Origin of the sequence: Paracholeplasma vituli, assembly GCF_025446935.1 — a bacterium.
Taxonomy (GTDB): Bacteria; Bacillota_I; Bacilli_A; order Acholeplasmatales; family UBA5453; genus Paracholeplasma; species Paracholeplasma vituli.
Genome location: NZ_JAOEGN010000005.1, coordinates 57,672 through 115,342, shown reverse-complemented (window position 1 = coordinate 115,342; position 57,671 = coordinate 57,672). Strand labels below are relative to the sequence as shown.

Below are 57,671 nucleotides of genomic sequence, written 5' to 3'. Positions count from 1 at the left end.
TTACTGGCAAAAATTCGCGAACTATCGCTTATTGATGGGTCTATATATGACCCATCCAGGTAAAAAATTATTATTTATGGGTCAAGAATTCGCTCATTTCCAAGAATGGAGTGTCCATCGTCAGTTAGATTGGAATCTTTATGAGTTTAAATCTCACCATTCAGCCAATGAGTTTGTGAGAGACTTACTCTATCTATATAAATCAGAGCCTGCGTTACACGAATTAGATCACGATCCAAAAGGTTTTCAATGGATTGACTCTACCAATGCAGACCAATCGATTTATAGTTTTATTCGATACGGAAAAGACCCTGAAGATCATGTTTTGGTGGTTTTAAATATGACACCTACGGTATATCACCAATATGAAATGGGTGTGCCTTTTAGCGGTGTTTATGACGAAATCATCAACAGTGACCTCCTCAAATATGGGGGTTCTGATCAGTACAATGGATTACCTTTAGAGACGTTTGAAGGGCAATGTCACAATCAAAATCAATATGTGAAATTAACGATTGGACCCCTTACAGCGCTCATTTTAAAGTACCGAAAGTAAAAATGTAATCGTTTGCAAGACAGAAGGCACCTTAAGCAGAGGTGCCTTTATGGTATAATCACACTGGATTATTACTGTAAGGAGAAAACACATGTCAACTGTATTTAAAGATGCGATTACATTTAAGAAGGCATTCATTGAACAAGTAGAAAAGACATACGCGATCGACTTCAAAGATTCTAGCAGTTATCAACAATATGTTGCTTTAGGAACCCTTCTTAAAGAACACATCGCAGATGATTGGAAGGAAACGAAGAAAATCGAATCGGACAAGCGTCAAGTCTATTATTTTTCAATGGAATTCCTCATGGGTCGTATGATTACGAATAACTTAATGAATGCGGGTGTCTACGACGTTGTTAAACAAGCGTTTAATGAACTCAACTTAGACATCAATGAAATTGAACATAAAGAAACCGATGCTGGATTAGGTAATGGCGGTTTAGGCCGATTAGCGGCTTGTTTCATGGATAGTGTAGCTGCTTTAGCGCTACCGGTTCATGGTAACTGCATCCGTTATCGCTATGGGTTCTTTAAACAAAAAATTGAAAATGGTTATCAAGTTGAATACCCAGACCGCTGGTTAAAAGATATACACGTTTGGGAAGTCAGACGTGATGAAGAAGCCATCGATGTCCCATTCTATGGACACATTGAACTTTCAGTCATCGACGGAAAACTCAACGTATTCCATCGTAATGCGGAATATGTCAAAGCAGTTCCTTATGATGTCCCAATTGTCGGATACAACAACCAAGTGATCAACACACTCAGACTTTGGAGTGCTGAACCGAGCGATTTATACCAAAATCAAGGTGGAACATTTGATTATCATAAGAAATTACGCCAAATCTCAGAAATGCTTTACCCAAATGACGATACCGATGAAGGTAAGATCTTACGTTTGAAACAACAATACTTATTCTCAAGTGCGGGTGTGAACGCGGTATTAAAGAAACATAAAAAACAATTTGGTACGCTGGATAACCTAGCTGAAAAAGCCGTTTTCCACATTAACGATACCCATCCAACACTAATCATTCCTGAACTCATGCGCATTTTAGTGGATGAAGAAGGTATGGAATGGGATCACGCTTGGGATATTACACGTCGCTGTGTCGCTTATACGAACCACACCATTTTGGCTGAAGCGCTAGAAAAATGGCCAATTCGTTTATTCCAACCTTTACTACCTCGAATATATACCATCACTGAAGAAATCAACCGTCGTTTTGAAATTGAATTGAAACAACGCTTTGGCGATTATGCAAAAGAAGTTGAGTCGATGCAAATCCTTAAAAACGGTATGGTTCACATGGCGAACTTAGCGATTGTCGGTTCATTCTCGGTCAATGGGGTTGCACAACTTCACACTGATATTCTTAAAGAAATTGAAATGCGCGATTTCGCGGATTATTATCCAAATAAGTTTAATAACAAAACAAACGGTATCACCCATAGAAGATGGGTTTTACAATCTAATCCAGAAATCGTTGAAATCCTTAAGGATACAGTCGGTAATGAATGGATTAAAGATACTTCTAAATTAGAAGGTCTCGCAAAATTCGCGAATGATCCTGTAATACAAAAACGTTACGAAGCGATGAAACTTGCACGTAAACAAGCCCTCACCGACAAGATTTTCAAAGAACAAGGTGTGAAACTCAATCCACACGCAATCTTTGATATTCAAGTCAAACGTCTTCATGAATACAAACGTCAATTGATGAATGCTTTACACATTATGCATTTATACAATGAACTAAAATCAAACCCTGAAATACGTAAGCAGTTCTACCCACAGAACTTTATTTTCGGTGCTAAAGCAGCACCTACTTACTGGTTTGCGAAGAAAGTAATTAAATTAATCAATACGATTGCTGAAAAAGTGAACAATGACCCTGAAACCAATGAGTTGCTCAAAGTGGTATTCGTTGAGGATTACAATGTCACCTACGCAGAAACCATTATGCCAGCTGCCGATTTGTCGGAACAAATTTCAACCGCTTCTAAGGAAGCCTCTGGTACAGGCAACATGAAGTTCATGATGAATGGTGCAATCACGATTGGTACACTCGATGGTGCAAACGTTGAAATCGCAGAATTGGTCGGTGAAGATAACATCATTATCTTCGGATTAACCGCTAAAGAAGTGACTGATCTCTACCAAAAAGGATCTTATCAACCTTATGAGATGTATGAAAAAGACCCAAGAATCAAACGTGTCTTGGATCAACTCACCAATGGATTCTTCACCAATGTGCCACGAAATGAATTTGAAGAAATTCGTAGAAACTTACTCGACCGTGACGTTTATTTAGTCCTCAAAGACTTTGATAGTTATGTTGCGGCTCAAGCGAAAGCAAATAAACTCTATCAAAACCGTCCTACATGGCTCAAGATGTCGATTATGAATACAGCGAAATCTGGATTCTTCTCTACCGATAGAACCATGGAAGAATACAACAAAGATATTTGGCACTTAACCAAAATCAAATAAGAAATAACCCGATTTAGCACCAGCTAAATCGGGTATTTGTTTATTTATTAAACATTACTTTTTCAGAATCAAACATACGGGTAAGTAATACCGTACCTAATCCGACAACCAGTAGGTTCGTTAGTATGGTGACGGTTAAGAACAAGTAGTTCACTTCTAGAGATAAGATGAACGTAATCGACTGAACCGAGTTATATACTGGGATGAAGTACATGATTAAATTCGATGAACTGGTTCCAAACATGGAAGAAATTCCGATAAGCATGATAATAATCATCAAAGGCATCGCTAAGGAGGAAGCCTCTTTGATGGACTTCGCGTAAGCACTGATAATTGAAATTAGTACAATGAAGATCAAAATCGTAGAAATCAATACTGTAAATAACAAGACATACGTGCCAAAATCATACATCGCCATGGTGAAATCTTCACCAATTAGTTTTGGTAGTGAAAGCATTAAACCGAAGAAGCTAGAGGCTGCACTGGCTAATGCTGTGATGCTTAACGCAATCACTTTTCCTAATGCAATCTCACTGCGTTTCGTAGGTGTGGTTAATAGGGTTGCAATCGTTCCACGGTCTTTTTCTCCTGCAATCGATTCAGAAGCAATACTTAAAGATGCTGTGAATAAGAAGGTAATGAGTAAGAATGGGACTAACATGGTAACGAACTGTATCGACATATCTTTTGAACTTGCTAAGTTATAGGATGTATCTCCACGATTGATATCAAACTTATTAGAAATATTCGATTCATAGGCTAATAACATCGAGGTATAGTAACTGTAAATTGAACTAGATTCATTCGAAGAAGCATTATAGAAGATTTCTACTTGTGGCGCAGGTAAACCAGAATCGATACTATATGCGAGCATTTTAGAGTAGAAATCGGCTTCATAAATAATGAGTAAATCTACAGTCTTTTCTGTAATTGCGAGTTTAACATCATCGATCCATAGAGTTCCATCGATGACGGTGAGTTCTACAGGGTAAGCAGGGTTTTGGTTAAACGCATCAAATTCGGATGGGTGATTCACAATTGATACTTTATAAGTATAATCTTCTGGAATCGATACCGTTTCTGAAAGCACACTACCCATTAAGGAATAAAGAACAAAAATCATTAGTCCTGGTAGGATGAGTGTAACGAGCATGCGTCTATCGGTAAAGAAGCGTTTGAGTTCTTTTTTGACGATGGTCCAAATGTTTTGCATTATAATACTCCCCCTTTCGATTCATATAATTGGAAGAATAAGGTTTCTAAGTCCGTGGTTTTCATGATTTCTGCAACGGTATTCTCATAGACCATTTCACCTTCAATGATAATACCCACACGGTCACATAACTTTTCGACTAAGCTGAAGATATGGGTAGAAAGAATAATGGTTTTACCTGTTTGTTTTAAATGGATTAAAAAATCTGTGACGGTTTTCGCTGTAATGATGTCTAAACCGTTAGTCGGTTCATCAAAAATGATGATGCTCGGGTCGTGAGCAATCGAAATTGCTAATGAGACCTTTTGTTTCATACCCGTCGATAAATCAGATACCTTTACCTCGCAAAATGGCTGGATCCCAAATTGGTCAAACAACATTTTCTTACGAGCTTGAATGGTTTCTTCTTCGATGTTGTGCAAACGTGAGAAGTAATCAAACAAGTAGTTCGGTGTGAAAAAGTCTTCTAATTTCAACTCACTGGTTAAAAATCCAATCTTACGACGAACATTACTAGGATCATTGACAACCGAGATACCATCGATGAATACATCACCAGAATCGGGTTTAATCAATGAACTTGCGATGCGTAGCGTGGTCGTTTTACCCGCTCCGTTAGGCCCAAGCAAACCGTAGATTTCACCTTCGTAAGCGTCAAATGATAAAGATTTAACAGCGACCTTTTTAGAATCGTTGGTTTTTAAAATTTTACGCTGTTTTTTCGAAAGCGTAAATGTCTTTGTGACATCCTTAACTGAAAACAATACTTTCATATATACATTCTCCTTTAGTATTTTCTTTTGTAGTAAATATCGAGTCCAAGCATTACCAAGGATTCAAATACGAATATGCCAGCCATGATGATGGAAATGAGGTTGGTTTCTTCAAAAAAACCGAAAATCACGATGAGTAAGAACTGAATCCAATAATGAACGAAATAGGTTTGTGAGACAACTTTGTTTCTAATCATTATTAGACGTTCATCATTCTCAGCAATCTTTTGTTCCTTCATGTAAGATTTACTAAATAACAAGATGGTAGATAATAATATAATTGTGACTCCAAATCCTAGTGAAAACCCACTCAAATAATCGTTTAAGAATTGAAATCGAACATTGAGTATAAACAAAATGATGAAAATCATACCTAATAAACGGATGGCTTGTAAGTACTGTCTTGTGATAAATGGTTTCTTCATTGTGTTGTCTCCTCCTCGTAAACGAAAATCTCTTCGACAGTACAATTGAAAAATCTTGCAAGTTTAATCGCTAAGATAATAGAAGGGTTGTATTTTCCGGTTTCAATTGAACTGATGGTTTGGCGCGATACCCCCATGGCATCTGCAAGCGTCTCTTGTTTAATGTTTTGCTGTTTCCGCAGCAATTCGAGATGATTATTCATAGTTTCTCCTTTGTCAAGTTTGCTTTACATCATTACTATAACACCACTGTTTTTGAATGTCAAGCATACTTTACAAAAAAAACTAAGCCTGCGCTTAGTCTTTTGTGATATATTGTTTTAAATACTCAATGACTCCATTTTCGGTATTGGGTTTAAAGCTGATTGCTTTCGCAACTGCTTTGACTTCATCGACACCATTTTTCATCGCAACCCCATGATGGACAACTTGAAGCATGTCTAAATCGTTGAGCCCATCGCCAAATGCGATAACTTGTTCAGGTTCAAAACCATAATACTGTCTTACAAATTCAATCGCTTCCCCTTTAGAAGTACGTTTTTGATAAATTTCAAATATGGCGTTCTTGTGATCACTACCCCAGTCGCGGTATAAAAGTAAACCATCACATTCGTTCATAATAAAGGATTCAAATGTTTCTTTATAAGCAACATCAATGATGTACATTAACCCAGAAGGTTCCGGATGATTAGGATTTGTGAAGGGTCCTTCGACAAAGAAGGTATCCTCTGTTTCATGGTATAACCAGTTTAAGCGATCTGTTGGTTTATACACGTAAAGCCCATTATCCACACTATAAAATGCTGTTCTTGTGAAAGGTTCAGCAAAATTGAACAATTTATCGATGATTCGTTTAGGGATTTTTAAGGTCATTTTTTGAAAGTGATTATCTCTAGGATTTTCGATCGACCCGCCATTATCCGTAATAATCGGTGTATCGAGATCTAACGCTTGATAATAATGGTAACAACCTCTAAAAGGGCGGCCTGTCGCAATCACGATTTTATGGCCTAAACTAGCGAGTTCCTTTAAATAACTTATCGTTTCTGTTGTGAGTTCAGAGTTACCATCCAATAAAGTACCATCTAAATCACATGCAATCATATATTTTTTCATTTCATCACCTTCTATATTATCGCACAAAAAGGTTAAAAAACCTAGTCTGAAAGTGATGGCCTTCAAAAGATAATTCTTTATCTTTTAGGACGCTTAAGGTATAATTATACGCATAAGGATGTGAAAAAATGAACTGGCAAGAATTCTTTTCATTTAAACTAGAACTGGGATACCTCGGCATTTTTTTTGCGGGAGTAACCTTTGGCTTTATGTTCTTGTTGATGTTCTATTTCTATACCATATTACAAGCACAACGGAATAAGAACTTTTACAAAAAAGCAATTGAACCGGATATTGACGCAGAAGAAATCAAATTGTTGATTAAAGATGCACAAAGTCAATTTAAGAATAAAAAAGATCGTGAATCGATTGGGTTGGTTAACCACCTCAAAGCAGTATCTTTAGAATTATCAAAAGATATCGCAACGAAGTTTTACCCATCTTCGAAATACCCTCTATTAGAACTAACCATTCAAGAAACACTTTTATTAGGGCACTATATCACTGATCGTGTGGATCGTTTGTTCGATGCGAAACTATTAAGAATCTTTAGAGGCAAAACGTTAGCATCTATCATGTCTCTTTATGAAGTCAAAGAAAAAGTCGATGATTCAACTGTGATGAAAGTTGAGAAGAAGCTTAAAGTGCGTAAACGGATTGGCGATTTCTTTACAGCGATGAATATTGCGAACCCAGCCTTTTGGATCAAAAAGGTCACCGTCGACAAACTGACTGAAACCATAACTATCAAGATTTGTTTAGCCATTATTGGTATTGTTGGAGAAGAAACCTATAAGATTTACAGTAAAAATGTATTTCAAGTCGAAAAATCCATTGATACAGGTGTCGACAGTATATATGATGAAATTAAAAGAGAAACCGAAGAGGAGGACCTTGATGATGAGCCTATTCAACCGTAAACCTTATGCCGAGTTTATTCGTAAAGATTTTCAAGGGTTTAAAATCCATCAGTTTGTAAAAATTGAAGGCCTAAAACAACAAGGCCATAAAAAGTTCAAATCGTCTGAATTCATTTCTCCGATTTTTGGTTTGTCTGTAAAAGACGAAACCGTAGCACCATTCATTATTAGAAATACAGGGGATGTTAAAAAACGCTATGATGCTTTTAGAACAAAGCCAATGACAGATTTATCCGAATATGCTGAATTTAAATCGACCATTTTAAATAACCAAGCTAGAAAAGATATTTTTGGTGAGGATGTTGTGGTGGATCAAAAACGTAAGTATGAGGATGAACGCAAGAAACCAGTTCCACTTGAAGTCCCATTCATACAAAAGAAAGAAGCCCCAACGTTTACCAATCCAAAACCTGAACGTGTCGTATTTGAGGACAAAGTATCCTCAAGTGATTTCGAGTATATCGAAACCAAACCGACCCCTCAAACGGTGGATACGATTAAAAAAACCGATGTATTATTCGAACGTTTCAACCCTTCAACAACAGATAATCCAGTAGTAAATGATGACTTTAAGTATACTAAACCAGAACCAGTGACAGTTGAGAAAACCTTTAAAAAACCTGTAGAGGAGACACCTAAACCAAGTTTTGTTAGACCAAGTCGACCATACAAATTTCCAACTGTCGATATGTTCTCGAAGGTTCTTCGTGACCAAGACGCGAGACCCGCTTGGTTGGTTGCTCAAGAATCTACCGTGAATGAGACACTCTTACAGTTCTCAGTGCCAGGACATGTCCATAACATTACCAAAGGGCCAACCGTTACACGTCATGAAATTGAACTAGAACCAGGTGTAAACGTTAAAGAAGTGAATCGCATCAAAGATAACTTAATGATGAACTTAGCAGCGAAATCATTGCGTATTGAAGCACCAATCCCAGGAAAAGCCTATGTCGGTCTAGAAATTCCGAATGCAGTCCCAGAAATTGTTGCATACGGTAACGTTGTTGATCACCCAGATTTTATCGATGATAATTCACACCCATTAAAGATTGCTTTAGGGGTCGATATTGATGGCAGAAATATATACGCTGACATCGCGAAGATGCCTCACTGCTTAATCGCTGGGGCTACTAACTCCGGTAAATCCGTTTGTGTCAATACCATCATCGTATCGTTATTGATGAAAAACCATCCAGATGATTTGAAATTCATTTTAATTGACCCGAAAATGGTCGAATTAGCGGTTTATAATGATTTACCACACCTAGTGACACCTGTGATCACAGAACCCAAAATGGCAGCAACAGCGCTCTCTTGGGCAGTAGGTGAAATGGATAAACGTTTCTTACAGTTCGCTACGAATAGAGCCAAAGATATCAAAGGTTATAATGAGCGAGTGAAAGAAGATCCATCCTTAGAAAAGATGCCATATATCGTCATTGTTATTGATGAATTGGCAGACCTAATGATGGTTTCAGCAAATGATGTTGAAGAAGCCATCCAAAGACTCACTCAAAAAGCCCGTGCTGCAGGTATTCACCTGTTAGTTGCAACCCAACGTCCGACCACAGACGTTGTCAAAGGTACCATCAAGGCCAACATTCCTTCACGTATCGCATTTAAGGTTGCTTCTTATGTCGACTCCACCACCATTTTAGATGGTGCAGGGGCAGAATCCTTATTGGGTAAAGGTGATATGCTTTTTAAAGAAGCTGAACGTCCAATTCGTTTACAAGGCGCTTTCTTAAAAGATGCGGAAATTGAACGCGTAACAGACTTTATTCGTGATCAAATGCCACCAAATTATCTATTCGACCACGATTCCTTAAGAACCTTTACCATTAAAAAGGATACGGCAGCTTCAGATGACTTACTCTATCCGGTTGCTCAATTTGTTGTTAGAGAAAATAACGCCTCCATCAATGCCATTCAAAAAGAATTTGGCGTTGGTTTTAACCGTGCCCAACGCATAGTTGAACTGTTAGAAGAACAAGGTATCGTCTCTAAGAATGAAGGTACAAAAGCACGCCAGGTATTGGTAACTATGGCAGAATTGGAAAATATGCTATGACACTGAAAGAACTCAATAAACGCATTCAAAACGATCCAGATTCAATTGATATTAAAACTGAGCTCAACCGCCGTATGACGCTTAAAGGAGCCACACTCAATGTGGTTTCTTTATTGATATTTGGTGTTAGTTTAATCTATACTATAAAAGCGTATCCAACCTTTACCGAATTTTTTCAAAAAGTATTATTACTAGTTCTAAGTGGACTCCTTGTTGTTGTATCAGCCTTATTTTTATTCTTTCTTAAAAAAGGGCTCAAAGGTGACAATAAAGTGCTTTATAAACAGTTTAAATTGATCGATACCATCCAGTTTTTCTCTATCAGTTTGATGATCGTTTTACACATCATTACGTTTTATGTATTTACCGCTGAAGTATTTCAAAGTTCGATGCAACCCACACTTCAAGAACACGACCGTCTCATTGTATATCAATTTGATTACACACCAAGACGTAATGATATTGTGGTGATATATATTGATGAAACCTACTATGAAAACCTAGATGAAGCCCACTATGTTAAAAGAGTGATTGGTCTTCCAGGGGATACATTAGTGCTAAATGCTTCAAATCAACTGATAGTTAATGGTAAAATTGTACAAGAAGTACCCTCGACTTATAGAACTTTTGTGAATGAATTAATTGACAGTTTAGAGGGTGGCGTGATCCCTGAAGGTTTTTACTTTGTATTAGGTGATAACGTTCAAAATTCTCAAGACTCTAGAACGCTCGGATTAATTCGCGTACAAGACATCAAAGCGAAAGTCATTTTTAGATTTTTCCCGAAAGTAGGTATTATCGATTGAAACAAGTACAATGGTATCCTGGACACATGTCCAAAGCCTTAAGAGAAATCAAAGAATCGTTAAAACTCGTCGATATCGTGTTTGTATTACTCGATGCGAGATTACCCGAATCTTCGATGAATCCAAGACTCCAAGAAATAATTGAAAATAAACCAGCCCTAATTCTATATACCAAGTCTAGCTTAGCAGACCAAAAAGAATTGAATAAATGGCTGGCACATTATAACAATCTAGGTTTAAAAGGGCTCAAAATCGACGCAATTACAGGCTTAAATATCAATAAGATTAAAGATGCGACCCTAGAGATTTTAACTGATAAACTCGAACGTGAAAAACGTAGAGGCATTCAACCACGAGCGATTCGTACAATGATTATTGGGATTCCGAACGTTGGTAAATCGACTTTAATCAATACATTATCTAAGAAAAAAGCAGCTAAAACTGGGAACACACCCGGTATTACTAAAGCACAACAATGGATTAAGATTTCTGAAGACTTTGAACTCTTAGATACACCCGGTGTATTATGGCCTAAATTCGATGACCCAACAACTGGGTATCACCTCGCACTTAGTGGCGCGATTAAGGATACGATTTTACCGAGTGAAGAAGTGGCTGTTTATGCCCATCGATTCTTAACTCAATACTACCCTGAACGATATAAAAAACGCTATGATTTGACTGAGTTATCGGATGTAGCCAACACATTCGAAATGATTGGTAGAAAACGTGGTGCTTTAATAAAAGGTAACCAAGTAAACTACGATATGGTTTACGATATTATATTAAGAGACCTTCGTGATGGAGCTTTTGGAGGGATTACCTTTGACCGATTTAAATCTATTTGAATATGAGGATGCGCTTTATGAAAAAGGCATCCTATACATAGCAGGCACCGATGAAGCTGGCCGTGGACCTCTCGCAGGCCCTGTGGTCGCTGCAGCAGTGATTTTAAAAAAAGGTGCTAAAATTGAAGGTGTGGATGATTCAAAAAAATTATCCGACAAGAAACGTAGAGCCTTAATCGATACCATCAAAAAGGAATCACTTGCGATTGGTATTGGTATCGTTTCGCCTCAAGAAATTGACCAAATCAACATTTATCGGTCCGCTAAAACGGCGATGGTATCTGCAATTAAAGCCTTAAAGATTAAACCTGAATACATCTTAGCGGACGCGATGATGTTAGAAGATGAACTTGGTATACCCACTGAATCGATCATCAAAGGCGATCAAAAATCGGCGAGTATTGCCGCAGCGAGTATCGTTGCTAAAGTTACTCGTGATGAATACATGATTGAAATGGATAAACTATTTCCGATGTATGGATTTAAAAAGCACATGGGTTATCCAACGAAAGCGCATATCGAAGCCATCGAACAGTATGGTATCTGTCCGATTCATCGTAAAACATTTGAACCCATCAAATCGATTATAAGGGAGAAACTATTATGACTTTTTTAAGAATACTTAAACGCATAGCCATCGTGATTCTCTTTGTTATTGGCTTTTTTGTAATCCTTGAATCGAGCCCTAAAGCACTATCGTATCAAACAGAAAATCCATGGATCAATCACACAAATCGTCCTTGGATCATTCCTCATGGTGGTGCTAAAGCACTCTATCCTGAAAACACAATTTATGCTTTTAATCAAACTTCACAATACGATGTATTTGAAGTTGATTTAACTTTAACCAAAGACAATATATTAATCTCACACCATGATTTAGACTTACGTCATGATTTGTTACTAGAAGACTTAACAGAGGATTTAGTCATCCGAAATTTAACCTATCAAGAAATCATCGATCGTATCGTTGCTAACGATTACCCTTATGTGAGAGCCTTCAAAGATATTGAGGGTCAAACACCATACGCAACCCTAACCGATCAAACTATCCTAGATCAGATGTTGCCGATGAAGTTAGTGGACTTATTCAATACTTATCCGACTAAACGTTACATCCTTGAAATCAAAGACGTACGTACCGATGAAGAAGACACCTTCACCATCGCAGCGAACGCACTCTTAGAATTGATTGAAGTTTATAACATGAAAGACCGCGTCATGGTTTCCTCGTTTTCTGATGAAGTAATCGAACACTTCATGGCACTATCGAATCATGAAATTCATACATCCACCGCAACCAGTGAAACGCTCAAAATGGTCTTATTGTCAGCTTTTTCTGTAGATTTCTTATATCGACCAAAATACGCTGCAATGGCTATACCAATCGACTCATCCTTATCTGATGGTCAAGGCAAACTCATTGCAAGTCTACCTTCATTCATACGTAGTCGAATTGCGAGAGAAATCAATGGACAATGGAGTACGAACCTCGCTCAGGCTTCGCTCGTTAATGACGCCCATCGTCACAACATGTCTGTCATTTTTTGGACAGTAGATGATGAGGCAGATATGCGTAAATTAATCAAACTCGGTGTCGATGGCATCATTACTGACCGCCCGGATCGATTAGAAGCGCTTTATTTGGAATTGGGTATATAACTTAAAATGTGAGGATTCCACGAATTCTCACATTTTCATTAATGATAACAGTTTATAAATAAGGTATATGGTAAAATTATAATAAGGAACTTGTTATAAAGGTGATTATATGGAACAAACACGCCTACAAGACTCAATTAAACTTCATCAAATTGGACCGATTAAAACCGATGAACAGCTGTTATTCAACGGTTATTTATACGTGTCCGAAAAGTCATCTATTTTAGTTGATTTACCATCTTCGGAATGGGTAGTTGCTTATAAAGAACGGATTGAAAAAATCAAACCTTTACAAGAAATTCAGTATTTGATCCTAGCACACCCTCATTTCGCCATGGTATCTGCTGTTCGCACAGTCATTACTTTGGGGTTTACTGGAACTCTCATAACGAACCGATCACTTTCTAAGCAATTAACTCAAAATGGTATTAAATTGCCAATCCAAACCATTGAAAAAAATGGACAATCAACTGTATGTAGAAGATTTTAAAATCAATTTTATACCCATTCATTTTTTACCTTTTCCACAGGCTTTTGTCGTTTATGAATCAGAAACCAAATCACTTATATCGAATACACTATTTTCGAGTATTGCAGTCGATAAGCCTTTAGACCCAATTCAACTAAAACAGGGCATATTTGCCTATCATAAAATGAACCTACCGTCCTCTGAATATATTAAAGACCCGATTAGACGCATACGTCAACACGAGATTGATGCGATCTGTCCAACGTATGGATACATCATCGAATCGAATATCGACAACTGGATTGAGTATGAATATAAGCTGGATTTTTATAACACAGGTCAAGTCTTCAAGTACAACGAAGAATTCGTTAAAGAATTTAATTATATCGAAATCATTAACCACATGATTAATCAATTGAATAAATCTGTGGATACCGAAGAAATCATTGAAACCTTTTCAAAATCTGAATTCATATTGAGTGAAAAACCACTCGAAATGGTCGATTCAACACATGTTGGCTATAAGTTATGGCACGCATTTTTTGAATATGTGTATGCGAAAAAAGGAACCGTGTGGTTAACCATCTTAGAACCTCTTATTTTACGCTATCACAACATTTTCGGTCTCAGTTTACCAGCAATTTATGTATCTCAAATGCGTGAAGTTACCGAACAAAAAGAAGTTCTTGAACGCGATAAAAAAACATTAGAACAAAACCTCGAAAAACTCGAAGCTCAAATCGAAGAGACGAAAGATGCATTACTTCGATGCCCAATTACTAAACTTTATATTGAGGAGGTCTTTAGAGGATTACTCAAAAAAGAAATGGAACATGCTGCTTTTAGAGAAACAGAACAAGGTTTTATCTTAATTCAGTTAGACCAATTATTTGATATTAATAAGCGTTATGGTAAAGAAACTGGGGATGAGGCCATCCGTAATTTAGCCTACATTATTGGTCAAGTTGTCCCTGAAGGTACACGTATTTTTAAACAAAATGGGCCTGGGATTTTGGTGCATACAACCACGGATAAGAAGTCACATATTATTGATTTAGCAGTAAGAATTCGAAACGCCGTGAAAGACGCGACGTTCTTCATTGAAAAAGTGACAGTATGTGCTTCAATTGTTTATTTTTCAGAACTAAATCCTGTCTTAACCGATGACAATAGGATTAAAGAAATCTTCATCTTCTTAGACCAACGCATGAGATTGGCCCGTCAAACTGGGTTTGGTGAAGTCATTGATAACAGTACAGCCTTACCTACATTAAGAGAGGGGATTATTTTGCTAGTTGATGAAGACGAAATGAATCGTAATATGCTCGTTCGCGTCTTTAATCGTCTCAATTTTGATGTCAAAGCAGTTACCAATGTAACCGATGCTTTAGCCGTCTTAAGAGAATATCCAATTGACATTGTCATTTCAGAAATCAACTTATCCAAGATGGATGGGTTCAGTTTAAAGCGTGAACTCAATGAATCTAAAACCTACGCTAATATTCCATTTATCATGGTATCTCACAATAAAACAGTGGAAAATATCCGCCGTGGAAACATGCTAAATGTCGATTTGATTATCGAAAAACCCATCATCCCTGAAGAACTGATTGGGCATGTGAAGCGTTTTAGAGAAAGAAGGTAATTCAGATGTTCGATCCCATTACCCTCTCATTTTTAGTTTTTTTTGGATTGGTGTTTGGTCTAGTTTTTATGATTATGATCCAAAAGGTCCGATACAGTCACCTCAAACAAAAACACGCGGATGCGAGAAACTACCTATTTAAGAAATACTTTGACCAAGAAGATGTCCGTTTGAAAACCTCAACGCGGTTCTTTTTTGATGCGTTTATTGATATTGAAACACAAATCACGATTGAGGATTCGATTCGTAGTCGAATCATTCTAGACCTTGAAGCACTGAAATTTACCCAAAAGCAATATAAACGATTAAACCGTTTATCACCTTATAAAAGAAGGGTTGCGGTTGCATACCTTCAAACGCTGAGAACCCAAAAAGCAAGAAATGCCCTTCAAAAAAGACTTTATATTGAAAAGGATGATTCAGTCCGCTTTTATATTATTTATGCCTTAAAAGAACAACTAAACAGTGAAGACTTTGAATTCATCATGAAGACGCTATCAAAGTCCAAAGCTTCATACCCGCATTGGATTTATGCAATCCTTAAAAATCAAGTTGAAGTGATTAAACCCTTTCTTGACGCTTATGAATTCGATAATCGAATCCCAGTTAAGCAGTTCATGTTATATTTAGCCAACCACATTTATAATGACCGCTTAAAAAACTATGCAATCGAACGATTCATGGACCCAAGTGAAATTGGTAGTATACGTAAAGAAGCCCTTAAGGCATTGGCGAACATGTATCCTGAAGAGTTAGTCTCTGATATCTATCTTGAGCATACGGATGAAACCATCCGCAAAATGGCAATCCGAGCTTGTTCAACTGTAGTGACCTACGAAATGGTAGAGAACTTACTCAACCATATGGATGGATCACTCATGGATTTAGAACGGGCGAATGCGTTATCGAGAATTGTATTTGACTCAAAAAAACTCCTTCTAGATGTGCTTGAGTATTATCCTAGAGCAAAGAATGATTTTCAACGCATGGCGATTTCAAGGGTATTGTCACATCATTTTGACTACATTATGCTTAAACTGAAGTCCTCACAGTACCCCCAAGTTAAAGATATTCTAAAAGATATTTTAAAGATGCATATTGTAGAAGATTTGATCGATTTTGTAAACTACAATAAAGACCTAGAAGTCGAAAAAGTATTGATTGAATTAATTAAAACGTATGCTACTCAGGACAAGTATCTATTAGATGAGTTCTCGATCTACTTGAATCAAAAGATATTGAATAAGATGGGATTAATCAAAAAACCACTTCCAACATCAATTCGTGAGAAGTCTCCATTTGAACTTGATAAAGTCCTCTGGATCAGTTTTTGGATTACGTTATCAATCGCAATTTTCCCAATTTTGTTTTTCGCACTCAATTTCAATCTTATTTTGAGTGGCGCACCTCTACTTGATATTTTCATGGTTGAAATGAACCGATACTTATCGTTTTACTTTATAACTATTAATAGTATTTATTTAATCTTGATGCTGGTATCGATCAAAGGCTCAAATGAACGGCTATCGATGTGGCAAATTAAGAAGCAAACTTTGTTGTTTGAACACGATTTGTTACCTTCAATTTCAATTATCGCACCAGCCTATAATGAAGAGAAAAGTATCATTGAAAGTGTCACTTCCTTACTCAATCTAAAATACCCTAAATATGAAGTTATTGTTGTGAATGACGGTTCTAAAGACGATACGATTGGGACGTTGGTTCGTCACTTCGAACTCGAACGTAAACACCCGTTTTTCCCAATCAAACTACGTACCAAACCGCTGCGAAGTGTTTATGTGTCTAAACAAATCCCGAATTTGATTGTCATCGACAAACAAAACGGGGGTAAAGCGGATGCGCTCAACATGGGCATTAATGCAGCCAAAAACGATTATGTTTGCGGGATTGATGCGGATTCATTATTAGAAGAAGATGCACTCTTAAAACTCATGAGTATTACCTTAGATGATGCGACAAACCATATTGCGATTGGTGGAAACATTGTACCTGTGAATGGTTCGGATGTGGATAGAGGCAAAATCGAACGTAGTGGACTGGCTAAAAACCCTTTGGTTCGACTTCAAACTTTAGAATACCTCAGAGCGTTTACCACAGGACGTGTCGGGTGGTCTAAACTCAATAGCTTATTGATCATTTCAGGTGCTTTTGGACTATTCAATCGCCATGCCTTATTAGATACGGGTGGTTATTTAACCATCAGTGGAGACTTAAAGAAGGATACTGTGGGTGAAGATATGGAATTGGTTGTGAGATTAACCCATAAAGCCATCCAAAATAAAGAATCCTACCGTGTTGCTTATGTCCACAATGCGAATTGCTATACCGAGTTACCCTCTGATTTAAAGTCTTTACTCAAACAGCGCAATCGTTGGCAGAGAGGTTTATTAGATATCTTAAGTTACCACCGTCGAATGCTGTTCAATCCAAAATACCGTCAGCCAGGTTTATTGGGATTCCCTTATTTCTTTATCTTCGAAATGATGGGCCCATTTATTGAACTTGTCGGGTATGCGGCATTACTATCTAGCTTACTTTTAGGGTTACTCAATGTGAATTTAGTGTTATTACTATTTTATGCAACCATCGGGTATGGTATAATCATATCCTTAATTAGCTTATGGATTTCTGAACGTCAAAGTGACTTTTATCGATTTAAAGACATTTTTATTTTAATTATACTTGCGATATTTGAGAACTTTGGTTACAGACAATTGATGAGTTTACACCGAATTCGTGCAACCTTTGCGGCCCTTAAAGAGAACGGGTCTTGGGGAAGTCAAGCGCGAACAGGATTCAATAAGAAGTAGTCCTGCTTTGGATTGCTTCTTTTATTTTTGGATTACGTTTGACCTAGGGTGATGATGTGAATTTTCATATATATTTTTAAATAATATATATCAAAAAATAGGGGGTGTTTTCTTCTTGACAGTGTTATACCCCGTATATATAATTATAGAAAGTGAAAGAAGTGGATTAAATGAAAACAGTGATCATTGTAGAATCCCCAGCCAAATCCAAAACAATACAACACTATTTAGGTAGCGAATATATTGTAGAAGCGTCGGTAGGGCACATCCGGGAACTCGCTAAAAACGGACCTGGTGGTTTGGGTGTGGATGTAGAAAATAAGTTTAAAGCAACCTATAAGGTCGATAAGAAACATGCTCAAATTGTCAAGGATTTGATTAAAGTAACGAAGAACAACCGTGTCCTTCTCGCAACCGACCCGGACCGTGAAGGGGAAGCGATTGCTTGGCATATCGCCGATGTTTTAAACCTAGATTTAAATGAACCCAATCGTATTACTTTTAATGAAGTAACTAAACCTGCGATCATCAAAGCGATTGAACAACCGCGGAAAATCGATATGAATTTGGTTAAATCTCAAGAAACAAGACGTATTTTAGACCGTATCATCGGCTTTAAATTATCACCATTGCTTCAAAAGAAAATTAAGTCCGAATCAGCAGGTCGTGTTCAAAGTGTCGCTTTGAAATTGATTGTCGATTTAGAAAAAGAAATTGAAGCGTTTGTGCCACAAACGTATTTTACGATTAAAGCGAAGTTCTCCAAATTTGAGGCTGACTACACCAAGAATAAAGATAAAACACTTGGGTCAGTAGAAGAGTTAAATGCGATAATTGAAAAGCTCAATGGTCCATTTAATGTAACAAAAGTCAATTTACGTAAACGAAGCCGTCAAGCTCAACCCCCGTATACTACCTCAACTTTTCAACAAGATGCGGTATCTAAATTGAATTATACGCCTTCAAAAGCGATGGGGATTGCTCAAGAACTCTACCAAGGGATCAAAATTGGTGGTAGTGAAATCGGTTTGATTACTTACATGCGTACAGACTCTGTTCGATTAAACGATGATTTCATCAAAGAAGCCCAATCGATGATTGAAACTGTGTATGGCCCCAATTATGTAGGGAAGATTAAAACCAAGAATACGGAAAATATACAAGACGCCCATGAAGCGATTAGACCGTCCGTATTAGAAATGACACCTGAATCACTCAAAGGTGTTTTAACCGATGAACAATATAAGATTTATGAACTCATCTACCGTCGTGCTGTGATGAGCTTAATGGCAGATGCACAGTATGAAGAACAATCGGTTGAACTCGAAAACCAAGGTGAAGTGTTTGAATATGGTGGATCTAGGCTCTTATTCTTAGGTTTCCATAAAGGTAACCCAGAATATAAGGAAAAGTCTTCAACCATTCTAGATTTAGAAGTTGGGAAAAGGCTTGAAGCCAAAGAAATCATTCATGAAGAGAATCAAACCAAACCGAAGTCGCGTTATACTGAAGCGAGTCTTATTAAGGATATGGAAGAGTTTGGCATCGGTCGTCCATCGACTTACGCGGAAACAACGCGAACTTTACTCGCAAGAAAATACATTGAGAAGAAACAAAAAGCACTGGTTCCTACTGAACAAGGTAAGCTCACTATATTAGAACTGGACAACTATTTTTCAAACATCATCAATACACAATATACAAAAAAGATGGAAACTGTCCTTGATAACATCTCTAACGGAGAGCACGATAGTGCAGAAATCTTAGATGGTTTCTACCACAAGTTTATCGCTTTAGTGAAGCATGCGGATGAGCATATGGAAAAACGCAAACCAACCGAAGTTGGACGTGATTGTCCGCTTTGTGGAGCCCCTTTAGTCATTCGTAAATGGCGAAAAGGTGAATTTATTGGGTGTTCAAACTTCCCACGTTGTAAGCATACTGAAAATCTTACTTAATTCTTAAGTTTCATTTCTTTACAATATGTAGATAGCATGATAATATAAAAATAGATAGCAATATCGAAATGGTGTGTACCCCGACACACCTTCCCCTAACCCCCCTTCGACAACAAGGGGGTTTTTTTCGTTTCGTTTGATATCCGAATTTAAACCGCATATAATGTAGTTAAATCGTAGGAGGATTAAAGATGAAAACATTTAAACAAAAACCCATTACTGTTTTAGGACAACCCCTTAAAGTTGGCGACCTCGCACCTGAGTTCAATGTCGTGGATAATAATTTAGAGGCTAAACACCTTTCTGATTTTAAGACTGAAACCATCGTATTAAACGTAGTACCATCTCTAGATACTGGTGTTTGTTCATTACAAACACGTAAAATCAATGAACAATTAGCGAGTTATAAAGACATTACCGTACTTACCATCTCGAATGACTTACCCTTTGCACAACGCCGTTGGTGTGGAGCAGAAGGTTTGGATAACATCATTACCCTATCAGACTACCAACAACTTGATTTCGCTTGGAAATATGGCGTTCATATTGAAGAATTGAGATTACTTGCGAGATCCGTATTTGTCTTAAATGAAAACCGCGAAGTAGTCTATGTTGAATACTTAGACGAAATGTCGCAACACCCGAATTACGATCAACTATTCGCATTTCTTAATGGATTTCTGAATCAATAATGGCTCTAAAAAAGCCATTTTTTTTCACCTTTACGTATGTAGATATTTAGAACTATGTTATAATAACATCTAGGAGTTGAACCTATGGGCTTTTTTAAAAATTTATTCAAAAAAAATACAAAGAAAAATGAAAAGTATGCACTTGGATTACACAAATCGAAAGAGGTTTTGGGTAATTTAAAGCGATTAATTGAACAAAACCAATCCTTAGGGGAAGATTTCTTTCTAGAACTTGAAGATATCTTTATCCAAGCAGACCTTGGGGTCGACACGGTTTTGTATTTTATTGATACCTTAAGACGTAAGATGAAATTAAACAACGTGACTGACCCGAAAGAGATTGAAGAGATGATCGTGGATGAAATGTTCAAAATCTACCTTCAAGATGAGATCGTCATCGCTGACTTGGATTATGTCGATCATGAAACCAATATTTACCTCATCGTGGGTGTTAACGGCGTTGGGAAAACCACTTCGATTGGAAAACTTGCACACCAACTAAGATTAGATAAGAAGAAGGTCTTGGTTGTAGCTGGGGATACCTTCAGAGCCGGAGCCATTGAACAATTACGCGTTTGGGCAGAACGGGCTAAAGTGGATTTTTTTGCGAAAGAACCAGGTTCTGACCCGTCATCAGTCATTTATGATGCGTTGCAGAAAGCCAAGAAAGAACATTATGATGTCATCTTATGTGATACCGCAGGTCGTCTTCAAAATAAAGTGAATCTTATGAATGAACTCGATAAAATGCGTCGAGTCATTGAAAAAGAAATGCCAAATGGTTTACGTGAAACCCTCTTGGTCATTGACGCGACCACAGGTCAAAATGGCTTAAAACAAGCTGAAATTTTTAAAGAAGTGACCAAAGTAACAGGCATCATCCTGACTAAAATGGATGGATCTGCGAAAGGTGGTATCGTCTTAGCGATTAGGCATCTTTATAAATTACCGATTAAATACATCGGTTTAGGTGAAAAAATCGATGATTTAGTCCTGTTTGACATTGAAGAATACATCTACGGTTTATTCGCAGACTTCTTCGGAGCAGAATAATGGACCAATTAGCCAAAACAGAACGACTCAACCAACTCTATGAACTTTATGGCGTATTGTTGACCGATAAACAACAAGCGTATTTTGTTGCGTATTATCAAAATGATTTCTCATTAGCAGAGATTGCGAGCGAATTTGGAGTCTCCCGTAATGCTGTGTTTGATCAGTTAAATACTGCGATTCAACACTTAGAAAACTATGAAGAAAAACTGAAACTCTTGATTCGTAAAAATAACCGCTTAGATTTACTTAAACAATATGAACAAACTGGTGATGTTCAATATTTAGAAAAACTAGCAGAAATGGATGACGTATAATGGCATTTGATAGTTTAAGTAGCCGTCTACAGATGGCAATGCGCCGTATAACCGGCAAGGGAAAATTAAATGAAACCGATATTGATGAAATGATGCGTGAAGTCCGCTTATCCTTATTAGAAGCGGACGTTAACTTAAAAGTCATTCGTCAATTTACCAATAATGTCAAAGAGAAAGCTTTAGGACAAAAGATTTTATCGGGATTAAATCCGGGACAACAAGTTGTCAAAATCGTTTTCGATGAACTCAAACGTGTCATGGGTGATGAAACGGTTGGTATCAGTTATAAAGCCTCAGGGTTAACCACCATCATGACGGTGGGTCTGCAAGGTACAGGTAAGACAACTGCAATCGGTAAATTGGGTGCTTTTATCCGTAAAACAGAGAAGAAGAAAGTCATGTTTATTGCAGCCGATATTTATCGTCCGGCTGCGATTGACCAGTTGATGACCTTAGGGAAACAACTCGATATTTTTGTCTATCAAGAAGGTTTGATTAAAGCCCAAACCATTGTCAAAAATGGATTGAAGTATGCGAAAGATAATTTATATGACGTTGTAATCATCGATACCGCTGGACGTTTAAATATTGACGCTGAGATGATGCAAGAACTCATTGACGTAAAAGAAATTGCGAAACCAGATGAAATACTACTTACCGTTGACGCGATGACTGGTCAAGTAGCAGCAACCGTTGCACAAAGTTTCCACGAACAGTTAAACACTACGGGTGCAATCATTACTAAACTCGATGGGGATACACGTGGTGGTGCCGCTTTATCGATTCGAGAAATCTCACAAATTCCAATTAAATTCGCATCCAATGGCGAAAAAATGGATGCATTTGAAGTATTCCACCCTGAACGTATGGCCTCCCGTATTCTAGGGATGGGAGACGTTTTAACCTTAATTGAATCCGCTACCCAAAACATCGATGAAGATGAAGCCATGGACATGATGGAAAAGATGATGTCAGGGACTTACAACTACAATGACTTACTCAAGCAGTTTAAGATGATTAAACGCATGGGTTCTATTTCCAAAATCTTAGGCTTTATACCTGGGGTTGGAAAATATAAAGATGCTTTGAATAATGTCGATGACAAACAGTTTGAAAAAATGTCTGTCATCATCCATTCCATGACTGAAGCAGAACGTAAAAATCCAAAATTAATTGAGGATTCCTCACGAAGAAGAACCCGTATTGCCAATGGTGCAGGGGTTCAAGTTGCCGATGTTAACCGTTTAAGACAAGCGTTAGACCAACAAAAACAAATGGCGAAACAAATGTCAAAAATGTCTGAATCTGACATGAAAAACGTTCAAAAAGACCCGTCTAAGTTGATGCCTCAACCCAAGATGAAAAAAGGAAAAGGCAAAAATAAAGGCCAATTTAGATTCTAACTAACTTGGCTTTTTTTCTCTTAAAAGGGGATTTACCCACAATATTGGTGGAAAAGTATTCGAAATGTATATGTTAAAATACATATAAGGGAGACAATTATGCAAAAACTAATTTTGATTGATGGGAACTCTCTATTCTTTAGAGCCTACTACGCTACAGCCTATACTGGCGGCGAATTAATGAAAAATAAACAAGGGGTATATACCAATGCCCTTTTTGGCTTTATCAACATGGTCGATAAGATTTTACAACAGCCTTATTCTCATGTGTTGGTTGCCTTTGATACCAAAGAAAAAACCAAACGTCATGAAGCGTTTGATGACTATAAGGCGGGAAGACCACCAATGCCACAAGAAATGGCACAACAAATCCCTTTGATTCATCAATATTTAAAAGAACTCAACATCAAGGATGAATCCTTAGCGGGTTATGAAGCCGATGATATCATTGGTACTTTATCCAAAGAAGCTGCTGATTTAGGCTATGAAGTAGCGGTCTATTCCTCTGACCGTGACTTGTTACAGCTCATCAATGACAAAGTAACCATTCATTTACTTAAAAAGGGTGTCACAGATATTGAGGATTTAACCCCAAAAACCTTCTTTGAAAAATATGGTCTACACCACAGCCAAATGATTGATTTAAAAGCACTCATGGGTGACCCATCCGATAACATTCCAGGGGTTCCTGGTGTCGGTGAAAAAACGGCAGTTAAACTTTTACAACAATATGAAACCTTAGAAAATATACTTCAAAATAAAGATCAAATTTCAGGTAAACTAGGTGAACGTATTCGTGAAAACGAAGATAAAGCCATTTTATCCAAGATGCTCGCTACCATCGATTTGAATGTACCGCTCGATTTTAACTTTCATGACTTGGAACGCAAACAGATGAACTATGAAGGTTTAGTCAATTTCTATAACGAAATGGATCTGCATGTATTCATCAAAAAACTCAATAAACCAGTTGAAACCAAAGATGATTTCATCACCAAAATCATTACCGACCACGATCAGTTTAGTACCATATTAAAACCAAATATGGCCATTCATATTGAATTGGCTGATTTTAACTACCATACCTCAGACATCATTGGGTTTGGTCTATCGGACGGCGAAACCAATTACTTTATTCCAAAAGACATAGGGCTCGCATCGATAGACTTTCAACTCTACTTGAGTGACCCCTCAATACCTAAACTTACCTACGACCAAAAAGCATTTAGGACTGCTTTAAAGTGGCTTGGATATGACCTGCAAGGGGTCACATTTGACCTTTTATTATCGAGTTATCTCATTCATCAAAAGATTGCGAAAGAAGATTTTAAAGTCATTTGTATGGCCTTTGACTATGAAGACATTGAATACGATGAACTGATCTATGGTAAAGGCGCGAAAAAAGGTTTGCCAGAACTTTCGATATATAGCCGTCATGTAGCGAAAAAGGCGAAAGCAATTTTCTCCTTACAACCGTTACTGATTGAAAAACTCAAAACCCTAGAACTCTATGATTTATTTACAAACATTGAAATGCCACTCGCGATTGTGTTAAGTGATATGGAGTATAGCGGTATTTCCGTTGATCAAAATGAACTTAAACAACAAAAGACTAATTTAAAGAACCGTATCGATACCTTAGAACACCAAATTTACGAATCGGTGGGTAAGAAGTTTAATATTGGTTCTCCAAAGCAATTAGCAGAAATCCTGTTTGTAGATTTGGGTTTAGATCCTTCAAAGAAAACCAAGACTAAGAATCTTTCAACTAACGTGGATGTTTTAAACACCTTAATCGATAAGCATCCGGTCATTCCGATGATTTTGGATTACCGTCAGTTAACGAAACTGTATTCAACCTACATTGAAGGGATTGAACAAAGTATATTCGCAGACGGTAAAGTTCATACCATCTTCGCACAAGCTTTAACCGCGACTGGGCGATTATCTTCTCTTGAACCGAATTTACAAAATATCCCAATTAGAACGGAAGAAGGCAGACAAATTCGAAAACTGTTTGTTCCTTCAAAACCAAATCATTATTTCGTATCTGCCGACTACTCTCAAATTGAACTTAGAGTCTTAGCCGATATGGCGAATGTTGCTGGATTGATTGACGCCTTTAATAAAAAAGAAGATATTCATACCAGAACAGCTAAAGAAGTATTTGGATCTGAGACTGTAACGCCTGAAGAACGTCGCAAGGCCAAAGCCGTTAACTTCGGAATCATTTACGGGATTGGCGCGTGGAGTTTAGCCGAAGATATTCATACCACTCCAAGAGATGCTCAAGCCTTTATCGATAAGTATTTAAGCATCTACCCAGAGATTAAAACATATATGGAACAAACGGTGGATAACGCAGTCAAACAAGGCTATGTGAAAACCATCTTAAATCGTCGTCGTTACATTGGTGAGTTAGAAAGTCCAATTTACGCTGTCCGTGAATTTGGTAAACGTACCGCAATGAACGCACCAATCCAAGGTTCTGCGGCAGACATCATCAAAAAAGCTATGATCGATTTACATGCTTATATTTATAAAAATAAGAAGAAATCTAGAATTCTATTACAGGTTCATGACGAACTGGTCTTAGAAGTCCCTGAGAGTGAGCTGGTAGAGATGCAAAAAGTCGTCCCTGAGATTATGTCAAAGGCAATCCACTTAAAGGTTGCATTAGAGTCGTCTTGTGATACCGGTAAGAACTGGTACGAGTTGAAGTAATATGCCAGAACTACCTGAGGTTGAAACCGTTAAAACGGTATTAAAAAACAGAATCCAAGGTTTAATGATTCGTGATATCGACGTTCATTATGAAAGAATGATGGATGAAGACACGAGAAGTGCACTCATTGGACAAACCATTTTGGATATCACTAGATTTGGCAAATACATTTGTTTTATGCTGACAGATGTAATCTTAATCAGCCATCTTAGAATGGAAGGGCGCTATTTCTTTAAGACCGAAGATGAACCTCTTTTAAAACACGAACATATTGTTTTTCATCTATCGGATGGATTATCCTTGAGATACCATGACACAAGGAAATTCGGCACCTTCGATTTGAGAACGTATCAAAACTATTTATCCACTAAACCTTTAAATCAATTGGGGAAAGAACCCTTTGATATTGACCCAAAAGCCTTTTATGAAGCCTTAAAGAAAAAGCATATTTCAATTAAAACAGCCTTACTTGATCAAACCTTGATTGCAGGGATTGGTAACATCTATGCGGATGAAATCCTCGCTCGTGTCTCGATAATTCCACATCGATATACGGATGAAATCACGCTAAAAGAAGCTAAGGAAATCGTCTTTGCAGGGATTGATATCCTAAACGCTGCTATCGCATCAGGTGGGACTACCATTCGAACATATGTTTCGCAACTGGGTGTATCTGGAAGATTCCAATTAAAACTTAAAGTCCACCAACGCGAAGCAGAACCGTGTGATACATGCGGTAGACCTATTGTGAGAACCGTCATCAACGGCCGTTCTAGTTTCTATTGTACAAAGTGTCAAAAGAGGTGACCTTATGAAAGTCTTAGGCATCACTGGTGGTATCGCCTCCGGTAAGTCATTAGTAACTAAACAATTTCAAGATAAGGGATTCCCTGTATATGATTCGGATCAAATCGTTCACAGTCTATACCAAGACCGAGCGGTAATCGATTTGATTACAGCGCGTTTCCCATCCGTCAATGAACAAGGTGTCATCAATCGTAAAAAACTAGGCGATCTCATCTTTAATGATCCAATAGCAAAGCGAGATCTCGAAAACATCTTTCACCCTAAAGTGTATGAAACCTTGAAGGCACATATCGCAAATCATGGGAATGATGCCTGGGTGGTTTTAGACATTCCATTGCTCTATGAAACTGGTGGTGAAGCTCTTTGTGATATGGTTTTGGTGGTCTATGTGGACCCAGTTACGCAACTCAATCGTTTGATGGCTCGAAACCATTTAAGTGAATCTGAAGCCAAATCGCGCATCGAAGCGCAAATGCCATTACATGAAAAAATGCAACGTGCTGACATTGTTATTAACAATTCAGGCACGATCCCAAAGACGCTCGAACGCGTCAACGAAATCATTGATAAAGTATTAATTTAGGAGGACCACTATGCCAATTTACCGTACTACCGATTCCAACAAAGACCCACGTCTTCAAACCCGTTGGTATCAAAATGACTACAAAGAATGTCAACAAGCTGTACTTTCTGTCTTGAAAGCTTTTGGGTATCAACTCAAGTATCAAGACGACACCTATGGCGAACTCATTTTTAACCGTAAGAATGAGACTTTAGATGTGAAAATTGTCTCTTTACAACGCAAACAAACGGCGATTGACTTCGTTTTAAATGTCGAAAACATCTTCGACTTTGGTCGCCGTAAAGCGGTTATCGCAGAAATTTATGCACGACTACAAAAGATGTTAAACGAAAAGAAATTTAGCTAAAGAAATTAGGTGTCACATGAAAAATGAATCGTTTTGGGTCATCGGCAGTGGCACATTGTCTCTAGATGACTCATCTACCCTAGCGTTATTGTATCAACCATTGATTGGCACAGACAGTCATGGATTATACTTGTTTTTAAGTGCCCTCGTAAACGCAGATACGTATCAATCTGAACTCTTTCCAAAAGGGTTTTTAATGGATGCTTTAAATATCAAAGAAAAAAATTTGAATGAGGCTTTTGGAAAACTAGAAGCTGTGGGGTTATTGTCAACTTATCAAAAAGATATGATTTATATGTACCGTTTGACGATGCCATTAACGCCAAAGCAATTCTTCTTAGATGGCATATTAGGCAGTTTCTTAAAGAGTGAAATTGGAGAATCCAATTTTAACCTCTTGTTTAAACGTTTCTCCATCCCAGAAGTTAGCCGCGAAGGATATGAAAATATCACGAAGTCGTTTGACCAAGTCTATCAAGTGAAAACCTTAGATAGTGTATCGACTTCGATGCACATTGTTTCCCGTAAACCTGGTGCAGGGGTAGTCATCAATCAAGATTTTAAACTCGATCAACTCTTTGAAATCTTACCGGTTAGACTGCAAAAGAAACGTATTTTTACAAAAAAAATTCAAACTCAAATCGCCTCGATTATGTATGTTTATGGCTTTACTCTTGAAGACATGAAACAAGTTTTAGTCGAAGCTTACGACGAAGACCACAGTGCACTATTTTATGAACGCATCAATTTGGTTTCGAGTCGATACCATGAAAAACACAATGGTAATGAATCCATTGAAATCGACTTAAAGGGGCAATCGGAAGACCGTCCGAAGTTATCTGATTTTTCACCACAAGATTTAATCAGTCACTACGCACCGAAGATGACAAATAGCGCGTTCGCACTGCAAACGATACGCCAGTTCGTTGAACGTAACGCTGTCGATGTGGGGGTAATCAACGCCGTCATCATCATTTGTTTACGAATTAAAACGGACCTGCCTAACTTAAACTACTTAGAAAAAGTCTTGCATTCACTGGTGGAAAAAGGAATTACAACGGAAGCGGATGCTTATGAATATATCATGAAAGAACCCGAATATAAGAAAGACAAGAATCCACAATACACCAAAGAAAAACGTGTTGCACCTGTTCCTGAATGGATGGATGAATTTAAAGCGCTCCTAGAAAGTGGGGATTAGATGAGTAAACTGGATTTTCTCAGACAAGAAATTGAATCGTTCCCTGAAACGCAAAACCTACAAGTCGCTGATGCGGATGTTATTACCGTTGTTCAATACATCGATTTGAAAAAGGCATTTGATCCCAATGACCCCAATCAAAAATTTGAACCGGTTTTAGTGTTAGAGCCTTTTGTTCGAATTGAATATAAAGTATCTGAAGCATTTAAAACTAATGAAGCAGAACTCGATAAAAAGAAGAAACTCGATACGACTTACCACAATGACTATTTAATGCACGCAAAACTCGCAGACTTTAGACTCTTTAACGACGAACGTAAGGAAGCTTTGGTTGCTGCGAATGCATTTGTAGATCAAATCCAACCGAATCAATTCATCAGAGGTCTTTATCTATATGGTAAATACCGTACAGGTAAAACGTACTTATTATCTGCGATTGCAAATGCGATGGTTGAAAAAAATATCTCAGTGGTATTCGCATATTTTCCAGATTTGGTTCGTAACTTCAAAAACTCATTTAACGACCATTCTTTAGAACCTAAAGTCAAACAATTGAAGACCTGTGGTCTATTGATTTTAGATGATGTGGGCGGTGAATACATGACTGCTTGGTTTAGAGATGAGATATTTGGCCCCATCCTACAATATCGTTTAACGGTTGGATTACCGATTTTAATTTCATCAAATTATAAGATGACGGAACTCCATGCTGTCTTAGCAGAAGCGAAGGATGGCATTGATGAAGTGAAGGCGATGCGGATTATTACGCGTATTCGTGAACTCACAAAAGAGATTAAGTTATCGGAAAAGAGATATGATGCGATTTAACTTGACAGTATGGTTTAAAGTAGTATAATTTATATGAAAAGCGATGATTAGGCCATGATTTTTATACTTTAAGCGATGTAGGACGGTGAAAGCTACAACCATAAAAATTACTCCCTATGAGCTGACTGCGAAAGCAGAATCCGTTAGACCGCGTTAAGGTTTTGAGTGCTAGAGTAATCTAGAACTAAGGTGGTACCACGATGATTCGTCCTTAACTTATGTTAGGGACTTTTTTATTTTAAGGAGGAAACAACTATGAAATTATTTTTACCAGATGGAAAGCATTTAGAAGTCGCAGTTGGGTCAACCCCACTACAAGTTGCGCAATCGATTTCCATGTCACTTGCCAAAAAGTCGATTGCTGCTTTATATGATGGAGCTGCTATTGAATTAGATAAACCGATGGTTAAAGACGGTTCTTTTAAATTGCTATCAGCGAATGACCCTGAAGCATTCGCGATTTTGAATCACTCTGCAGCACACTTACTCGCACAAGCAGTAAGAAGCTTATACCCACACGCATGTTTTGGTGTTGGACCAGCTATTGAAGAAGGTTTCTACTACGATATTGATTTAGGCGATGTTAAATTTACCGATGAAATGTTACCAGCGATTGAACAAAAGATGCAAGAACTTGCTAAACAAGGTTTTGCGGTTCAAGGTCGACAAGTGTCTTATGAAGAAGCGAAACAAATTTTCAAACAAGACCCATATAAACTAGAACTCATCGAAGGTTTGAAAGATGAAGTCATCAGTGTTTATCAACAAGGTGATTTTATCGATTTATGTCGTGGTGGACATATATCCAATACAAAAGAAATCAAATACTTTAAAATACTCAGCTTAGCAGGTGCTTATTGGCGCGGTAATAGCGACAATAAGATGTTGTCTCGTGTCTATGGGGTTGCTTTCTTCACAAAAGATGCTCTTGATGCGCACTTAAAGATGTTAGAAGAACGTAAACAACGTGATCACCGTAAAATTGGTAAAGAATTGGATCTATTCCTAATTTCTAAAGAAGTAGGATCAGGTTTAGGCTTCTGGCTTAAAAATGGTGCGACGATCCGCCGTATCATTGAAAGATACATTACCGATAAAGAAATCAGCTTAGGCTATGAACACGTCTATACCCCAATTATGGCAAATGTGGAATTATATAAGACAAGCGGACACTGGTCACATTACCAAGACTCCATGTTCCCTCCTATGGATTTGGGTGATGGTGAAATGTTGGTATTAAGACCGATGAACTGTCCACACCATATGATTGTCTATAAGAATGAAGTTCACTCCTATAAAGAACTCCCGATCAGAATCGCTGAACTTGGAATGATGCATCGATATGAAAAATCAGGTGCTTTATCCGGACTTCAACGCGTTAGAGAAATGACCTTAAATGACGCGCACATTTTCGTTAGACCTGACCAAATTAAAGACGAATTCAAACGTACTGTCGATTTATTACTCAATGTCTATAAGGATTTCAATATTACCGATTACAAATTCCGTTTAAGCTACCGCGACCCAGAAAACAAAGAAAAATACTTTGATGATAATGAGATGTGGGAAAATGCTCAAGCTGAACTGAAGTCTGTTATGGATGAACTTAATATGCCTTATTATGAAGCCATTGGTGAAGCAGCGTTCTATGGTCCTAAATTAGACGTTCAAGTGAAAACCGCGCTAGGAAACGATGAAACCCTATCGACGATTCAAATTGACTTCTTATTACCAAGACGTTTTGACTTAACCTACGTGGGTGAAGATGGTAAAAATGACCAAATCCCAGTGGTTATTCACCGCGGAATTGTCTCCACAATGGAACGCTTTGTTGCCTTCTTAATCGAAGAATACAAAGGTGCCTTCCCACTTTGGTTATCTCCTGTTCAAGCAAAACTATTACCAGTTAACTTAAATTTCCATCAAGATTATGCCATTGAGGTTCAAAGACAACTTCAAGCCCTTGGATTTAGAGTCGAAGTGGATTTAAGAAATGAAAAACTAGGCTATAAGATTCGTGAAGCTCAAACTAAGAAGATTCCTTTACAACTCGTGATCGGTGATAAAGAAGTTGAACAAAAAGGTGTTACTTACCGTCTATATGGTAAAGAAGAACAAACTTTCATGCCACTAGATGAATTTATCACTTGGTTTATAGCGTATAACGATTCCAAAAAATAATTCATCAGATTAATCAATCCCCTTTACTAAAAGCCTAATTGGACATCCAAAAAAGGACTTTCAGAAAGGGGATTTTATTTCTCTTTAATATTAAATCCAAATAAATTCAAAAAAATTCATAATAATATATTGCCTATTCGAAAAAAAGTGTATAATAAAGATGAAGATGCGATTCTGACTTTCGATTTGGACACAACGAATGTGCGAATTTTTGAAATCTGAATGGCTCAAGATAAGGAGTGATTGTATGTTAGAAGTCAGCCACGTTAAAAAGAACTATGGGTCTTTAACCGCTGTCAATGATTTATCTTTTTCAATCCAACCAGGTGAGATTTTTGGACTTTTAGGTACCAATGGTGCGGGGAAAACGACAATATTTAAAATGATTTTAGGTTTATTAGAACCTACTGCAGGACAGATTTTATTCAATGGGAAAAAAATCAGTTATGAAGACGTTGATCATATCGGGTACATGATTGAAGAACGCTCATTGCTGGTTAAACTGAGTGTGATGGAACTTGTTTTACACTATGGGGCACTAAAAGGTTTAGATAAAGAGACCATTTTAGAACGTTTGAATTATTGGCTCAAACGCTTCAATATGGAATCTTATCTTGATAAGAAAATCAAAGAACTTTCAAAAGGTAACCAACAAAAGATTCAGTTCATTACTTCAATCATTAACAATCCAAAACTGTTGGTTTTAGATGAACCATTCTCAGGGTTAGACCCAATCAATACTCAAAAGTTTGTAGAAGTGATTCGTGACTTTCAAAAACAAGGTACGATGATTATATTCTCAACCCATCAAATTGACCATGTTGAATCCTTTTGTGAACAGTTGATTGTTTTAGAAAAAGGTATTCCTGTTCTGCAAGGTAAGATTAGTGACATCAAGAAAGACTTTAAGCGTCATAACATCCGTTTAATTGGTGATGTTGAAGAAAATATGCTTCGTGCAATCCAGGGTGTAAGAGATGTCATCATCCAACCGAATGAATGGATTGTAAAAATCGAAGATGAAGGGGTTTCAGAAGCGGTATTCAATTACGTTAAGACTTGTATGAATGTCCGTAAGTTTGATGTTGAACAAGCAACCTTATCTGAAATCTTTATTGAAAAGGTAGGTGAAACCTATGAGCAAGTTTAGATATCTTTTATCCTACGGTATTCGTCGTCGTATCGGGACAAAGTCATTTTATATCGCGAATATCATCATTTTCTTAGCCACTTTAGTCATTATGAATATTCCAAACATTGTCGCGTTCTTTGACGATGGTGAAGCATCTAAAGAAATTGTGTATGTCGTTGATGATACGGAAAAGGGATTGGATACACTTTTGATACTAGAATCGAGTACTGAAACTTTTACTGCTATGATTCCTGGTGCGAATGTCACCTATGAACTCATCACAGAGTTTGATTCGAATCAGATAGAATACGGTACATCTAAAGCGATTATTCACCTTACAGCAGTAGGAGATGTCTTACATGTGAATCTCTATAAAAATGGGTTAGAACCCTTAAATGAGACGTTATTGGTTCAAAGTTTAACAGTATTAAAGACTCAAATTTGGGCAGTTGGTAAAACCGAAGCAGAACTTGAACTCATTTCAGACTTCAATGCCCCACTACAATATGAAGTCTTTACCCAAGATGAAGATACCACTACGCGCGATTTGATTCTATCGGTCGTTAGTATGTTCATATCAATTCCAATCTTTATTATGCTCATTATGAGTGTGCAGTTTGTCGGAATTGATATCATTGAAGAAAAATCGACCAAGGCAATTGAATTTGTCATGTCCACAGTTCCACCGCAAACCCACTTCATGACAAAGATTCTAGCCTCATTTATCTTCTTAGTCGTTCAAGCTGTATTGATCTTCGCCTATGGTATAATCGCCGGATTCATCTCTACGAAAATTCTTGGCGCAACCAATAGTCAAATGTCGATATCTCAATTGATTGGCATGTTAACCGATACAGACTCTCAGATTATTTCATCCGTATTACAAGCATTACCATTTGCTTTATTCATTACACTGTTGTTCATGATTTTAGGTGGATTGTTCTTCATGATTTTTATGGCGACACTCGCTTCGATGTCGACAACGATGGAAGATTTCCAATCCTTCCAATCCCCTTTCATGTTAACCATGGTCATTGGCTTTTATGCCTCGATTTTCTCTATTTATATGGGCGATTCGATCGTACTCAAAGTGATTGCATATATACCTTTATTTTCACCAATGGTCGTACCTACCCTTTACATGAGCGGTACATTAGGGTTGATTGATGTCATCATCACACTGGTTTTATTACTGGGTTCTACAATCGGTATTTACTACTTACTCACACCTGTGTATAAGGCTTCAATTCTAAGTTATGATCAATCTCCATTCCTCAAACGTATCAAGAAGATGTTCATGAGAAGTAAAGAAATCTAAACCTGCTGAAGCAGGTTTTAATTTTAAATTAGATAAACGTCTAATAAAATAAGAAACTTCTGAGGTTTTATAACAATAAAATAGATAAATATCAAAAAAATATGTTGACAATATTAGATGAACGTCTTATAATGTAATCATCTTAGGAGGTTCATCATGAAACCTAATCTCATCAAAAATGTCCATTTTAGACGTTTAATATTTGGTAAACTCATATCGATGTTGGGCTCTAACATCATGCAGTTTGCATTATCTTTATATGTACTTAGCCAAACCGGCTCAGCCGCATTATTCGCGAGTATGTTATCCATATCAATCATTCCTCGCTTACTCTTTTCACCTTTCGCAGGTGTAGTATCTGACCGCTTCAATCGTAAGACTATGATTGTGTCATTAGATATCATGAGCGGATTGGTGATGTTCTTAGCGGGTTTGTTCTTTATTTCACAAGGTCAAGCACTAACGGTTTTATCCATCTATGTGATTATCATCGCCTTGGAAATCATCGAAATTTTCTTCCACGCAGCGATGTCTGCTGTATTACCTAGTATCGTAAAAAAAGAAGAGCTACTACAAGCAAACTCTTACCAAACGGTTGTTTTGAACGTCGGGCAACTTTTAGCACCGGTTATCGCTGCACTTTTATATACGTATACCGATATGCTTTGGATTTTATGGATCAATGCAGGGTGTTTTCTTCTATCGAGTTTTTCTGAAATGACAATAGCGATACCCAAAACACAAAAGAGTGATGAAAAGTTAAGTCTTAAAGTGTTCTATCAAGATACCAAAGAAGGCCTCGCATTAATTAAAAAGGAAAAAGCCATATCTTCGATGATATCGCTAGCTACCATCATCAACTTCTGTATCGCACCATTATTCTCGGTAGGGTTAATTTTCATCATAAAAACGGTGTTAAAAGTCAGTAATTTCGAATTTGGCTTTTATCAAATGGCCATTTCATTATCGATGATTATTACTCCGATGTTCGCGGTGGGAATAATCAAAAAATATCCAATTTCAACGGTTTTCTATCGTTCGTTCATGGCATTGGGGTTAATTATCTTAGTACTGTCTAGTGTTTTAATTCCAAGTTTTAGAACATGGGTCAATAACTCGAATTACACATTTTATATGATTCTCGTCTTGAGCTTCTTAACAGGTGTGACCGTATCCATTGCAAACCTCGCCAACGCAACCATTTTTCAAAAGGTTGTACCACTATCGATGATGGGTAGAACCAGTGCGGTTTTAACACTTCTTGTCACCATTTTCGTTCCAGTTGGACAAATGATTTTCGGCTTCTTGTATGATATAATGGATGCGAGCGTAGTGATGATGATCGCAGGCATTATCTTAATCATCGCTGTAAGGTTACATAAAAAGCAACTCACCCATTTGAACATCGCTGAATAACATACAAAGAAGGGAATATCCGATATGAAAACAACATTTTACTTAGAAGAATCTAGATTACTCGATTTACTCAGATTTCCAAAAATCTTGTTGTCGAAAGAACCAGACGAACTCTACGATGATGCCTATATACAGTTTCTATCCGATGTTTCTAAACAATTGGAACCTAACAAAGAAGAAATCTCATTTTTCTATCTAGCGGATGATTACACGAGTCACGACTTCAACCAAATTTTATACGCGACCTTCTCGGTGGTTGAAGGGGAAGAAGACCTTTACTTTAAGAACATCCTCAAGTTGGATAAAGAAAGTTTGAAATCTAGAATCTACGATACTTTATTGAGAATATCTGAAGAGACAAAAGAATCGATGCCGAATCCAGTAACACTCATCGAATCTTTAGATATCGAACTAAAACACAAATGGCATTTAATGTTAATCCTCGAAAATCCGGTTAAGTATATCCAACAGTATGCGAAATTAATCGAAACGATTGAACCGATCTTTGATGTGTTCTATAATCCATTGAAAGAGGAAGTAAGAAAACTCGGAGTTTCAATCTCGAATACACTCAACACAGAGGGTATTCAAGCCATCGAACGCTTGAGCTATAATCGAATCAAGGCCTCCATCTTTAACTTAAGTGATATGCGTTTGTTGGTATCAGGGATTTATCCCTACAGTGTGATGATCAACCCAAGACCTGATTATATCAACTTGATTTGGGGTTTGAGTATCGAATACGCCTTCCAAAAGATGTTATTAGCAAATGAGAATAAGCTTCAAGAACGCGTATCTGTATTTAAAAATATGGGAGATAAGACTCGTTATGAAGTCATCAGATGCATTGCGAGTGGACTCACCTCTATCAAAGAGATTGCCACAAAAGTAGGTGTATCCTCAGCAACGATTTCCTATCATTTAAATGAGTTGATCAATGCTAAAATTGTAACGCTAGAAAATCAAAATAAGAAGTATTCTTATATTATTGATTATGCCTATTTGACACAACTTATCGAAGACTTTAAAATCGATTTGGGTTTTCCAATATCTGAAGTTTAAGCCACCTTGTAAAGGTGGTTTTTTTGCATTTTCAATGTGTCCTAGACTAACCATATGTTATAATCTATGTCGAGGTGTTAATTATGGCTACGTATGAAGAATTAAAAAAACGTATTGAAGAACTTGTCGACCCAGGTTATGAAAAACCTTTAAAAGAAGTGAACGGTATTAAGAAATTAACGGTTGGTCCAACTGGGGTTGTCGATGTAGAACTCTATTTTTCTAAACCAGGGACACCAGAAGAAACAAAATTCAAAATTAACCTAATCAAATTGGTTAAAGTAGAATTAGGCTTTCCTGGAATCAAAGTGACCTTCGAACAAAATGAAGTTGTGAATGAAGGCGAAAAGAAAATCATATATCTAGGTATTGCATCAGGTAAGGGTGGCGTGGGTAAATCCACTGTGACTGCGAACCTCGCAGCAGCCTTAACCCGTTTGGGTAAAACAGTGGGTATTATTGATGCAGACATTTATGGCGCATCGATCCCACAGATCTTAAAAATTGATATCAAACCATTATCGGGTACCGATGATGATATGATGATTCCACTACAAAACGAAGGCATTGAAGTCATTTCTACAGAATTCTTTATGCCTGCTGATAAACCCATCATGTGGCGCGGTCCGATGTTAGGCAAAATGCTTTCTCACTATTTTGGTGGGGTTGCATGGAGAGATAACACAGACTTCGTTTTAATCGATTTGCCACCTGGAACAGGGGATGTCGCACTCGATATTCAAAAATTTGCTCAACATACTAAGATGTTAATCGTTACAACCCCACACGTCAATGCGGCGCATGTCGCTGTAAAAGCCGGTTTAGGGGCTCAACAAATCGGTCATTCTGTAATTGGTGTTGTTGAAAATATGAGTTATTTCTTAAACCCTGCCAATAAGAAACGTGAGTTCATTTTTGGACAAGGTGGCGGTGAAAAAGTCGCTAAGCAACTGGGTGTTGATTTACTCACTCAAGTGCCAATTGGACAACCTGTGGATGGTTATATTTTCACGAGTGCTGAACCTGCTGGACAGGCTTACGATCTACTCGCATCAAAAGTCATCGATTTATTAACAGAGTAATATGCTTTCTTATCAATTATATGAACATACCAAAGGCTCGCCTTTGGTTTTATTCAGTCATGGACTGGGTGAATATGGCACTTTATACGAACCTCTTGCTAAACAGTTGAATGCGGCTGGATACAGCGTCATTCTATACGATGTGAGAGGTCATGGAGTGCTAGAACCTAAAGGGACTTTAAAAGATTATCAAGATTTAATCATGGACATCGATGAAATCTTGAATCAAAACCGAAGAGATCGTAAAGTATTCTTAATGGGACATTCGATGGGTGCGATGATATCCAATTTATATGCAGTGACCAATCGGGAGATTGATGGTGTCATTTCCATAGGTTATCAGTATCATCCCATTAAAGCAGTGAAATGGATGGGGTTATTATTCCCTAAAAAACGACTTTATTTAAACTGGTCTGACCCTCGTAGTCGTCATGAAAAAACGAATGCGGAAATCGAAGACCTAAACCTATTAAAGTCAGTATCCTTCAAGTTTCTCTATGAAACTATCCATAAAGCGAATAAAGTCGTTAGACAGGGGTTAAAACAATACCCATGTCCAATCCTTGTTATGCATGGTGGCGCAGATAAGATTGTGCCATTACACAATGCACACGCGCTATATGATCACCTACCACAACCTAAAGAAATGATTGTTTATCCGGATAGTTATCACGATGTATTACTAGATATCGATCAAACCTTAGTGGTAGAAGACATCATTAACTGGTTAAATCAATACAAATAGGACTTTACCAATTCTTTACAAACTGCTTACAAGAGTGTGATATATTCACATTCTTTTTTTTTATAAAATGGTGGTGAAATCTAATAAAAGGAGACTTTATGAAAAAAATAGTTGCATTAATGACATTGGTATTAGCCTTCACACTAGCTGCATGTCAACCATCATCATCATTCGATGAAACCAAGAACATCACAGTTTATACCCGTGATACCACTTCCGGTACCCGCGCAGGGTTTATGGAAGGGATTGGATTTGCTACAGCATCCACTTCAGATGATGTCTTAGTTGACGGGTTTGTGATTAAGGATAATACAGGCATTCTCACCTCAATCGGCACCGATGAATACGGGATTGGTTACGTATCCTTATCCTCTTTAAACGCTACAATCAAGGGTTTAAACTTTGAAGGTGTCGCTCCGACGGTTGCGAATGTATTGAATAACACCTATGGATTAAAACGTCCATTCATGTGGATGGTTCGTGACGCTGGGGATTATGAATCCACAGAAATCGAACAATTGGTCGAAGCTTTCATTGCTTTCTTAGGCACTACCGATGCAGCCGATATCATCAATAACGAAGGGGCGATCGCGTTATCAACCACAATCACTTGGGATTCAATTAAAGCAGATTACCCAATTACAGCACGTAATAACGCCAATGTTACACTTCGATTTGGTGGATCAGACTCGATCCAAAAAGTAGCTCAAGCTTTAACTAGAGCGTTCTCAGCTAAGGCTGGAAACTTCGTTGCTGAACACGACCACACCGGATCAGGTGATGCATTTAAGCGTACACAAACGATTGGATTAACCGACCCAGTATCCAAGCATGTCGGATTCGCTTCACGCTACTTCAAAGACACAGAAAAAGTTGGTGTTGATGTGACCGATATGGGTCAACTAGCTTGGGATGCCATCGTTGCGATTGTCCATAAGAATAATCCTGTAACCAATGTTACTGCAGCACAATTAAAAGCAATCTATGATGGTTCAACAACCAAGTGGTCTACCCTCATTACAGAATAATATAGATTTGACCCTAAGGGGTCTTTTCTCGTGAAAAGGAGTCACCCATGCAATCGAAAGTATTACTCAAACAAACTCAAGAACGACACAATCAGTGGTTGGATAAAACCATTAAATACATCCTTTTGGGTTTTGCAATCCTCTCTTCATCCTTCATTTTTATTATTGCTGGTGTCATTATGGTTAAAGGGGTAACCCCTTTCGTAACCAACAATAACGGGCTAGGTTCAGTCAATCTTTTGCAGTTTATTAAAGGAACTACCTGGTTGATTGGTGAATCGTTTAATTCGAATCTTTATGGGGTTGGATTTTTAATCATATCAACCCTATTTATCGCATTCTTATCACTTGTGATATCATTTCCAATCGGGGTCTTGACCGCCTTATTTATTGCGAAAATTGCACCCAAACGTTTGGCTGATTTATTACGAACAGTGATTGAAATGCTTGCCTCTATTCCATCCATCATTTACGGGTTATTTGGTGCCGGTGTCATATTGAAACTGGTGTATGATTTTAGTGCTTTAATGGGTTATCAGTCAAAAGGCGGAAACTCGATATTAGCCTCTGTACTTGTACTAGCGATTATGACCATTCCAACCATCGCTTCCATCAGTGAAGTAGCGATTCGTAGTGTGAATAAAGCCATTGAGCATGGGTCTTTAGCCTTAGGGGCTTCGGTCACCCAAACCCATTTTAAAGTAGTATTAACCTCAGCAAAAAGTGGCATATTCACCTCAGCTATCCTAGGTATTGGACGAGTTTTAGGTGAAGCTACCGCAGTATCGTTGGTTGCTGGTGGTAGACGCAGTGGGATCCATTTTAATATATTGGATACCACATCGACACTAACAACCATGATGTTAGAGGGCATGAAAGAAACAACAGGTCTAGATTACGATATCCGATTTTCTGTAGGTATCGTCTTGATGGCCGTTATTTTAATTACGAACTTTACCCTAAACTTCATCAAGAAAAAGGTGGGTAATGTTGATGTTAAATAGAAGATATTCTGACAAAATCCTTCAAGGGATTACCTATCTGGCCTCGTTTACCTCACTCTTTGTCTTATTATCAATCGTCATGTTTGTTATCCTAAATGGTGTAAAACTTATTAATATTGATCTCATCACCAATAACTATGAATCGAAGAGTTACATTGCCGATTTAAAAGATTTTAGCAGTCCGGGTGATTTCACCATCGATAAAACGTTTGGTGAGGATACCTTTTATTCATCCAAGTGGGGAATTGCACTGAAAGACGATCAAAACCTCATGGGACACAATGTTATAAAGGTCAGTTATGTACACCCCGATTCGCCTTTTAAAGAACTTAGAAATAAAGGTGTATCTGTCTTGGAACTCAGTTTAAGCAAAAACTATGAAATCGTTCGTATCGCTTTTGAGGATGCCCCATCTGCCTTAGCTGTTCAAGGTGCTTTCAACATGATTTCTATACTCGATACTAAAGATACATTCAGAGAAATTGAGTATTCTACCACCGGTGGTGGGATTCGAGGCTCAATTGTGACTACACTCTATTTAATTGGACTGACGCTTTTAATCGCATTACCGATTGGGATAGGGGCGGCACTCTATCTGAATGAATACGCACCTAAAAATGGATTAACTAAAACATTAAGGAATCTCATAGAAACCTTAACCGGTGTACCTTCAATCATATATGGACTCATGGGATTAGCGCTATTCGTACCGATTACGATTCAATTAACGAAAGCAACCGGACCGAACTTAATTTCAGGCGCTTTGACGCTTTCAGTCATTTTACTACCAGTCATAATTAGAACCACAGAAGAATCCTTAAAAGTCGTTCCAGATGAATACCGTCAAGCTGCCCTTGCATTAGGTAGCAACAAAACTCAAACGACCTTTAAAGTGGTCTTACCCAGTGCTTTTTCAGGCATCCTCACTGCGACTTTACTTGCGATAGGCCGAATCATTGGCGAAAGTGCAGCTTTAGTGTTCGCAGTTGGAACCGCGATTAAAGACCAAGTCAGTATTTTTGATAAGTCAACTTCTTTATCGGTTCATATCTTCGCGATGATGACCGATGAACCTGCGAACATTGAACTTTCAACCACCATTTCGATCATCATTTTAGTCATCGTGTTATCGATGAACTTAACCATTAAGTTTTTATCTAAACGCTTATTAAGGAAGGTAGGTATCACAAATGAATAAAGTATTTGATGTGTCTGGTCTCAATCTCTTTTATGGTGAAAAACAAGCTTTAAGAAATATTGAACTCAGCATTTATGATAAGAAAGTTACAGCTCTAATTGGACCGTCCGGATGCGGAAAATCCACATTTTTAAGAACGTTGAATCGAATGAATGACTTAATCGATCACTGTAAAGTGGATGGTCATATTGACTATCAGGGGTTACCAATATACGATAAGCAAACCGATGTCATCAGTTTAAGAATTAAAGTCGGAATGGTATTTCAAAAACCCAATCCATTTCCGATGAGTATTTATGATAACATCGCTTATGGCCCGAGATGTCAAGGTATTAAATCGAAACATGCCTTAGATGATATCGTTAAAACGGCCCTAGAACAAGCTGCGTTATGGGAAGAAGTGAAAGACCGCTTGAAGGATTCAGCCCTTGCATTATCAGGAGGACAACAACAACGATTGTGTATTGCGAGAGCCCTCGCTATGAAACCAGAAGTGCTTTTGATGGACGAACCCACTTCAGCCCTTGACCCTATTGCAACATCGAAAATTGAGGACCTCATTTTACAACTAAAAAATCAATATACCATCGTGATTGTTACGCACAATATGCAACAAGCAGCGAGAATTTCAGATTATACTGCATTTTTCTTACTTGGCGAAATGGTAGAATACGAGACCACTGAAATACTGTTTTCACACCCTAGAGATGAACGCACCGAAGATTACATCACCGGTCGTTTCGGATAATGCTATAATGAAATAGAAGGGAACCTATTATGAACCGACGAACCTATCAAACTGCGTTAAATGAACTAAAAAAATCGGTCATTGAAATGGCCGATCAAGTGTTAAAAAATGTCAGACAAGGCCTTCAAAGTTTTGAAAAAAACGATCTTGATTTAGCACGTGAAATCATTAAAGCGGACGACCAAATCGACATGTATGAAGAAGAAATTTCCAAGCAAGCCTTAAGAATTATTTGGAAAGAACAACCCATCGCTCAAGATTTAAGATTGGTTACCACCATTCTCAAAATCTTAACCGATATCGAACGTATTGGTGACCATGCATCTGATATTTCAGAAATTGCGTTACATCTCGAGGGACATCAATTTTCTCGTGACTTAACCCTTGTTTTATCGATGGCGAAACATGCTGAACACATGGTCCAAAATGCTATTGAAGCTTTGGTCAGTGAAGATGCTGTACTAGCGAAACTCATCATTGCTCAAGATGATATGGTTGATGACCTTTACAAGCAAATGATCGAACGCTCTGCAGAGTGGATCAAAGACGATGTGGATGACACGCCTTATGTTATCTCCATTATACTCATATCCAAATATTTAGAACGTGTCGCTGACCATGCGGTCAATATCGCCGAATGGGTTATTTTCTTAGTGACAGGTTCACACAAGAATACCCCACTATATTAAGGAGGAACTATGCCTAAAATTTATTTCATTGAGGATGACCGTTCAATTGCTTATGTGATTGAAAAAACCCTCAATAATGCGAAATTTGAATATCAATGGTTCCAAGATTGTAAGCATCTATTTGAAGCGATTGATGCGTCCTTACCAGACCTCATTTTATTAGACCTCATGTTACCTAATGAATCTGGGTTAGACCATCTTAAACGATTGCGAAGTAACCCAAAAACAGAATCGATACCGGTCATTATCCTCTCGGCTTTATCCAGTGAGCTCGATAAGGTAACTGGGCTAGATTTAGGTGCCGACGACTATGTCACAAAACCTTTTGGTGTTTTAGAGTTATTAGCGAGAATTCAAAATAAACTACGCCATTTGAAAGACAATAAAACCTTGAGTTTAGGCAATATCGAAATGGACTTACAGCGCCATGAAGTCACAATCGATGGTACCATCATTAATCTTACATACAAAGAGTTTGAACTGTTAAAACTCTTGTTAGAAAAACCCGATGAAGTAGTGAATCGTGATCACATTTTTCAGGTCGTATGGGGCTCGGATTTAATCTTAGAATCGAGAACCATTGATATGCACATCAAGTCTATTCGTAAAAAACTAGCAGAGGCAAAATCGACGATTGAAATCCTAACTGTACGTGCAGTTGGATACCGTTTGGTGAAACTATGAAAAAGACATTTGTCTTATACCATTTAATCGTCACCTCTTTGGTAGTGGTTCTTTACTTAGGTATTTCATTGACACTCACTAACTATGTCAATCGACGACAGTCTGCTTACATGCTCGATGTGGTATTAGAAGATACTGTGATTGCGTATAACTTAAAAACTGTCAGTGATACTGAGTTTGTAACCCTATATAAAAATTCAAACAAGCGAATTTCAATCATTTCACCTAGCGGTATTACAATCGCCGATTCAATGAAATTGTCGACATCAGGAAATCAAAGTATCTACCCTGAAATCAAACAATTAGGTAAAGCATTTACCAGGTATTCAGACACACTTAATCTCAACTTAATGTACATTGCAGATGAAGCGGTTAATGGGAACTACGTTCGAGTTGCCATCGTTATGGATGAGCAAATCGCCTTGAATACACAAACGATTCTGATCTTAATTTTGATATCCCTTGGAATTCTAGGTCTTTCAGTCAGTAGCTATCAAAAGATATCTGATACATTTATGAGACCAATCCACGATATAGTGGTGTCTGTTAAAAGCATTAAAGAAGGTAATTATCAGTGGGTGATGCCAGCGACACAATACGATGAAATCAACGAACTACTAAGGGAGATAAATGGTGTGAATGAATCGATTGTGAATACGATTCAGAATTTAAACGAAAAAGAAGAGCTACTGTCGATTTTAGTTAGAAATATGGATCAAGGGATTTTGTTAATTGGTTCAGACCAATCGATTGTGTTTTACAATGATTTAGCCAAACGCTGGTTTAATATTAAAGAAAAAGATCTCTTATTGTCTGTTCGAAATAAGGATGTTTATGAAGCGATAAAACTCGCTACTGAAGAATCCATTTCCATGACATTCACAGTACCATATCATGATCGTTTTATTTCCGTAACAGTGACTTCTGTACACAATAAACTGTTATTGAAACCCACAGGTAAACAAGGGGTTTTGGTTACACTGGTTGATGATACCGATCGAATCCGACTAGAAAACAATAAACGCGACTTTTTCGCGAATGCTTCACATGAACTGAGAACGCCGCTCACCGCGATTAAAGGTTCAGCTGAATTGATGTATTATGATATGGCAACTATTGAGGAAAAGAAAAAACTCTCTGAAGAAATCATCAGACAGGTTGTTATCATGGATAATTTAATCAAAGACATGCTTGAACTATCCAGATTAGAAAATAGGCCTAAAACAGAACAAATATCATTTAACTTAAAGAAAGTATTGGATGGGGTTCTAGAGGATTTAAATCCACTTATTATAGATAAATCCATTCAAGTTTCACTTTCGACCCAAAACGTCTTATTTAAAGGTATTGAAACTGACTTTAAATCGTTATTTAAAAATCTCATTGAAAATGCCATAAAGTATAATAAAGTAAATGGAACGATTGAGATTATACTTACTCAGACAGAAGAGGCTATTGAATTTGTCATTAAGGATTCAGGCATCGGTATTCCGAAAGCCCATCAAGAACGGATTTTTGAACGTTTCTACCAAGTTAATAAGGCTAAAAGCCTCTATCAAAACGGAACGGGTCTTGGGCTTGCAATCGTCAAACACGTTGTTTCCCTTTATAAGGGGTCGATTACAGTAGAAAGCGAACTCAATGAAGGTACAACCTTCAAAGTGGTTTTTCATAAGGAATAAATCTCACTGCAGTGAGATTTTTCATTTTTATAATGGAATTTTCTTAAAGAAAAAAGAGATGCTTAATTTGTAAACATCCCTTGTTTTAAAACGTACATAACTTGGTCGACAATTTTGTCTAAATCCATATCGGTTAACGTTTCTCTAAATAATACTTGTAACCCAACGAAGTTTGAAATACCCATCAAGATATACGATAAGGTTTCTAAGTCAATTTGACCATCAACTTCACCTTGTGCCACACTTACAGACAGTTTATCTACATAGGCTTTAGAGAAGTTTTGATAATAATCTTTAAAGATCTCTTTGTCGACAAACATCGATTCCCAAATAATGCGGTAGGAAAGCGGTTCTTGCCATGCAAACTTTAAGAATGCCTTGATTCCAAGACGCTCTTGTTCGTAGCGTGTTGGGGCATCCTTTATTGCATCATTGATGGCTTCACCTATCTTCAAACGGTACTGATGTAAGAGATAAACATAAAGAGCGAGTTTGTCATCAAAGTAAATGTAAAAAGTTCCAGTTGCGATTTTTGCCTTGTCGATAATCTCATTGATTGAGGTAGCTTGATACCCTTGTTTCGAAAATAATTTCTTACCACTATTTATAATTTTATTGAATGTTTTAAGTCCATCTTTTCTTTTTGGTAAGCGATAGTTCATTTTTTCCATAGTTATCACCTAACATTAGTGTAAACGATTTCTTTTAAAAATTCAAGTAATATCTTTTTTAACCTATTGACATCTATGAATAAGAAGTCTATTATAAAGGTAAGATGAACGTTTATTGATGATATATAATGAGGAAAGGAATATTATGACAAGCAAAACAATTAAAGACATCAAGGTTGGGGATATCGCTTTTTTCGAGAAGACCATCACTGAGGAGGACGTACAACGCTTCGCGATGGTATCAGGAGATTTTAATCCTGTCCACTTAGACGAATCGTTCGCCAAGCAATCCATTTTTCACAACAGGATTGCGCATGGCGGTTTAATTAACGCCCTATTTTCAACCGTTTTAGGGACTGAACTACCCGGATTAGGTACCATTTATTTACAACAAGATTCGAAGTTCATAAAACCGGTATATTTAAATGACCACATCAAAGCGACTGTGGAAGCAGAAGAAATCAATGAGGAGAAAAACCGCGTATTATTCAAGACCGTGGCTTACAATCAAAATAATGAAGCCGTTGTCGTTGGTCATGCGCTGGTTATGCCAAGAAAATGAAGAGAGACTTATTAATTAAAATGCTAGAAGAGTTCGCTATTAAAGAAGTAAAACCGATGGCGAAACTGACCGATGAGGAAGAACGCTTCCCAATCGAGATTGTAAAACAAATGGCGGATTTAGGCATTCTTGGATTGCCTTATGAAGCGACTTATGGTGGTGTAGGTGCAGCGTATACCGATTATGTAGATGCAGTGAGAATATTATCCAAATACTGTGCAACTACAGGTGTGATTTTATCTGCCCATACATCCTTATGTGCTTCTCCGATTCACGCTTTTGGTAATGAGGCTCAAAAACAATACTATCTACCTAAATTAAATCGTGGGGAGTGGTTAGGTGCATTTGGATTAACGGAACCAAGTGCTGGGACTGACGCTTCTAAACAACAATCCAAAGCGATAGATAAAGGCGATTATTATGAAATCACCGGTTCGAAAATTTTTATTACCAATGCAGGTTATGCCGATGTATACATCATCTTCGCAATGACAAATCCAGAACTAGGCTTAAAAGGTATCAGTGCGTTCATCTTAGAAAAAGATACCGAAGGTTTCAGTGTTGGACCTAAAGAACGTAAGATGGGTATTCGTGGATCATCGACTTGTGAATTGATATTTGATAAAGTTAAACTCCCTAAAACCCAATTGCTAGGCAAACTAGGTGAAGGGTTCAAAATCGCGATGGCAACACTTGATGGTGGGCGTATCGGGATTGCTGCTCAAGCAGTCGGCATTGCAGAAGGCGCCTTTGAACGGGCTGTCGATTACGTTAAAACACGTAAGCAATTTGATAAACCGATTGCATCCTTCCAAAACACACAATTTAAAATTGCCGACATGAAAACACAAATTGAAGCAGCTAAAGCATTATTATACCAAGCAGCGGCAGCTAAAGAACGTGGTGAATCCTATTCTGATAAAGCAGCGATGGCAAAATTATTTGCTTCTCGTGTGGCCTTTGAAGTCGCAGATCAAGCTATTCAATTAATGGGTGGTTATGGTTACATTCGTGATTTTGAAATTGAACGTTATTTAAGAGATGCTAAAATTACGGAAATCTATGAAGGGACCTCTGAAGTTCAACGCATGGTCATTGCCGGAAAGGTGTTGAGATAATATGGATATCATTGTACTCGTAAAACAAGTTCCAGATACTACAGAAATCAAAATCGACAAAGAAACTAACACTTTAATCCGTGCGGGTGTACAAAGTATTGTTAATCCAAACGACCTCGCAGGGGTCGAAGAAGCTTTAAAACTGAAAGCCCGTTATGGCGGGTCTGTCAGTGTGGTTACTATGGGACCGATGCAAGCAGAATCGATGCTCACAGAACTTTATGCCCGCGGGGTGGATGCGTGTTACTTACTTTCTGACCGTGCATTCGCTGGGTCCGATACCTGGGCTACTTCAACCATTTTATCGAGTTTCTTAAAAACATTAAAATATGATTTAATCATTGCAGGATATCAAGCTATTGACGGCGATACGGCTCAAGTAGGACCACAGGTTGCAGAATTTTTAGACATCCCTCAAGTGACCTATTTATCTGAAATTGTTTCAGTTTCTGATAAAGATTTAATTGTCAAAAAGAGAACTGATTCTGAAATTATAACATTAGCCGTAGAAATGCCAGTTTTAGTGACGACATTGGCCGACATGAATAAACCTAGATACATGGATGCTTGGAACATCTATAACAATACCGACCGTAAGGTTCACATTGTTACATTCAATGACTTTCATATCGACCCAGCTCATATCGGATTAAAAGGGTCTCCTACGAAGGTTAAGAAAACCTATGTTAAACCAGTTCAAGCGAAATCTGATAAAGTCGTTATGACACCTGAAGATGCCGCAAAATTGATCACTAAATTGCTTTATCCATATATGGAGGAACAAAACCATGAATAATGTTTGGGTATTTATTGAACAAAAACATGGGAAACTTCAAGCTGTAGGGTTGGAGTTATTATCAGAGTGCCGCCGAAAACTGGACAAAGAAGTAAAAATCAGTGCTGTGTACTTCGGTAGTCAGCTATCTGATGAAGACATCCAAGCGGTGACTTCTTGTGGGGCTGATGAAATCATTTATACACTCAGTCCATTACTAAAAGAATACGACACACACTATTATTCAGAAGCAATATTTAATTTAATGAAAGAGAGTCGTCCGAGTGTATTCTTAATTGGTTCCACATTAGAAGGACGCGATCTCGCACCAAGAGTTTCTGCAAGATTACATACCGGTTTAACAGCGGATGCGACCATCCTTGACTTTGAAATGAATGAAAAGTTAACCTTACTCGCAACTAGACCTGCGCTTGGAGGGAACTTGTTTGCTACCATTGTATGTGAACAAACCATTCCTCAAATGGCGACTATCCGTCCGTCTATCTTTAAGATCGAACAGAATCTACATAGAAAGAGTCAACTTATTGAAATCCCATTTGTTTGTGAAAAACCGTCTAAGATAAAAGTACTTGAAGTAGAAAAGTTAACCCACAAAAAAGTGGATTTAAACAAAGCCCAAGTCATCGTAGCTGGTGGACGTGGGGTGGCTAATATGTTCCCGACATTAAAAGAAATTGCGGGGTTAGTCGGTGGGGAAGTTGCGGCATCGAGAGCTGTTATTGACGTAAACATCGAACAAAAAGACCGTTTAGTGGGGCAAACAGGTACAACAGTCCATCCGAAAGTCTATTTCGCCTCTGGAATCAGTGGGGCTATTCAACACATCAGTGGCATGGACAAATCGGAACTCATCATCGCAGTTAATACAGACCCCAACGCATTAATTTTTGATGTAGCTGACGTTTCCATCATTGCAGATGCAAAACAAGTATTGCCTTTAGTAAAAGAAGAACTTAAAGCCATCCGTGCTTTTAAATAAATCCTTTAAATTAAAAAGACTTCAATAAGATGGAGTCTTTTTGTTTTTCATCATAAAATATGCAAAAAATCTATAAAAACATTCAAAAAAAATGTGATAAGTATTGATTAAAACTGCATTTTTAAATATAATGGCTATGGTGATAATATGCTTAAAAGAAAAATAAATCAATCTCTTACACAGTGGTTAGAAAACCCAGTTCGAGGTGCACTATTAATTAAAGGGCCACGTGGTGTTGGCAAATCAACCAGTATAGATCGTTTCGCAAAAGAAAACTATAAATACTATGTTAAAGTCGATTTTGAGAAAAATCCTGAGTTGATTCCAATTTTTAATGACAATTTAGATTTAACCACACTCATTAAAAAAGTGAGCCTCTTTTTACAAGTTGAAAAAATCATTTCCGGACAAACCCTCTTTTTCTTTGATGAAATCCATTTGTGTCCAAATGTTAGAGTAGCAGTTAAAAACTTTGTTCACAATCAAAAATACGATGTGATTATGGCAACCTCCTATTTTGGTATCAACCCAGATGCTTTTCCGACCACACCCTATCCATATGAACAAGTGTTAGATATGAATGGATTGGATTTTGAAGAGTATTTGTGGGCAAGTGGTGTGTCAAGTAACATCATGAACGACTTAAGAATGCACTTCAATCATAAAACCCCAGTGCCTGATGCACTCCATGAAATGATGCTCAATGCTTTTTACGAATACATGACAGTAGGTGGAATGCCCGAAGTCGTTAATTCCTTCTTAAATACACATAACTTCAGTTTGGTTATTAAAAAGCACATTAAGATTTTACAAATGTATAACAAAGACATGAAGCAGTACTTATCAAAACCAGATTATACAAAGTCAGTGAAATGTTTTTTGTCTGTCCCTTTTCAATTAGATAAAGAGAACAAGAAATTTCAATATGGTTATGTTGAACCCAAAACTGCAGCTCGTAAATATGAGAAAAATTTACTATGGTTATATTACGCAGATATGGTCGATATTTGTTTCAATCTTTCTGAACCCAAAATGCCATACCCACAACACGCCAAATTTGATGTATTCAAAGTGTATTATAAAGACATCGGCCTCCTTACTTCAAGCTATGGCGGCGATGCTCAGATTGCTATTCACTCGGGAAAAACCAAAGCATATCATGGGGCTTTACTAGAGGCTGCAGTTGCAGACATTTTAATGAAAAATGGTAAGAAACTTTATTACTTTGATCGAAATACAACCTTAGAAGCAGATTTCTTCATTAAGTTTAATGATAAGAATACGGTTTTAGAGGTTAAAGAAGCCGATAACACAAAATCGAAAATGATTGAAAGTCTATTTGAAAATTTCGGATTAACCCAGGCGATAAAGTTATCTTTAAATAACGTTTCAGAAGAAAAAAATATCATAACCTATCCGATTTACATGACCATGTTCTTATAAGAAAAATAAGTAAGCATTTTCTTTCTTAAACTCAGTTTTGAAATAGATATGAATGCTATAATATGTATGTAGTAGAAGGTGATATTATGATGAATTTTCTATTGTCATTAGACAATTGGCAATTGGCGTTACTTGGTGGTATATTAACTTGGAGCTTAACCGCTATCGGAGCTTCTTTAGTATTCTTTTTTAAAGAGATTCAAAAGAATGTTTATAACATGATGTTAGGATTCGCAGCAGGTGTAATGATTGCAGCTTCAGTATGGAGTTTAATCATTCCGGCTGTTGAAAGAGCTGAAATTCAAGGAGCGATTCCGTGGTTAGTAGCTGCGATTGGTATTTTAGCTGGATCTGGCTTTTTATATGCATTTGATAAAATCATGCCACACATTCATTTTGGTAAAGATAACTTACAAGAAGGGATTCCTACAAAACTTTCAAGAAATATTCTTTTGGTATTTTCAATAACCCTTCATAATATCCCAGAAGGACTTGCGGTTGGGGTGGCGTTCGGTGCCGTTGGTTTAGCTACAAATCCAGATACTGCATTACTGGCTGCTTTGGCTGTTGCAATTGGGATTGGTATCCAAAACTTTCCCGAAGGGGCTGCGGTATCTATTCCACTTCGCCAAGAAGGTAACTCAAGAAGAAAATCATTTTTCTATGGACAAGCCTCTGCGTTAGTAGAACCTGTATTCGCTGTAATCGGTGCAATATTGGTTAACACAGTGAGTGTCATTTTGCCTTATGCTCTAACATTTGCTGCTGGTGCGATGATATATGTTGTTATTGAAGAATTAATACCGGAATCCAAGGATATAGCAGAAGACAAAGCAGAACATTTAGCAACCTTTGGATTTGTACTAGGCTTCATCATCATGATGGTGCTTGACATCGCTTTAGGATAAAAAAAACCACACACGTGTGGCTTTTATTTAGCGTAAATAGTCGCGAGTTCGAAATAGGTTTCTTTAGTAGCTTCAATCAAACCAGTCATTTCACCATGGCCTTTACCATTTTGATGTAAGGCTTTGTGTTCAGCAGAACCTTCCCATGCGTAAAATGCTTCGCGTGAATCCCAGTAAACTGCGATTCGATATACGTCATAAGCTGGATTTTTTTCATCAATCAAAACTTCCCTTTTGATAAAACCATCCACGGTTTGTAAACGAAAAGGCTGGCTGAAGCGTTCTTGTAGAATCGCTTTTTGACCTTTTTCGACTTTTAAAATACGTGTCATTACATACATGTTTGAATCACCCTTTCGTAGGTATTCTAACAAATATCAATATTCGAGTTAAAGAATTTGATAAACATTCTATTTTAGTAAAAAATCACTATAAATAATAAGACTTTAAAGGAGTTTGTATGAAATCTATTTTTTATAAAGCCATTTATGCTGGGCTTTTAATTGGTATTGCAGCAGTAGCGTATTTGTCTGTGGACAATGCGTATTTAGGCTCACTCCTATTCGGATTTGGCCTTTTAATGATTGTATCATCAGGGTATTATCTTTATACGGGCAAAGTCGGCTATTGGGTTAAAGAGAAGAATTACATCAAAGTACTGATAACTACTCTTGGCGGAAATCTAATTGGTACATTTATTATCGGTATTATGGTTCGTTTGATGCAGCTCCCAATCATCACTAAAACTGAAGCCATCGTTGAGCTTAAGATGGAAAATGGATTGGTAAAAGTCCTAATCCTTTCGATACTATGTGGGATGATGATGTATTTAGGTGTAGATGGTTTTAGAAAAGCTAAAAATGATGTTGTGAAAGTCGTTTTAGTCTTATTCGCAGTGATGATTTTTATACTTTCTAAATTTGAACACAGTGTCGCCAACATGGCTTATTTTGTCATCAGTGCAAACTATTCTTTAAAATCATTGGTGTATTTGGTTGTAATGATCATTGGCAATGGGCTAGGTGCAATAGGGCTATGCTTCATGGACAAATCGATCGAACGCTTGGATCAACCCAAAACAGAAAATACCTAATTAATGGATCGATTTTCCCCTAATTTAATACCCTCAAAATCAGGGTCTAAATAAGCAGTAAATAACATATAATTCCATTATCTTGATGAATCCTATTTAGTAATATTATTCCCCTAAATAAAACACAACAAAATAGCCTTATTTCTTGCAATTGACGCGATAATTGTTTAAACTATTCTTACTGAGATTTCGTATCAAATATACGATTATAATTCGAATTTTGATTTATCTCGAAAGTTTTATTTTGAAATTGAGTACATAGTTTACTTAATATATTTAAATATGTTAAAGAGGAGGAATCAAATGAAAAATTCGATTTTAGTCGAAAAAATTATCGAATCTACAAAAGCCATCCTGCCTGTAGGTCTTTTAGGATTTATAATCAGTATCATCATCCGCGTAGATGGTGCCGATTTGATTAATTTTGGAATCGGTACAGCTATGTTGATATTAGGCTTAGCTCTATTCCAAATCGGTTCACTTTCGTCTACGGTTGCTTTAGCTGAAGACATTGGCATTTTCATTACTAGAAAGAAGAAACTACCCCTTTTCATTGGCGTAGCACTCGTTCTAGGTTTGATGATAACCGTAGCTGAACCCCAATTATGGGTATTGAGCGACCAATTGAAAGAGGTCATCCCACCGATTGTTTTAATTCTAACGGTTTCAATCGGAGTAGCCATCCTAATTGTGCTTGCTCTTTTGCGCATTTTATTCCAGTTCAGTTTGCAAAAAATGTTTATGTTTTTATATATCACACTATTTGTTTTGGCTGGAATTGTTTCATTCAGTAGCCCAGATTTCATTCCGGTGGCTTTTGACTCTGGTGGTGTTACTACCGGACCAATGGTATTTTCCTTTATCATGGCGTTTGGTTATGGTATTTCCCATGCTCGTGGTGATAAATCCTCCGAACTTGATGCATTCGGATTGATTGGTATCGTATCAGTAGGGCCAATATTAAGCGTATTATTATTGGGTATATTTTATAATCCTACTGCACCGGTTATCGATACGAGCTCGACATTAATGGATTATTTACTTATTAACATCGTTCAAATGGGTATTGCAATATTGCCCTTTGTATTATTCTTTTTCGTATTTCAAATTTTTGCATTCAAGTTTCCAAAAATTCGAGTATATAAAATTCTAGTGTCCTTTTTCTACACGTATTTAGGTCTAGTTTTATTCTTAACAGGCGCAAATGGTGGATTGGTGAACATTGGTACTTATATTGGGGAGTACTTTGGTGGTAATATGAAGTGGTTATTAATTCCACTGGGTATGGTATTTGGTTTATCCGTTGTTGCTGCAGAACCAGCAGTTATCGCATTAAATCGACAAGTCGAAGAAGTATCTGCAGGTGCTATTAGCCGTCGAATCATGATGATCGCATTATCGATAGGGGTATCGGTTGCGGTTGGATTATCGATGCTTCGTGTCGTTACAGGTATCAGTATCTGGTGGATTTTACTACCTGGCTATGGTATAACAATACTATTGACATTCATATCCCCAAAAATCTTCTCATCCATTGCGTTTGACTCCGGTGCAGCGGTTACCGGTGTACTAGCAACTGGATTCCTAATGCCACTTGCATTAGGTGCAGCTGCGGCAATTCCAGGCGCAAACCCATTGACCGATGCATTTGGCCTAATAGCATTGGTTGCAATGACGCCACTTATCACGATTCAATTAGTTGGGATGATGGCTCAACGTCGACAACACAAATCAAAATCAGTTGTAGTTGAAGACGAAATTATTGACTTAAAAGGAGAAAAATCATGAGATTGATGATTACAATTGTACCGAAAGGTAAAGCCGATGCAGTTGCAAAAGTCATCGGTGAAGGATTAATTCATCATCAAGAAACGATGCTTGGTCGGGGCACAGCACCAACCGATATTATGGAAATGTTGGCGATGAGTGAACGTGACAAGGAAGTTATCTTCTCGATTGTAGATGACAACGATGTTAATATGATTTATCAGGATTTAGACGAAACATTTGACTTTAAAAATTCCCATTTTGGGGTTTCCTTTACGATTGAAATCGATTCAATCGGTAAAATGGGCTTTAACTATTTATACGAAATTACGGAGGAAGAATAGTATGGAAAATCAATCATTGATATTATTCGTTTGTAATCATGGCTATGCCTATGACGCAATGGCTGAGGCTCGCAAAGCTGGAGCTCGTGGTGGAACCATTATTCATGGTAGAAGTAGTATTTCTACTGAGAAGCAAAAGTTCTTTGGGATAACAGTACATCCTGAAAAAGACATTTTAATGGTTGTGTGTACCGATGAACAAAAACAAGCATTAATGAAGGCGATGAGTTCTAAATATGGTGTGACTTCAGATGCAAAAGGCCTTTGCTTTTCACTCAAAGTTGAGGATTCTATTGGTATCAGTTTTGACCCTCTAGACTAACACTTTGAATTAACATAGAAAGAAGGCTTACCTTGGATACTTTGGTATTTGCAATCAACGCCATCGCGCCGATTGTCCTCTTGATTGTTTTAGGTTATGTTTTGATGCGAATTCGTTTCTTGGATGAGAAATTCCTTAAGATCGGTAATCGATTTGTATTTTTTGTAGCACTTCCTGTATTGCTTGCGAAAAATATTTACGACGTTAGTTCCATTAAGAACATCGAATTTGGGATTGTCATCATAGCCTTGTTAGGAATATTCATATTATTTCTAATCGGTTGGATTATAGTTTTGGCGATGGTACCCAAAGATACCCAAAAAGGGGTCGTCTTACAGTGTTTATTTAGATCAAATTTTGCAATTATTGGTGTGCCATTAGCAACCAGTTTAGGTGGAGAGGCTTCTGCTGCACTTGTCTCCATTCTAGCAGCTTTTACAATCCCTTTATTTAACATCTTAGCTGTAGTTTCACTTACCATGTTCAATAAAGAAGAAGGTTGTTTATCCTTTAAAAAAGTACTTCTAGATATCATCAAAAACCCGTTAATTATCGGGGTTTTAATTGGTACCTTGGTGTTAATTATTCGCGAGTTCATACCTATGGATGGTGATGACCTATCGTTTAGTATTAAAAATGACATACCGTTTTTATACGAAGCTATTAAAAGTGTCGCGGTGATTGCTTCACCACTGGCACTCATTATTCTAGGTGGACAGTTTAAATTTAAAGCCTTATCGAGTATGATCAAAGAAGTCAGTATAGGTGTTGTTGGTAGACTCATTTTAGCTCCAGTTGTTGGTTTTGGATTGATATATATTGCTGACGCACTCATTCCAAGTTTTGAAATGAAATCAGCTTATTTCGCTGCGATTATTGCACTTTTTGCCTCACCAGTGGCGGTATCCTCAGCAGTTATGGCTGCTGAAATGAAATCCGACGAGTCACTAGCAGCTCAATTGGTTGTCTGGACTTCCTTATTCTCAGTCTTTAGTATCTTTGGGATCATCGTTCTATTGAGAACATTTAACTTCCTTTAATAACACCCACGATGAATTCACACGATTCATCGTGTTTTATTTTGGATGTTCTTTCGTGTTTGTTGTGTGCTACAATGGATACATAACGTCGGTTTTGAGGTAACTGTATGAGCGCTGGACAATCGTTCAATCGATTTGAAAAAAAGTATCTTGTAACAAAAAAAGAAAAAGACGAACTCGTCGACTTTTTGACGTTACACTTAAAATGGGATGAATTTTCAATAGATTCCGCCTACACCATATATAATGTCTACTATGATACCCTTGATCATAACATCATTAGGCAGTCATTAGATAAACCGCCTTATAAAGCGAAATTACGCGTGAGAAGTTATCGTTGCCCGATTGGACCAGAAGATGCTGTTTATCTAGAGATTAAGAAAAAGATTCAAGGTAAAGTGACAAAACGCCGTCTAACGATGAGGTATCAAGATGTTGAAGGGTTTGTATTTAATGGCTTAAAACCAGACCCTAACGATTTTGTTTCGATTCAGGTTTTAAATGAAATCAGCTATTATTTACAGTGTAATCAGATTATCCCAAAGTACTATATCGCCTATGAACGCCGAGCTTTGACTGATGATACAGGCTTACTTCGGGTTACGATTGACGAAAGTATCCAGTATCGTGAAGATTCAGTCAGTCTTTATCAAGCCGGAGGGAAATCGTTATTGCCTAAAGACCATTACCTAATTGAAATTAAATCTGAACACAATTTTCCATTGTGGCTAGCACACAAACTATCAACAATGGGATTATTCTCAAGAAGCTTTTCTAAATATGGAGAAGCCTATCGTTTGACAATTCAAGGAGATAAATAAACATGGAAGCATTCTTAAAACTACCAATGACCAACATCACGTATACGACCGTCATCATTATTTTAATCAGTACGACTTTGCTAGGGA

Annotated in this window: 56 protein-coding genes (2 of these 56 cut by a window edge); 49 read left to right on the top strand and 7 right to left on the bottom strand. The window is 37.5% G+C overall.

What is annotated here, in order from left to right; all coding sequences use genetic code 11:
• On the top strand, window positions 1-556 hold the final stretch of the coding sequence (glgB, locus tag N7603_RS03895; RefSeq protein WP_262096041.1) for a 1,4-alpha-glucan branching protein GlgB. Its footprint begins 1,295 nt before the window's first position; the window shows 556 of its 1,851 coding nt (coding positions 1,296-1,851); the start codon falls outside the window, past its left edge; its stop codon occupies window positions 554-556.
• Between the two features lie 91 nt (window positions 557-647).
• Complete coding sequence (locus N7603_RS03890; protein WP_262096040.1) at window positions 648-3,056, top strand: glycogen/starch/alpha-glucan phosphorylase; 2,409 nt, start codon at window positions 648-650, stop codon at window positions 3,054-3,056.
• Between the two features lie 40 nt (window positions 3,057-3,096).
• Here the strand turns inward: N7603_RS03890 and N7603_RS03885 are convergent, their stop codons facing one another.
• The 5 genes from N7603_RS03885 to N7603_RS03865 form a co-directional block, all read right to left on the bottom strand.
• Window positions 3,097-4,269 (bottom strand): ABC transporter permease, encoded by a 1,173-nt coding sequence (locus tag N7603_RS03885; protein ID WP_262096039.1) that lies wholly within the window; start codon window positions 4,267-4,269, stop codon window positions 3,097-3,099.
• Window positions 4,269-5,042 (bottom strand): ABC transporter ATP-binding protein, encoded by a 774-nt coding sequence (locus N7603_RS03880; RefSeq protein WP_262096037.1) that lies wholly within the window; start codon window positions 5,040-5,042, stop codon window positions 4,269-4,271. The genes N7603_RS03885 and N7603_RS03880 overlap by 1 nt, the downstream gene beginning before the upstream one ends.
• Window positions 5,043-5,056: 14 nt before the next feature.
• Window positions 5,057-5,467: a hypothetical protein gene (locus N7603_RS03875; RefSeq protein ID WP_262096036.1), complete on the bottom strand. Its 411-nt coding sequence runs from the start codon at window positions 5,465-5,467 to the stop codon at window positions 5,057-5,059.
• Window positions 5,464-5,670, bottom strand: coding sequence for a helix-turn-helix transcriptional regulator (locus N7603_RS03870; protein ID WP_262096035.1), 207 nt, complete (start codon window positions 5,668-5,670; stop codon window positions 5,464-5,466). The genes N7603_RS03875 and N7603_RS03870 overlap by 4 nt, the downstream gene beginning before the upstream one ends.
• Before the next feature lie 94 nt (window positions 5,671-5,764).
• Window positions 5,765-6,583, bottom strand: a complete 819-nt coding sequence (locus tag N7603_RS03865) for an HAD family hydrolase (protein ID WP_262096034.1) — start codon at window positions 6,581-6,583, stop codon at window positions 5,765-5,767.
• A 128-nt stretch (window positions 6,584-6,711) separates the two neighbouring features.
• Between N7603_RS03865 and N7603_RS03860 the strand changes: the two genes are divergently transcribed.
• The 34 genes from N7603_RS03860 (at window position 6,712) to N7603_RS03695 (ending at window position 45,720) form a co-directional block, all read left to right on the top strand.
• Entirely contained in the window at window positions 6,712-7,503 is a 792-nt protein-coding gene (locus N7603_RS03860; RefSeq protein ID WP_262096032.1) for a hypothetical protein, read from the top strand.
• A complete protein-coding gene (locus N7603_RS03855) occupies window positions 7,481-9,577 on the top strand; it encodes a DNA translocase FtsK (protein WP_262096031.1) in 2,097 nt (698 codons plus the stop codon). Before N7603_RS03860 ends, N7603_RS03855 begins: the two co-directional genes overlap by 23 nt.
• On the top strand, window positions 9,574-10,383 hold the full coding sequence (gene lepB, locus N7603_RS03850) for a signal peptidase I (protein ID WP_262096030.1): 810 nt from the start codon (window positions 9,574-9,576) through the stop codon (window positions 10,381-10,383). The genes N7603_RS03855 and lepB overlap by 4 nt, the downstream gene beginning before the upstream one ends.
• A 26-nt stretch (window positions 10,384-10,409) precedes the next feature.
• Window positions 10,410-11,231, top strand: a complete 822-nt coding sequence (gene ylqF / locus N7603_RS03845) for a ribosome biogenesis GTPase YlqF (RefSeq protein WP_373425358.1) — start codon at window positions 10,410-10,412, stop codon at window positions 11,229-11,231.
• Complete coding sequence (gene rnhB, locus N7603_RS03840) at window positions 11,209-11,838, top strand: ribonuclease HII (RefSeq protein WP_262096028.1); 630 nt, start codon at window positions 11,209-11,211, stop codon at window positions 11,836-11,838. Before ylqF ends, rnhB begins: the two co-directional genes overlap by 23 nt.
• Entirely contained in the window at window positions 11,835-12,893 is a 1,059-nt protein-coding gene (locus N7603_RS03835; RefSeq protein WP_262096027.1) for a glycerophosphodiester phosphodiesterase family protein, read from the top strand. Before rnhB ends, N7603_RS03835 begins: the two co-directional genes overlap by 4 nt.
• Window positions 12,894-13,002: 109 nt before the next feature.
• A complete protein-coding gene (locus N7603_RS03830; protein WP_262096026.1) occupies window positions 13,003-13,383 on the top strand; it encodes an MBL fold metallo-hydrolase in 381 nt (126 codons plus the stop codon).
• Window positions 13,352-15,007, top strand: coding sequence for a response regulator (locus tag N7603_RS03825; protein WP_262096025.1), 1,656 nt, complete (start codon window positions 13,352-13,354; stop codon window positions 15,005-15,007). The genes N7603_RS03830 and N7603_RS03825 overlap by 32 nt, the downstream gene beginning before the upstream one ends.
• Window positions 15,008-15,075: 68 nt before the next feature.
• Window positions 15,076-17,838 (top strand): glycosyltransferase family 2 protein, encoded by a 2,763-nt coding sequence (locus N7603_RS03820; RefSeq protein ID WP_262096024.1) that lies wholly within the window; start codon window positions 15,076-15,078, stop codon window positions 17,836-17,838.
• Window positions 17,839-18,008: 170 nt separating this feature from the next.
• Window positions 18,009-19,796: a type I DNA topoisomerase gene (gene topA, locus N7603_RS03815; protein ID WP_262096023.1), complete on the top strand. Its 1,788-nt coding sequence runs from the start codon at window positions 18,009-18,011 to the stop codon at window positions 19,794-19,796.
• 191 nt (window positions 19,797-19,987) lie between these two features.
• Entirely contained in the window at window positions 19,988-20,488 is a 501-nt protein-coding gene (tpx, locus tag N7603_RS03810; RefSeq protein WP_262096022.1) for a thiol peroxidase, read from the top strand.
• Between the two features lie 84 nt (window positions 20,489-20,572).
• Window positions 20,573-21,541, top strand: coding sequence for a signal recognition particle-docking protein FtsY (gene ftsY, locus N7603_RS03805; protein WP_262096021.1), 969 nt, complete (start codon window positions 20,573-20,575; stop codon window positions 21,539-21,541).
• Window positions 21,541-21,858: a YlxM family DNA-binding protein gene (gene ylxM / locus N7603_RS03800; RefSeq protein WP_262096020.1), complete on the top strand. Its 318-nt coding sequence runs from the start codon at window positions 21,541-21,543 to the stop codon at window positions 21,856-21,858. The genes ftsY and ylxM overlap by 1 nt, the downstream gene beginning before the upstream one ends.
• Window positions 21,858-23,261: a signal recognition particle protein gene (gene ffh / locus N7603_RS03795; protein ID WP_262096019.1), complete on the top strand. Its 1,404-nt coding sequence runs from the start codon at window positions 21,858-21,860 to the stop codon at window positions 23,259-23,261. The genes ylxM and ffh overlap by 1 nt, the downstream gene beginning before the upstream one ends.
• Window positions 23,262-23,360: 99 nt before the next feature.
• The gene (gene polA / locus N7603_RS03790; RefSeq protein ID WP_262096018.1) at window positions 23,361-25,985 is read left to right on the top strand and encodes a DNA polymerase I; all 2,625 of its coding nucleotides are present in this window, start codon (window positions 23,361-23,363) and stop codon (window positions 25,983-25,985) included.
• A gap of 1 nt (window position 25,986) precedes the next feature.
• Entirely contained in the window at window positions 25,987-26,793 is an 807-nt protein-coding gene (gene mutM, locus N7603_RS03785; RefSeq protein ID WP_262096017.1) for a DNA-formamidopyrimidine glycosylase, read from the top strand.
• 4 nt (window positions 26,794-26,797) lie between these two features.
• Window positions 26,798-27,376, top strand: coding sequence for a dephospho-CoA kinase (gene coaE, locus N7603_RS03780; RefSeq protein WP_262096016.1), 579 nt, complete (start codon window positions 26,798-26,800; stop codon window positions 27,374-27,376).
• A gap of 10 nt (window positions 27,377-27,386) precedes the next feature.
• Window positions 27,387-27,722 (top strand): hypothetical protein, encoded by a 336-nt coding sequence (locus N7603_RS03775; RefSeq protein WP_262096015.1) that lies wholly within the window; start codon window positions 27,387-27,389, stop codon window positions 27,720-27,722.
• Window positions 27,723-27,738: 16 nt separating this feature from the next.
• A complete protein-coding gene (locus tag N7603_RS03770; protein ID WP_262096014.1) occupies window positions 27,739-28,923 on the top strand; it encodes a DnaD domain protein in 1,185 nt (394 codons plus the stop codon).
• Window positions 28,924-29,751 carry an ATP-binding protein gene (locus tag N7603_RS03765; RefSeq protein ID WP_262096013.1) on the top strand — a complete coding sequence of 276 codons (828 nt, stop codon included), beginning with the start codon at window positions 28,924-28,926 and terminating at the stop codon, window positions 29,749-29,751. It abuts the gene before it with no gap.
• Window positions 29,752-30,006: 255 nt separating this feature from the next.
• Complete coding sequence (gene thrS / locus N7603_RS03760) at window positions 30,007-31,932, top strand: threonine--tRNA ligase (protein ID WP_262096012.1); 1,926 nt, start codon at window positions 30,007-30,009, stop codon at window positions 31,930-31,932.
• 247 nt (window positions 31,933-32,179) lie between these two features.
• Window positions 32,180-33,082, top strand: coding sequence for an ABC transporter ATP-binding protein (locus N7603_RS03755; RefSeq protein ID WP_262096011.1), 903 nt, complete (start codon window positions 32,180-32,182; stop codon window positions 33,080-33,082).
• Window positions 33,069-34,382 (top strand): ABC transporter permease, encoded by a 1,314-nt coding sequence (locus tag N7603_RS03750; RefSeq protein ID WP_262096010.1) that lies wholly within the window; start codon window positions 33,069-33,071, stop codon window positions 34,380-34,382. Before N7603_RS03755 ends, N7603_RS03750 begins: the two co-directional genes overlap by 14 nt.
• A gap of 156 nt (window positions 34,383-34,538) precedes the next feature.
• Window positions 34,539-35,798, top strand: a complete 1,260-nt coding sequence (locus N7603_RS03745; protein ID WP_262096009.1) for an MFS transporter — start codon at window positions 34,539-34,541, stop codon at window positions 35,796-35,798.
• Window positions 35,799-35,822: 24 nt separating this feature from the next.
• Entirely contained in the window at window positions 35,823-36,860 is a 1,038-nt protein-coding gene (locus N7603_RS03740; protein WP_262096008.1) for an ArsR/SmtB family transcription factor, read from the top strand.
• 83 nt (window positions 36,861-36,943) lie between these two features.
• Window positions 36,944-37,942 carry a P-loop NTPase gene (locus N7603_RS03735; protein ID WP_262096007.1) on the top strand — a complete coding sequence of 333 codons (999 nt, stop codon included), beginning with the start codon at window positions 36,944-36,946 and terminating at the stop codon, window positions 37,940-37,942.
• 1 nt (window position 37,943) lies between these two features.
• Window positions 37,944-38,687 (top strand): alpha/beta hydrolase, encoded by a 744-nt coding sequence (locus N7603_RS03730; RefSeq protein ID WP_262096006.1) that lies wholly within the window; start codon window positions 37,944-37,946, stop codon window positions 38,685-38,687.
• 98 nt (window positions 38,688-38,785) lie between these two features.
• Entirely contained in the window at window positions 38,786-39,715 is a 930-nt protein-coding gene (locus N7603_RS03725; protein ID WP_262096005.1) for a substrate-binding domain-containing protein, read from the top strand.
• A 47-nt stretch (window positions 39,716-39,762) separates the two neighbouring features.
• Window positions 39,763-40,719, top strand: a complete 957-nt coding sequence (pstC, locus tag N7603_RS03720) for a phosphate ABC transporter permease subunit PstC (protein WP_262096004.1) — start codon at window positions 39,763-39,765, stop codon at window positions 40,717-40,719.
• Complete coding sequence (pstA, locus tag N7603_RS03715; protein WP_262096003.1) at window positions 40,709-41,917, top strand: phosphate ABC transporter permease PstA; 1,209 nt, start codon at window positions 40,709-40,711, stop codon at window positions 41,915-41,917. Before pstC ends, pstA begins: the two co-directional genes overlap by 11 nt.
• The gene (pstB, locus tag N7603_RS03710) at window positions 41,910-42,665 is read left to right on the top strand and encodes a phosphate ABC transporter ATP-binding protein PstB (protein ID WP_262096002.1); all 756 of its coding nucleotides are present in this window, start codon (window positions 41,910-41,912) and stop codon (window positions 42,663-42,665) included. The genes pstA and pstB overlap by 8 nt, the downstream gene beginning before the upstream one ends.
• A gap of 29 nt (window positions 42,666-42,694) precedes the next feature.
• Window positions 42,695-43,354 (top strand): phosphate signaling complex protein PhoU, encoded by a 660-nt coding sequence (gene phoU / locus N7603_RS03705; protein ID WP_262096001.1) that lies wholly within the window; start codon window positions 42,695-42,697, stop codon window positions 43,352-43,354.
• A 9-nt stretch (window positions 43,355-43,363) separates the two neighbouring features.
• Window positions 43,364-44,038: a response regulator transcription factor gene (locus N7603_RS03700; RefSeq protein ID WP_262096000.1), complete on the top strand. Its 675-nt coding sequence runs from the start codon at window positions 43,364-43,366 to the stop codon at window positions 44,036-44,038.
• Complete coding sequence (locus tag N7603_RS03695) at window positions 44,035-45,720, top strand: sensor histidine kinase (protein WP_262095999.1); 1,686 nt, start codon at window positions 44,035-44,037, stop codon at window positions 45,718-45,720. Before N7603_RS03700 ends, N7603_RS03695 begins: the two co-directional genes overlap by 4 nt.
• A gap of 62 nt (window positions 45,721-45,782) precedes the next feature.
• Here N7603_RS03695 and N7603_RS03690 read toward each other — a convergent pair whose 3' ends face one another.
• The gene (locus tag N7603_RS03690; protein WP_262095998.1) at window positions 45,783-46,391 is read right to left on the bottom strand and encodes a TetR/AcrR family transcriptional regulator; all 609 of its coding nucleotides are present in this window, start codon (window positions 46,389-46,391) and stop codon (window positions 45,783-45,785) included.
• A gap of 145 nt (window positions 46,392-46,536) precedes the next feature.
• Here N7603_RS03690 and N7603_RS03685 point away from each other — a divergent pair, with 145 nt between their 5' ends.
• The 6 genes from N7603_RS03685 (at window position 46,537) to N7603_RS03660 (ending at window position 52,197) form a co-directional block, all read left to right on the top strand.
• Window positions 46,537-46,953 carry a MaoC family dehydratase gene (locus N7603_RS03685; protein ID WP_262095997.1) on the top strand — a complete coding sequence of 139 codons (417 nt, stop codon included), beginning with the start codon at window positions 46,537-46,539 and terminating at the stop codon, window positions 46,951-46,953.
• Window positions 46,950-48,071, top strand: a complete 1,122-nt coding sequence (locus N7603_RS03680) for an acyl-CoA dehydrogenase family protein (RefSeq protein WP_262095996.1) — start codon at window positions 46,950-46,952, stop codon at window positions 48,069-48,071. The genes N7603_RS03685 and N7603_RS03680 overlap by 4 nt, the downstream gene beginning before the upstream one ends.
• A gap of 1 nt (window position 48,072) precedes the next feature.
• Window positions 48,073-48,867 (top strand): electron transfer flavoprotein subunit beta/FixA family protein, encoded by a 795-nt coding sequence (locus tag N7603_RS03675; protein WP_262095995.1) that lies wholly within the window; start codon window positions 48,073-48,075, stop codon window positions 48,865-48,867.
• A complete protein-coding gene (locus N7603_RS03670) occupies window positions 48,860-49,846 on the top strand; it encodes an electron transfer flavoprotein subunit alpha/FixB family protein (protein ID WP_262095994.1) in 987 nt (328 codons plus the stop codon). The genes N7603_RS03675 and N7603_RS03670 overlap by 8 nt, the downstream gene beginning before the upstream one ends.
• Window positions 49,847-49,993: 147 nt before the next feature.
• Window positions 49,994-51,289, top strand: a complete 1,296-nt coding sequence (locus tag N7603_RS03665; RefSeq protein ID WP_262095993.1) for an ATP-binding protein — start codon at window positions 49,994-49,996, stop codon at window positions 51,287-51,289.
• 86 nt (window positions 51,290-51,375) lie between these two features.
• Entirely contained in the window at window positions 51,376-52,197 is an 822-nt protein-coding gene (locus N7603_RS03660; RefSeq protein WP_262095992.1) for a ZIP family metal transporter, read from the top strand.
• A 23-nt stretch (window positions 52,198-52,220) separates the two neighbouring features.
• On the opposite strand, the gene N7603_RS03655 is transcribed toward N7603_RS03660, so the two are convergent.
• On the bottom strand, window positions 52,221-52,538 hold the full coding sequence (locus tag N7603_RS03655; RefSeq protein WP_262095991.1) for an antibiotic biosynthesis monooxygenase: 318 nt from the start codon (window positions 52,536-52,538) through the stop codon (window positions 52,221-52,223).
• A 119-nt stretch (window positions 52,539-52,657) separates the two neighbouring features.
• On the opposite strand from N7603_RS03655, the gene N7603_RS03650 reads away from it, so the two are divergent.
• From N7603_RS03650 to N7603_RS03620, 7 genes are all read left to right on the top strand, one after another.
• Entirely contained in the window at window positions 52,658-53,290 is a 633-nt protein-coding gene (locus tag N7603_RS03650; protein WP_262095990.1) for a formate/nitrite transporter family protein, read from the top strand.
• Between the two features lie 303 nt (window positions 53,291-53,593).
• Window positions 53,594-55,078, top strand: coding sequence for a DUF1538 domain-containing protein (locus N7603_RS03645; protein ID WP_262095989.1), 1,485 nt, complete (start codon window positions 53,594-53,596; stop codon window positions 55,076-55,078).
• A complete protein-coding gene (locus N7603_RS03640) occupies window positions 55,075-55,401 on the top strand; it encodes a hypothetical protein (RefSeq protein ID WP_262095988.1) in 327 nt (108 codons plus the stop codon). The genes N7603_RS03645 and N7603_RS03640 overlap by 4 nt, the downstream gene beginning before the upstream one ends.
• Window position 55,402: 1 nt before the next feature.
• Complete coding sequence (locus N7603_RS03635) at window positions 55,403-55,723, top strand: hypothetical protein (protein ID WP_262095987.1); 321 nt, start codon at window positions 55,403-55,405, stop codon at window positions 55,721-55,723.
• A gap of 32 nt (window positions 55,724-55,755) precedes the next feature.
• On the top strand, window positions 55,756-56,763 hold the full coding sequence (locus N7603_RS03630; protein WP_262095986.1) for an AEC family transporter: 1,008 nt from the start codon (window positions 55,756-55,758) through the stop codon (window positions 56,761-56,763).
• 107 nt (window positions 56,764-56,870) lie between these two features.
• Window positions 56,871-57,584: a polyphosphate polymerase domain-containing protein gene (locus N7603_RS03625; protein WP_262095985.1), complete on the top strand. Its 714-nt coding sequence runs from the start codon at window positions 56,871-56,873 to the stop codon at window positions 57,582-57,584.
• Between the two features lie 2 nt (window positions 57,585-57,586).
• Window positions 57,587-57,671: the beginning of a DUF4956 domain-containing protein gene (locus N7603_RS03620; protein WP_262095984.1), read on the top strand. 596 nt of this gene lie beyond the right edge of the window; only the first 85 of its 681 coding nucleotides appear in the window; it begins with the start codon at window positions 57,587-57,589; the stop codon falls past the right edge of the window.

Coding starts and splice junctions, on each gene's coding strand:
- N7603_RS03855 (WP_262096031.1), top strand. CDS start 7,481: ATGATGAGCCTATTCAACCGTAAACCTTATGCCGAGTTTATTCGTAAA.
- N7603_RS03675 (WP_262095995.1), top strand. CDS start 48,073: ATGGATATCATTGTACTCGTAAAACAAGTTCCAGATACTACAGAAATC.
- N7603_RS03835 (WP_262096027.1), top strand. CDS start 11,835: ATGACTTTTTTAAGAATACTTAAACGCATAGCCATCGTGATTCTCTTT.
- ftsY (WP_262096021.1), top strand. CDS start 20,573: ATGGGCTTTTTTAAAAATTTATTCAAAAAAAATACAAAGAAAAATGAA.
- coaE (WP_262096016.1), top strand. CDS start 26,798: ATGAAAGTCTTAGGCATCACTGGTGGTATCGCCTCCGGTAAGTCATTA.
- N7603_RS03750 (WP_262096010.1), top strand. CDS start 33,069: ATGAGCAAGTTTAGATATCTTTTATCCTACGGTATTCGTCGTCGTATC.
- N7603_RS03830 (WP_262096026.1), top strand. CDS start 13,003: ATGGAACAAACACGCCTACAAGACTCAATTAAACTTCATCAAATTGGA.
- thrS (WP_262096012.1), top strand. CDS start 30,007: ATGAAATTATTTTTACCAGATGGAAAGCATTTAGAAGTCGCAGTTGGG.
- N7603_RS03645 (WP_262095989.1), top strand. CDS start 53,594: ATGAAAAATTCGATTTTAGTCGAAAAAATTATCGAATCTACAAAAGCC.
- lepB (WP_262096030.1), top strand. CDS start 9,574: ATGACACTGAAAGAACTCAATAAACGCATTCAAAACGATCCAGATTCA.
- N7603_RS03680 (WP_262095996.1), top strand. CDS start 46,950: ATGAAGAGAGACTTATTAATTAAAATGCTAGAAGAGTTCGCTATTAAA.
- N7603_RS03890 (WP_262096040.1), top strand. CDS start 648: ATGTCAACTGTATTTAAAGATGCGATTACATTTAAGAAGGCATTCATT.
- N7603_RS03770 (WP_262096014.1), top strand. CDS start 27,739: ATGAAAAATGAATCGTTTTGGGTCATCGGCAGTGGCACATTGTCTCTA.
- N7603_RS03670 (WP_262095994.1), top strand. CDS start 48,860: ATGAATAATGTTTGGGTATTTATTGAACAAAAACATGGGAAACTTCAA.
- N7603_RS03740 (WP_262096008.1), top strand. CDS start 35,823: ATGAAAACAACATTTTACTTAGAAGAATCTAGATTACTCGATTTACTC.
- N7603_RS03625 (WP_262095985.1), top strand. CDS start 56,871: ATGAGCGCTGGACAATCGTTCAATCGATTTGAAAAAAAGTATCTTGTA.
- ffh (WP_262096019.1), top strand. CDS start 21,858: ATGGCATTTGATAGTTTAAGTAGCCGTCTACAGATGGCAATGCGCCGT.
- N7603_RS03820 (WP_262096024.1), top strand. CDS start 15,076: ATGATTATGATCCAAAAGGTCCGATACAGTCACCTCAAACAAAAACAC.
- N7603_RS03735 (WP_262096007.1), top strand. CDS start 36,944: ATGGCTACGTATGAAGAATTAAAAAAACGTATTGAAGAACTTGTCGAC.
- pstA (WP_262096003.1), top strand. CDS start 40,709: ATGTTAAATAGAAGATATTCTGACAAAATCCTTCAAGGGATTACCTAT.
- N7603_RS03655 (WP_262095991.1), bottom strand. CDS start 52,538: ATGTATGTAATGACACGTATTTTAAAAGTCGAAAAAGGTCAAAAAGCG.
- N7603_RS03865 (WP_262096034.1), bottom strand. CDS start 6,583: ATGAAAAAATATATGATTGCATGTGATTTAGATGGTACTTTATTGGAT.
- N7603_RS03765 (WP_262096013.1), top strand. CDS start 28,924: ATGAGTAAACTGGATTTTCTCAGACAAGAAATTGAATCGTTCCCTGAA.
- N7603_RS03755 (WP_262096011.1), top strand. CDS start 32,180: ATGTTAGAAGTCAGCCACGTTAAAAAGAACTATGGGTCTTTAACCGCT.
- N7603_RS03825 (WP_262096025.1), top strand. CDS start 13,352: ATGGACAATCAACTGTATGTAGAAGATTTTAAAATCAATTTTATACCC.
- N7603_RS03870 (WP_262096035.1), bottom strand. CDS start 5,670: ATGAATAATCATCTCGAATTGCTGCGGAAACAGCAAAACATTAAACAA.
- phoU (WP_262096001.1), top strand. CDS start 42,695: ATGAACCGACGAACCTATCAAACTGCGTTAAATGAACTAAAAAAATCG.
- N7603_RS03640 (WP_262095988.1), top strand. CDS start 55,075: ATGAGATTGATGATTACAATTGTACCGAAAGGTAAAGCCGATGCAGTT.
- N7603_RS03690 (WP_262095998.1), bottom strand. CDS start 46,391: ATGGAAAAAATGAACTATCGCTTACCAAAAAGAAAAGATGGACTTAAA.
- N7603_RS03695 (WP_262095999.1), top strand. CDS start 44,035: ATGAAAAAGACATTTGTCTTATACCATTTAATCGTCACCTCTTTGGTA.
- N7603_RS03700 (WP_262096000.1), top strand. CDS start 43,364: ATGCCTAAAATTTATTTCATTGAGGATGACCGTTCAATTGCTTATGTG.
- N7603_RS03635 (WP_262095987.1), top strand. CDS start 55,403: ATGGAAAATCAATCATTGATATTATTCGTTTGTAATCATGGCTATGCC.
- N7603_RS03885 (WP_262096039.1), bottom strand. CDS start 4,269: ATGCAAAACATTTGGACCATCGTCAAAAAAGAACTCAAACGCTTCTTT.
- N7603_RS03775 (WP_262096015.1), top strand. CDS start 27,387: ATGCCAATTTACCGTACTACCGATTCCAACAAAGACCCACGTCTTCAA.
- ylxM (WP_262096020.1), top strand. CDS start 21,541: ATGGACCAATTAGCCAAAACAGAACGACTCAACCAACTCTATGAACTT.
- N7603_RS03650 (WP_262095990.1), top strand. CDS start 52,658: ATGAAATCTATTTTTTATAAAGCCATTTATGCTGGGCTTTTAATTGGT.
- mutM (WP_262096017.1), top strand. CDS start 25,987: ATGCCAGAACTACCTGAGGTTGAAACCGTTAAAACGGTATTAAAAAAC.
- N7603_RS03665 (WP_262095993.1), top strand. CDS start 49,994: ATGCTTAAAAGAAAAATAAATCAATCTCTTACACAGTGGTTAGAAAAC.
- N7603_RS03745 (WP_262096009.1), top strand. CDS start 34,539: ATGAAACCTAATCTCATCAAAAATGTCCATTTTAGACGTTTAATATTT.
- pstB (WP_262096002.1), top strand. CDS start 41,910: ATGAATAAAGTATTTGATGTGTCTGGTCTCAATCTCTTTTATGGTGAA.
- ylqF (WP_373425358.1), top strand. CDS start 10,410: ATGTCCAAAGCCTTAAGAGAAATCAAAGAATCGTTAAAACTCGTCGAT.
- topA (WP_262096023.1), top strand. CDS start 18,009: ATGAAAACAGTGATCATTGTAGAATCCCCAGCCAAATCCAAAACAATA.
- pstC (WP_262096004.1), top strand. CDS start 39,763: ATGCAATCGAAAGTATTACTCAAACAAACTCAAGAACGACACAATCAG.
- polA (WP_262096018.1), top strand. CDS start 23,361: ATGCAAAAACTAATTTTGATTGATGGGAACTCTCTATTCTTTAGAGCC.
- N7603_RS03875 (WP_262096036.1), bottom strand. CDS start 5,467: ATGAAGAAACCATTTATCACAAGACAGTACTTACAAGCCATCCGTTTA.
- N7603_RS03860 (WP_262096032.1), top strand. CDS start 6,712: ATGAACTGGCAAGAATTCTTTTCATTTAAACTAGAACTGGGATACCTC.
- N7603_RS03730 (WP_262096006.1), top strand. CDS start 37,944: ATGCTTTCTTATCAATTATATGAACATACCAAAGGCTCGCCTTTGGTT.
- N7603_RS03685 (WP_262095997.1), top strand. CDS start 46,537: ATGACAAGCAAAACAATTAAAGACATCAAGGTTGGGGATATCGCTTTT.
- N7603_RS03880 (WP_262096037.1), bottom strand. CDS start 5,042: ATGAAAGTATTGTTTTCAGTTAAGGATGTCACAAAGACATTTACGCTT.
- N7603_RS03725 (WP_262096005.1), top strand. CDS start 38,786: ATGAAAAAAATAGTTGCATTAATGACATTGGTATTAGCCTTCACACTA.
- N7603_RS03660 (WP_262095992.1), top strand. CDS start 51,376: ATGATGAATTTTCTATTGTCATTAGACAATTGGCAATTGGCGTTACTT.
- tpx (WP_262096022.1), top strand. CDS start 19,988: ATGAAAACATTTAAACAAAAACCCATTACTGTTTTAGGACAACCCCTT.